Genomic DNA, 53,246 nt, shown 5'->3' on the forward strand with positions numbered 1-53,246 from the left:
ACGAAATCCGGCGCGCATACCGCAAACTCGCCCGCAAATATCATCCGGACGTCAGCAAGGAAAGCGACGCCGAGGTCCGCATGCGCGACGTCAACGAGGCCTATGACGTCTTGCGCGACAAAGAAAAGCGCCTGGCCTATGACAATCTTGCGGCTGGCGTGTCGCCCGATGGCGGCTTCCAACCGCCGCCAGGCTGGGACGAAGGCTTCGAATTCCACCGCGGCGCAGCGCCCGGCGACGAAGCGCAATTCAGCGAGTTCTTTTCGTCACTGTTTGGCGGACGCGGCCAGCGCGGCGGCGCGCGCCAGCAGGATTTTCGTGCGCGCGGAGACGACCATCACGCCGCCATCGAAGTCGACCTGGAAGACGCGCTCAAGGGCGCGACGCGCGACATCAGCCTACGGGCCATGGAGATGGACGACCAGGGCCGCCCCCACATGAAGACGCGCACGCTCAGCGTGCGCATTCCGGCGGGCGTGCGTGAAGGCCAGTACATCCGGCTGTCGGGGCAGGGCATGCCCGGTTACGGCGGCGGAGAAAATGGCGATCTGTACCTGGAAGTGCGCTTCAAGCCGCATCCGCAATATCGGGCGGAAGGGCGTGACCTTTACATGACGCTGCCGGTGGCGCCCTGGGAAGCCGCGCTGGGCGCGAAGGTGAACACGCCCACGCCGGGCGGCACCGTTGAAGTGTCGATTCCGGCTGGCTCGGGCAATGGGCGCAAGCTGCGTCTGCGCGGGCGCGGCATACCGGGTGATCCGCCGGGCGATTTGTACCTGGTGCTGGACCTGGTGTTGCCGCCTGCCGATAGCGAGGCGGCCAAGGCGGCCTACCGCAAGCTCCAGCAAGACGTGCCCTTCAACCCACGGCGCCACATGGGGGTTTGATCATGAAGAAAGTTGTCATCACCAGCGCCACCGTCGTGGGCAAATCACAGCCGCTCAGCGCGGACGACCTGGCGCGCGCATGCGGCGCGGAAGTGGAATGGGTCGCTCAGTTGGTAGAGGTCGGCATCGTCAACGCCAGCGGCCAGCAGGCGGAATGGTGCTTCTACAGCGTCGACTTGCAGCGCGCCCTGCACGCCCGCCGCCTTGAGCATGATTTCGGCGCCAGCCTGGACGCCGTGGCGCTGATCCTGGACCTGAGCCAGGAAGTGCGCCGCCTGAAGGCGCACCTGCGTGCGCTGGAGGGAACGGACCGCTGATTACGGCCGGGGCAGAGGGGCAGAGGGGATAAGGGGCCAGTAAACTACGCGCTTGCTTTGCCACAACAAACAAGCGAAACGCATCTTGGAGACGTCTTCCCCTTCCGCGCAGGCCCCAGCGGCCAGCGCGCGCCTGGATGGCCTGAAATCCTGCCTGCCCGTCATGATCGGCTACTTCCCGGTGGCCGTGACGTTCGGCATTGCGGGCATGGCGGCGGGGCTGACCCCGCTGCAAGTCATCCTGATTTCCGTATTTGTCTACGCCGGGGCCAGCCAATTCCTGCTGCTGGCCTCGATCAAGGCCGGCACGCCCTGGTTATGGGTGGTGGCGCTGTGTTCGCTGTTGAATGCGCGCCATCTGCTGTATGGCCCGCTGCTGTCGCGCTTTCTGCCGGCGGCGCTGCGCGACCGGTTGAAGGTCGCATTTCTGCTGACTGATGAGGTCTTCGCCACGGCCTTCAATCGCCTGCAAACCGTGCCGCCCGCGCGGCGCCAGGGCTGGATGATTGCGCTGGGGCTGGGCGCCTGGCTGACGTGGATCGCCGGCACGGCGGTGGGCGTCTACGCGGGCGACGGGCTGGAACGCCATTACCCGATGCTGTCGCAAGTGATGCGTTTCGCCTTGCCCGCGCTGTTCATGGCGCTGGTGTGCCAGAGCGCCAAGCGCGGCATGGGCTTGCCCGTCATCGCCGCGGTGGCGGGCGCGGCCGCCGTGGCCGCCATGGGGCATACGACGCTGGCGATTCTGGTCGGCGCCATCGTCGGCTGCGTGGCCTACCGTTTGAAGAGGTCAGCATGAACGCCGAAGGCTTGGGTTTTTGGGGCGCGGTGATTGCGATGGCCGTCATTACGTATCTGACGCGCGCGCTGCCTTTCATGTTGTCCGAACGCAGCCGCCTGTTGCGCCATTTGTCGCGCGAAGGCTCGGCGCTGGCCGCGCTGGGGCCCAGCCTGCTGGCGGGCATCGCGGCGGCGGTGATCGTGCCTGACTTGATGGATGCGGGGGCGGACGCCGCCCGCATCGCGCCTTATGTGGGCGGCTTGGTCGTCACGGGCGTGGCCGCGCGCCTTGTCGCCAATACTGGCGTCGCCGTGTTGTTGGGAATGGCGGGGTATGGCGTGTTGCTGGCGTTGGCTGGGTGAACGCGGCGGGGTGAATGCAGCGGGGGTGAATGCAGCGGGAGTGAGTGCAGCGGGGTGAATGCGGCGGGGCGAATGCAGCGGGGTGAATGCAGCGAGGTGATTGCGGCGTACTGAACCCAGCGGGCTTAACCCAGCGGGCTTAACGCCGCCTCCTTTTTTTTACGCCTTCTTGCCTTGCACGCGCGCCTGCAAATCCGCTTGCCACAGTTCCGGACGGCCCAGATACTTGGCCGGTTCCAGCAGCGTGTACACGCCGTCCTGCTCTAGCGCCATGGTGGGAAAGCCCGTGCCGCCCACCTGTGCAAGCAGCTTCCGGCTGGCCGCGATGTGGGCGGCGGTATCCGCGCCTTCGGCCGTTGCGTAGGCGGCATCGAACGCATCGCCGTCCAGGCCAATTTCGCGAGCCAGCAACTTCAGCACCACCGGGTCGGCAATGCGCTTGCCTTCTACGTAGTGCGCCACTTGCAAGCGCTTGAGCAAGTCCAGCCCGCGGCCCGCCAGCGTTTGCGCAGCCAGGATGGCGGTGGTGGGCGGTTCGGAGTCGAACACGGCGCCCGTGTCGAGCAGTAAACCGTCGAAGTAGTCCTTGCCGAAAGTCTGGCCTGTCAGGCCCGCGATGCGTTCATCGTGCGGCATGACGTAGCGTCGCAAGGCGTCAGAGACGGGTTGGCGGTTGCCGCCGGTCATCATGCCGCCGCCATGGGGCGTGACTTGCAGGCCGGCGACGCGGCGGGCGGCGTCCACGAGCGGCGCGGCGCCATAGCACCAGCCGCAAAGCGGATCAAAAATGTAATGCAGGGTGGGGGTCGAGGTAGCCATGGCGCCATGGTAGACGCGGGCTTTGCTGAAAAACAGCCCTGGCGCGGTTGCCAGAGTGTTGCATCGGCCGTGCGGATTGCCCGCACGGCCGTCTTGCCATTAGCCGGTCATTAGCCAGCCATTAGCCAGCCATTAGCCAGCCATTAGCGGGCCATCAGCCGGCCATTGGCCAACCACAGCCAGCCATTACCCCGCGATCTGCACGCCGATCCAGAACAGGCCGGCCGCCAGCGCCATCGACGCGGGCAGGGTCAGCACCCAGGCCAGCAGGATGTTGCGCACGGTGTTGCCTTGCAGGCCGGTCTTGTTGGCGATCATCGTGCCTGCCACGCCTGAGGACAGCACGTGGGTGGTGGACACGGGCAGGCTGAACACGTTGGCCAGACCGATGGCGGCCACCGCCGTCACCTGCGCCGACATGCCTTGCGCATACGTCATGCCTTGCTTGCCGATCTTCTCGCCCACGGTCAGCACCACGCGGCGCCAGCCCACCATGGTGCCCGCGCCCAGCGCCAGGGCCACCGCCACGATCACCCAGAAGGGCGCGTATTCGGTGGTGGCGGTCAGGTCGGCGCGCAGGCGTTGCAAGTCGGCGCGTTCACGGGCGGGCAGCCCTTCAATGCGCGACACCTTCTTGGCGGTATCGTCCAGGCACAGCAGATAGCGGCGGACGTCGATGCGCTTTTCTGCCGACAGGTCGGCGTAGTTGCTGACGCCCGCCAGGTCGGTTTGCAGGGCGGCAATCGTCGGCACGGTCAGTTCGGGGTCGCAGCGGAAATTGCGGGGCAGTTCGGTGGTGGAATCCGAACGCTTGAGCGCCAGGAAGTCGCCCAGCATCGCTTCGTTGCGCTGGTAGAACACGTTCAGATGGTTCGCCGCGTCGCGGGTGCGTTCGATCTGGTAGGTGGTGCTGGCCGTATCCAGCACGAAGTTGGCCGGCACGATGCCGATCAGCACCAGCATGATCAGGCCAATACCCTTTTGCCCGTCATTGGAACCGTGCACAAAGCTCACGCCCATGGCGGACAGCACCAGCACCAGGCGGTTCCAGAAGGGCGGGTGCTTCTTGTTGTCGATGGCGCGGCGCTGGTCAGGCGTTTTGTGCATCTTCGAGACCGGCAGCCACCGCTTGAGCAGCAGCAACAACCCGCCCGCCACCACAAAGCCGGCGATGGGCGAGGCTACCAGCGACAGGCCGATATCGACCGCCTTGCCCCAGTTGACGCCATCGGCCAGCGGCAGGTCGGTGATCAAGGCGTTGGCCAGGCCCACGCCCAGGATCGAACCGATCAGCGTGTGCGAGCTTGACGCCGGGATGCCGAAGTACCAGGTGCCCAGGTTCCAGGCGATGGCCGCGGCCAGCATGGCGAACACCATGGCCAGCCCGCGTCCCGTATCCACATTGATCAGCAGCTCCACCGGCAGCAGGTGCACGATGGCGTATGCCACCCCCACGCCGCCCAGCAGCACGCCCAGGAAGTTGAAAATGCCGGACAGCACTACCGCCAGATGCGGCGGCATGGCCTTGGTGTAAATGACCGTGGCCACGGCGTTTGCCGTGTCGTGAAAGCCATTGATGAATTCAAAGGCCAGGACGAATGTCAGGGCCAGCACAAGACTGAGGCCGACCCAGAGATCTAGGCCGTGGAAGAGGTCGAACATGGAGGCGGGGGGCGAGGTTCCGGCGAGAGGAGCCGATTATTGCAGATTTGTGACCTGACCCTGGTTGCGTTGGAAAACCAAAGCCTGGTCCGTCCCCGTCAGCCGCTTCAGAACTTGGAGTACTGGAACTCGATTTCCATCGGTTTGCCCAGGTTGGCGGCCGTGTCGGCCTGAATCAGCAGCACGGCCAGCACGCCCAGATACAACAGGCACAGCCAAAGGGTTCTTTTCATATCTGGGCGCCTGTCATGGCCGGAAGGTCTCGGCGATTTTCTGATTCACACGCAGCCAGCCCAGTTCGCCCAGGTGCTGCACGTCGCGCAGCATCCCGACTTCGAACGGCGCGCTGTACATGTCCATGCAGGTCATGGCGTAGCGCTGGCACAGCGAGGCCACTTCGCGTTGCACGGGTTCAAAGCGATTCAGATCCTTGAACACCATCGGGTGCAGCGGCTGCATCACAAACAGCGCGTTCACGTTGTGCTGGCGCAGCAGCGCCATCAGCGCGGTCAATTCGCGCAGCTCGTCGCGCCCGGTCAGGGGCTGCGGCTGGTAGGCGGTCTTGCCGCCTTCGGGGATCGTGCGCAGGTACTTGTTGAAGAAGTCATCGCGAACGGCATAGCGGTTGCCGGCCATCAGGCTCTGTTCCGCGCTTTGGGCCTCTTGGGCCAGCGCATCCCAGTCGACGACGCGCGCGGCGGCGGCCGGGCCTTCCGGTTCCTGCACGGGGGCGGATGCGGCGTACGCGGGCGCCCATAGATCCACCAGGCGCTGGCGCAACACGTAGGCCTGTTCGGCCATCATCGACCAGGCCACGCGGGCGTCGCCCTTGTCTTGCAGCCAGCGGGCGAGTTCCGCCCGGCCCTCGGGCTGCTTGAGCAGGCGCGGCAAGAGCGGGTTGGCGTGTTCGTTGAATTCGTCCGCGCTCAGTCCCCCGTCGCCATCGAACCAGCCGGGCGACAGCATGATCACCACCCGGGACGCGGGCGACAGGTCATTGGCCAGCGCGGCCAGCACAAACTGCATGCCCAGAGACTGGAAGCCCGAATGGCCATACGCCAGCACGGGCATCTGCAATTCGTCGGCCAGGTAGCGATACGGCACGAAACGCAGGTCGTTGCTGGTCAGCTCGGACGACCCCAGGATCACCAGCCGGTCGCCCGTGCGCAGCGCCTGGCTCAGCCGCGACAGGTTGCGCGTCTGCTCATTCAGGGTGTTGCCCAGGTTGGGGATGTAGATGCCGGGTGCGGCGGCGGGGACTGGCTCGGTCTTCAAGGCCAGCGGGTGCCAGGCGACCCAGCCGGCAACGACGGCGGCGGACAGGGCCAGCGCCGCGGCCAGCGCGTGCTGCCGAAGAGTGCGTTTGAACATGGGATGAGGCGGGCGCGCTGGAAATTCGAATTAGATTGTTAGCGGATGTTATCCAGCGCGTATGACCGGAACAAGCGCGGCAAACCCCAAGCGGCGGCGATTCGCATTTTTGCCACAAGGCGAGGGCGCTTGAGCCGGCCGGGGCAGCGCTTCCTCCTGGGAAAGAATGCGATAGCATCGACATCGCGGCGCGCTTTAAGGATTTCCAGGATTGACCGCGCCGCGCTGTCTTCCCAAATCTCCTTACCGATATCAGCCGCCCATGACCGCCATTCCCCGTATCGCCCGCCGCCATCCCGACGACCTGATCATCGGCCTGGTGTCCGTCTCTGACCGCGCCTCGTCCGGCACCTACCAGGATCAGGGGCTGCCCGCGCTGCGCGAATGGCTGGGCTCGGCGCTCGCGTCGCCGTGGCAGGCGGTGGACCGGCTGATTCCCGATGAACCGGCCCGCATTTCCGAAACGCTGATTGAACTGGTCGACATCTGCGGGTGCGACCTGGTGCTGACCACAGGCGGCACCGGGCCGGCTCGCCGCGACGTCACACCCGAGGCCACGCTGGCGGTCGGCACCAAGGAAATGCCGGGCTTTGGCGAACAGATGCGCCAGATCAGCCTGCGTTTTGTGCCCACGGCGATCTTGTCGCGCCAGGTCGCCGTCATCCGCGAAACGCCGTCGCATGCCGCGCTGATCGTGAACCTTCCTGGCCAGCCGAAGTCCATACGCGAGACCTTGGAAGGGCTGAAGGGCGACGACGGCGCCGTGCTCCTGCCTGGCATCTTCGCCGCCATTCCCTATTGCATCGACCTGATCGGCGGCCCCTACGCGGAAACGCATGCCCAGGTCATCGACGCCTTCCGCCCCAAATCGGCCCGCCGCGCGCCCAAGGCCTGATTGACCGCTGCGTTATAGTTTTGGCCGTTTTTGTCCACCCCGCTTCCGTCCACCATTTTCTGCTTGAGAGTCTGACCGTATGAAGGTTCGCATCGCCCTGTCCCTTACCGTCCTGGCTGCCTTGTCGGCCTGCGCCAATGTCAAAGACGTGCGCCAGCGCGACCCGGTCTTCTATGGCGCCACCCAGCGCACGGCCGAGGACTACACGACCTGCGTGGCCTCCGCCTGGAAGAATATGGGCGTCAATTTCAAGCAGAACGCCGTGCGCAACGGCTTTGAACTGGTCCAGGAAGACAGCCTGGGCGTCGAAGCCGTGCTGACGACGACCACCTGGAAGGGCAAGACCGAAACGCGCCTGTCGACCCGCATCGCGCGCCGCGATCAAAGCATCATCGAACCGGCGAACCTGTGCCTGTAAGCGCCCCGATGCCCGTAACCGTTGCATTCCAACGCCGCGACATCCTGCGCTTGGGTCTTGCCGCCGCCGCCCTCAGTCTGAGCCTGCCGGCTCGCGCTCAGGCGCAGCAGGGCTTCATCACCCGCAAACTCAATGCGCCCGTGCCGGGCGGCGTTGCCGTGTTGCCGCTGGGTGACGCCGAGCGCGCGCCCGAAGTCACGTTCCTGGACCGCCGCGTGCTGGTCGTGCGCGAAGAGGGCAAGCAGTGGATCGCCATCATCGGCATTCCGCTCAGCGTGAAGCCTGGCGAACAGCAGGCGGTGGTGACGGATGCGCGCGGCCCGCGCAAGCTGCCGTTCAAGGTGGGCGCCAAGGAATACGTGGCGCAGCACATCACGCTGAAGAATCCGCGTCAGGTGGACCCCAATCCCGACGACATGAAGCGCATCGAACGCGAAATGGCCGAGCAAAGCGCGGCCAATCGGACGTATCGCGCGGGCGTTATGCCCAGCAACCTGTTGCTGGACCGCCCGGTGAACGGCGGGCGCCTGTCCAGCCCCTTCGGCTTGCGGCGCTTTTTCAACGGTCAGGAACGCAACCCGCATTCCGGGCTGGACTTCGCCGTGCCGGCGGGTACGCCGATCAAGGCGCCTGCAGCGGGCATCGTGGTGCTGGTGGGGGATTATTTCTTCAACGGCAAGACGGTGTTCCTGGACCATGGCCAGGGCTTCGTCAGCATGTTCTGCCACATGTCGGCCATCGATGTGAAGGTGGGCGACGAGGTGCCGCGTGGCGGCGTGGTGGGCAAGGTGGGGGCGACGGGCCGGGCGACCGGGCCGCATCTGCACTGGAATGTCAGCCTGAACGATGCGCGGGTGGACCCCGCCATTTTCATCGGGGCGTTCAAGCCCTGATCGGGGGGGCTACGCTGGGCGGCGGCGGGGTCACTGCCGCCAAATCTGACCAAACTCGGCCCAACCTGGCCCAGCCCAGCCCAGCCCAGCCCAGCCCGGCCATGCGCGCGTCAGACCGTGGCGGTCTGTTGCGCTATCTTGTTCAGCACGAACTGGTGCATGCGCTCGGCATACTCCATCTGCTGGCGCACGTGGAGCTGCTCGGCTTCCTGGTCATCCAGGCAGTTGTCGTACTTGATCTTGGCTTCGGCGTAGGTCAGGCCGGTATTGCGCAGGCTGTTGATGAACGCCTCGCGCGACTGATTGAGCAGGCGCAGGCCTTCTTCCCCCTTCACGAACCTTCGTCGTGCCAGGGAAAGCTGGTCAGCAGCGGCTTGCAATTCTTGTTTGAGATCCATCTTGCTTCATGCGTATTCCGTCAGACATTGCGCCTGACTTGGGGGCCATTCTTTCACGAATGGACGTCCCACGCATTACGGCATGTCGCGGCTTGGGCTTAAGGCCAGTCTCGGCCCGAGGCCCGCGCGCAGCAGGGTCAGGGAGCCGGCCCAGGGCCGGCCCTGAGGCCCTGGCTTAACGGCGGTATTGCTGGGGACGATGCGGCGCGGGAGCGCGTTCGTCTTTGTGGCGGAAGTTGATGCGGCCCTTGGTCAGGTCATAAGGCGACATTTCCAGGGTGACGCGGTCGCCCGCCAGGATGCGGATGCGGTGCTTGCGGATACGGCCGGAGGCGTAGGCGCCGACTTCGATGCCGTTGTCCAGTTTGACGCGGTAGCGGCTATCGGGCAGCACTTCGTCAACAATGCCATCCAATTCGATGAGTTCTTCTTTAGCCATTCTCTACTCCTTGATCAATACGCGCAGCCAGGCCGGCGGCATGACGCGCCGCATGTAGCGGCAAGCGCGTTGGACACAGATAACCAGGTCCAGCGGTTTGAACGTAAAACGTTCGGGCAAGCGCGGGTAAGGGCCACGGCATCACAAGGGGATGTCTGATATGACGGATACTCGCGCAGCGTGGGCAATGTGCGCGCGGTGCGCGGCTTGGTCGCGGCACCGTGCAAGCGCACAGCGCCGGAAGAAGCGGGTTGGATCGTTTGCTGCAATGCCGGGCGGCGCGGGGGTCGTGCTGGGGTAACGCGGCGCAATTGGCAGAGGTGCGATTTGTTCCCAAATCCATTCCCAAACCGGGAACTGCCTGGGTATCTAGGGGATTGACCCGAAGGAGTACAGGTTGGGTACGCAGAGTGACCGAAGCCCGGTTTTTGCGGAAAAATCACGGACTGATGTTACAGCAAAGCGCAACGATTAGCCAGTTTTTATCTGTCGTTGCGCCGTGATAGTTGTTGCTGAACGACTCTACGCCCCCGGGATGCGCGCCTGGTAGTCGGCTTCCCAGCCGCGATGCGCCGACCAGAAGGGGCCGGGATCGCGCCCTGCCAAGCGGGCCGACAACACGCCCAGATGCGTGTGCCATCCGCCTGCCACGTCCACCATGTCGTTGCGCGAGTTCAGTTTGCGGTGCGTCAGCACCAGCAGCGTGCCTTCGCCTTGCGGCGTCAATTCAAACGTCACCTCGGACGGCACGCCCTGCGATCCACCCCATGTGAAGGCCAGCAGCCGGGGCGGCTCGCACCGGGTGATCACGCCATGGGTTGTGACGCCGTTCTCATACGGCGTGTAGGGCTCGGGCGTGGGTTCCTTTACCGATGACAGGTCCGCGTGCACGAAGCGCAAGGTCACGCCGCCGCCCTCGCGCAGCTCCATGTCGCCAGTGGCCAGCCAGCGGCCCCGCTTGTCGGATTCGGTCAGAAATGCCCAGACGGTTTCCACGCTGGCGGGAAGCGTGCGGGTAAAGCGCAGGGACGTGGGGTCCAGGACGACGCCGTGTTCACTCATGTTGCTCTCCATGGGAAGTGGACGGGGCCACGCCGGCGCTGGCGGCAATCGCCGATTCCAGCGCATCCAGCTTGCCCGCCCAGAACTGTTCATAGAAGCGCAGCCACTGCATGGCCTCGGCCATGGGTTCGGGATTCAGGCTGCACACGTGCGTGCGGCCATGGATGGTGCGCCGGATGAGACCGGCGCGTTCCAGGGCCTGCACATGTTTGGAGGCGCCAGCAAAACTCATGCGCAAGGGCGCGGCCAGCTCTCCGATGGTGTGATCCCCTTGCGCCAGGGTGCGCAGCATGTCGCGGCGCGTGGGGTCGGCCAGCGCGCGAAAGACGGCATCCAGAGCGGGGGAGGGAATAAGTTCAACCATGCGGTTGAATATAAATCGGCCGCCGCAGTTCTTCAACCATCAGGTTGAGAATTTATGTAACGGCTTGCGCGACGGGTTCGTGCGCGTCTTCGATGGCGCCCGGGTGTTGCGGAAGGTTGTCCGTGATGTCGAACCACGGCGCCTTGCTGCCTACATGACAGTGCGCGGCAGGTTTGATGCCGGGATCATCGTCCAGGGCGCCCAATGGCAAACCATAGGTATCCGGAGTCTGGTCGAAGCGGCTGAGCAACGGCGTGCCGCAGGCTTCGCAAAAACCGCGGTAATTGCCCGGCGACGAGGCATACCAGGTGACGTGGTTTTCGCCCTTGGTCCATTTGAAGTCGGTGACTTGAACCGACGCTCGGCTGCGAAAGGCGGCGCCATGCGACTTGCGGCACATCACGCAATGGCAATTCAGGGCGTTGGTGAGAGGGCCGTCGATTTCATATTCAACGCGGCCGCACAGGCAAGAACCTTTGATCATGATGACCGCCCGGCAAGTGGGGAAACAGTTCGAATATACCCGCGCCGTCAAACCGCTGCGACAGGCCGGTCGGCGCATTTATGACGCAGGTCTTTCAATCGATTGCTGACCCCGTATTTTCTGTCAACGGATTCAATCTCCGGGTCATCGCGCTGTCATGCGCCCAAAACAGAATGCCGCAATGACCACATACAAGGGGATCAAGCGATGACGTACGCCATCGAAGTACATGCCTTGAGCAAGACGTTCCATGCCGGCGCCAAAGCGCTGGACAACGTCAGCCTGCAAATCGCCGACGGCGAAATGGTGGCCTTACTGGGCGCATCGGGCTCGGGCAAATCCACCTTGCTGCGTCATCTGGCGGGCTTTGTCGCGGGTGATGCGGGCCAGGGCAGCGTGACGGTCAATGGCCAGCTCATTCAACAGAATGGCCGCCTGAGCCGCAACGTGCGCCGTGCGCGCGCCAGCATCGGTTTCGTGTTCCAGCAATTCAATCTGGTGGGCCGCCTGCCGGTCATCACCAATGTGCTGACGGGCTTGTTGCCGCGTGTGCCGCTGTGGCGCAGCCTGACCCGCTGGTTTCTGCGCGCTGAAGTGCGCCAGGGGCTGGATGCGCTTGCGCAGGTTGGTATAGACGACTACGCATTTCAGCGCGCCTCCACCTTGTCGGGCGGCCAGCAGCAGCGCGCCGCGATTGCGCGCACGCTGGTGCAAAACGCCCGCGTGATCCTGGCGGACGAACCCATCGCGTCGCTGGACCCGGAATCGTCGCGCCGCGTGATGGACACGCTGGCGCAGATCAACCGCAGCCGCAAGGTGGCCGTGGTGGTGTCGCTGCATCAGGTGGATGTGGCGCTGCGCTATTGCCCGCGCGTGGTCGCGCTGCGCCACGGCAAGGTCGTCTACGACGGCCGCGCCGCCGACCTGACGCCCGAGATGCTGCGCAACCTGTACGGATCGGAACTCAGCGAGCTGCTTCCCGAATACACGCAACAGGCGCCGGCCATGCCGGGCCTGGCGCCGTTGTCTCAGCTGGCGCAAGCCGCCTGACGTGCGGCCTGACATGCCGCCTGACATGCAGTCTCACATGCCGCCTGACATGCAGCCTGCCACGCGGCCTGTTCTGCCCCTCGGTCACCTCTACCCCAGTCACTTTCGCCCCAGTCACTTTTGGCCATTTCCCCCGGAGCCATCCATGCTACGCAGAACCTTCGTCACCCTGATCGCCGCCGCCGCGTTGTCCACGCAGGCTTACGCGCAAGACGCCAAGACGTTGAACTTCGGCATCATCTCGACCGAGTCGTCGACCAACCTGAAGTCCGTCTGGCAGCCCGTCATTGATGACCTGAGCCGCGCCATTGGCGTGCCGGTCAAACCGTTCTTCGCGTCGGACTACGCCGGCATCATCGAAGGCATGCGTTTCAACAAGGTGCAGATGGGCTGGTTCGGCAACAAGTCGGCCATCGAAGCCGTGGACCGCGCCAAGGGCGAAGTGTTCGCCTCGGTCATCGACAAGGACGGCAACCCGGGCTACTGGTCGCTGTTGATCGTCAACAAGGACAGCAACCTGAAAACGCTGGACGACGTATTGAAAAGCGGCGGCAAGCTGAGCTATGGCGCGGGCGATCCGAACTCCACGTCCGGCACCGCCGTGCCTGGCTACTACTTGTGGGCCGCCAACAAGATCGAACCCAAGACCTTCTTCAAGACGGTGCGCGCCAGCAACCACGAAGCCAACCTGCTGTCCGTCATCAACAAGCAGGTAGACGTGGCGGTGAATAACACCGAAGCGTTGGAGCGCTATCGCCTGAGCACCGGCAAAGACGCTAACGACAGCGTGCGCGTGCTGTGGAAGTCGCCGCTGATTCCGGCCGACCCCCTCGTCATGCGCAGCGACCTGCCGGCCGACCTGAAGGGCCGCATCCGTGACTTCTTCATCAACTACGGCAAGGGCAAGGACGCCGAGCGTGAAATGGCCAACCTGAAGGCGCTGACCTACCAGGGCTTCCGCGCGTCCGACAACCAGCAACTGGTGCCGATCCGCCAGATCGAACTGGCGCGTGAAAAGGCCAAGGTCGAAGCGGACAGCACGCTGGGCCAAGCCGACAAGCAAAAGCAATTGGCGGACATCGATAGCAAGCTGGCCAGCCTGGGCCAGCCCGCCGTCGCCAAGCAGTAAGCCAAGCAATTAGCCACGTAGTAAGCCAAGCAATTGGCCAAGCATTAAGACGGTCAGGCGGCGCGCCATCAGGTGCGCCGGCCTTGCCCTTGTTGAACGCCATCACGCGGACCGCCTGACGCCATGAACCTAGCCACTCACTCTTCCCGCCTGCCTGCCGCGCCGCGTTCGTCGCTGCCGGTCCTGCTTGTCTGGGCCGTCGTCCTCGCGCTGCTGGTCATGTCATGGCAGGGCGCGGACATGCGGCCGATGGACCTGTTGCGCGACTCGGGCAACATGGCCCAATTCGCCGCCGACTTCTTCCCGCCCAATTTCCGCGACTGGCGCATGTACCTGGACGAGATGATCGTGACGGTGCAGATCGCGGTGTGGGGCACATTCCTGGCCATCGTCGTGGCGGTGCCGCTGGGGCTGCTGTGCTCGTCGAACATGGTGCCCGCGTGGGTCTATCAGCCAATGCGCCGCCTGATGGACGCGTGCCGCGCCATCAACGAAATGGTGTTCGCGATGCTGTTCATCGTGGCCGTCGGCCTGGGGCCGTTCGCTGGCGTGCTGGCCTTGTGGGTACACACCACGGGCGTGCTGGCCAAGCTGTTTTCCGAAGCGGTCGAAGCCATCGACCCGCGTCCGGTCGAAGGCGTGCGCGCCACCGGCGCCAACGCACTGGAAGAAATCGTCTACGGCGTCATCCCGCAAGTGCTGCCGCTGTGGATCTCGTATTCGCTGTATCGCTTTGAATCCAACGTGCGGTCGGCGTCCGTCGTCGGCATCGTGGGCGCGGGCGGCATCGGCACCGTCCTGTGGGAAATCATCCGCAGCTTCCGCTACGCCGAAACCTGCGCAGTGATGATCATCATCGTCGCGTTCGTGATCGTGATCGACATGCTGTCGTCAAGGATTCGGCGGGCGTTGATTTAGCAATGCGGAGTGGGGGCCTGTTTGTGCAGGCGGCCCAACTGACTTACGCCTGCCGCAACGCCAGAAACGCCGGCAGCGCCAGCAGCGCCGCCAGTCTTGCGTTGTCAACATCAGCCTCGGACACTTGCGCGCGCGTCATCAGGAAGTTCACCGTGCCCAGGCAGGTGTCCCCGTAGACGACGGGCACGTTGATCACCGATTGCAAACCAAGCTCGCGGATGGCGTCGTGGTCGTTGAAGAATTCGCGGATGGCGTCGACGCCTTCGCCCACGAACACGCGTTGCTCCAGCAACACATGGCGGCCCCAGGGGGTGCCGTTTTTGTCTTTGCTGCCGCCGGGCGGGTAAGCCTTGGGGTTGGAGCTGTACAGGCGCACGACGCGCATGGCGTCGGCGTCGTAGCGGTTGACGGTGCACAGCGTGTGTTCAAGCGAGGCGCGGGCGTAGGCGTCGATCGCCGCGAACGCCGCCGTGGCGTCGGCGGCGGCGTACGCCAGCGCGACCGCGTGCACGCCGGCCAAGGCTGGCGTGACGGAAGTCGGTTGCGATGTCATTCGGCGGTAATTCCCAATTCCTTGATCAGCTTGCCGTACTTGTCGGCGTCGCGCGTCAGGATCTGGCCGAATTGTTCCGGCGTGGTTTCCGTCAGCAGCACGCCCATGTCGCCCATTTTCTTGATGACGTCGGGACGCTTCAGAATCAGGTTGATTTCGCGGTTCAGGCGGGCGGTCAGTTCAGGCGGCATGCCGGCGGGGCCGAACGCGCCGTACCAAACCGACAGCTCGTAGCCCGGCAGCGTTTCGGCTACCGTCGGCACGTTGGGCATGAGTGGCGAGCGCTTTTCTTCGGTGACGGCCAGCAGCTTCAGCTTGCCCGTCTGCACGTGCGGCAGGGTTTGCGTGCCGGCGCTGAACAGCACTTGCGTGCGGCCCGCCACCGTGTCCAGCACCGCAGGCGCGCCGCCACGATACGGGATGTGCATCATCTTCACGCCAGCGGCTTTTTCGAACAGCGCGGCGCTCAGGTGGTTGGTCGAACCCTGGCCGGCGGACGCGTACGCCACGGTGTCCGGGTGCGCTTTCAGGTAGTCGACGAATTCCTTCACGTTGGTGGCCGGCACCGACGGATGCACCACCATCGTGTTGGTGACCAACGCCAGTTCGGCGATGGGCGTGAAGTCCTTCACGCCGTCAAACGGCATGTTGGAATACAGCGCCTGATTCATCGTGTGCGTGCTCATCGAGCCGACCAGCAGTGTGTAGCCATCGGGCTTGGCGCGCGCGACGAAGGCGGTGCCGATGTTGCCCGATGCGCCCGAACGGTTTTCCACGATGACGGGCTGGCCGAGCGATTGGGTCAGCCCTTCGGACAGCACGCGCGCCAGGATGTCGGTGGACCCGCCTGCCGCCCACGGCACGATCAGCGTGATGGGCTTTTCAGGCCAGGCGGCCTGCGATACCGCGGGCGCGGCCAGGGCCAGGCCCAGCGCGCACGCGCGCAGCAGTCGTTTGAATTGCACTTTCATGATGTTTACCCCTTGTGTCAGTGCCGGTCTGGACGCCGGCTGGAAAGAAAATAGATGCGTGTTCGTTGTGTGGCTACCGGCCAACGGCGTAACCCTGCATGCCGCGCGGGTTGGCGCCGGCGCGCAGCAGCAGGCCGCCGCCCGCCCCGGGTTCGCGTGTGCAGGCGCTGATGCGTCCTTCGGACCACGCGGGGCCGACCTTGACGTCGTGGCCGGCGGCGCGCAGCGCTTCAATGGTGGCCTCGGGCAATCGTGATTCCACCGTCAGACGGTTCAGCGTTTGCGTGCGCGGCCAGAACGAACCGGGGAAGTGGTCGATGTGCCAGGACGGCGCATCGATGGCCTCTTGCAGATTCATGCCCATGGCGTGGCGCAGGAAAAAGGCAACCGTCCATTGATCCTGCTGATCGCCGCCCGGCGTGCCAAACGCCATATAAGGCTGGCCGTCGCGCAGCACCAGGCCCGGCGACAACGTCGTGCACGGGCGCTTGCCCGGTTGCAGTTGGCCGGCGACGCCGTCGTCTAGCCACGTCATTTGCAAACGGGTCGTCAGCGGAAAGCCCAGCCCCGGCACGACCGGGCTGGACGACAGCCAGCCGCCCGACGGCGTGGCCGCCACCATGTTGCCGTCGCGGTCGATGACGTCGATCTGGCAGGTGTCGCCGACGAAGATTTCGCGTGCGGCCCATTCGGCCACGGGCGGCAAGGCGGCAAACGTCGGCTCGCCCACGCCAAAGCGCGTGTCGGAGGCGGCCAGTGTGCGGTCGGCAGCGGCCAGGTCGGGCAGGCGCGGCGCCACGCCTGCCGGGCTGCCCGGTTGCAAGGTGGCAGACGCGGTGCCAAGAATGCTGGCGGCGCGCGTCTTGGCGTAGGCATCGCTCAGCAAGGCAGCCAGCGGCACCTGCACAAAATCGGGGTCGCCATACCAGGCGGCGCGATCGGCGAACGCCAGCTTGGCGGCTTCGGCGATGCGGTGCACGAATTCAGGCGAGGTCGGGTCCAGGCCATCCACACCCAGATGCCGCAGCATGGCCAGCTGCTGCAAATGCACCGGCCCTTGCGACCACACGCCGCATTTGGCCACCGTGTAGCGGCCGTATTGCGTGGTGACGGGTTCGTCATACGTGGCGCGCCAATCGGCCATGTCCGACTTGCGCAGCAGGCCGCGATTGCGTTGCCCGGTGGTGTCGCGCACGGCTTCGTGGGTGTAGAAGGCGTCGATCTTGTCGGCGACAAAACCGCGATACCAGCACGCCAGCGCGGCGTCGATGCGGCCCACGCGGTCGCTGCTGGCCGCATGCGCTTCGTCCAGGATGCGGGCGTAGGTGGCGGCGATGGCGGGCGTGCGGAACAAGGCGTCGGGCGCGGGCACGCGGCCATCGGGCAGCCAGACATCGCGCGAGCTCGTCCATTCGTCGCGGAACAAGGCCTGCACGGCAAGAATGGCTTGCGACACGCGCGGCACCAGCGGAAAGCCGTTCTGCGCATAGTCGATGGCGGGCTGCAGCACATCGGCCAATTCCCAGGTGCCGTAGTCGCGCAGCAGGGTCAGCCACGCGCCGAACGCACCCGGCACGGTTGCGGGCAGCAGCCCGATGCCCGGCACCAGCTCCACGCCCAGCCCACGAAAGTAAGCGGGCGTGGCCAGCGCGGGCGCGGGGCCTTGGCCGCACAGCGCGCGCATGCGCTTTTCGTTTTCGCTCCAGAACAGAATGGGCACTTCGCCGCCCGGGCCGTTCAGGTGCGGCTCGACAATCTGCAAGGTGAAGCCGCCCGCCACGGCCGCGTCGTACGCATTGCCGCCGCGCTCCAGCACGCCCATCGCCACTTGCGAGGCGAGCCAGTGCGTGGACGAGACCACGCCGAAGGTGCCGCGGATTTCAGGGCGGGTGGTGAACGACGGAGATGCGGGTGAAGGTGCGGATGCGCTCATGGTCGACGGGGCCGGCAGCGGTTGGGAATGCCTGAAGTATAGGATCGTGAAATAACTGGATTCATCTTTATTGGCATAATTCGATAACCGTATAGTTATAGAGAAAACCGTGAGCTGGGATGCCGCCCGTTTGGCCAACCGCCTGAAGCACCGCCATCTGGCGCTGCTGATCAACATCGCCGCGCATGGCTCGTTGACCCGTGTGGCCGCCGCCACCGGCATCAGCCAGCCCGCCGTCACCAAGGCGCTGGCCGAGCTTGAAGACATCTTCGGCGGCCCGCTGTTCGTGCGCAGCGGCCGCGGCCTGCTGCCCACTCCGTTGGGCGATCTGGCGCTGGTGCGCGCGCGGCACATGCAAAGCGATCTGGACTTGTGGGCGCGCGAAGTTGAAGCGCTGCATGCGGGCCATTCCGCGCACCTGAACGTGGGCGTGGTGCCCTACGTGTCCAGCGCCTTGTTGACGGCGGCCATCAGCCGGCTGCATCAGCGCTATGGCGTCACGCTGACGCTGCACCGCGCCACCACCGATCATCTGGTGCCCATGCTGCGCCGGCACGAGCTGGATTGCGTGATCAGCCGCGCGACGTCCACGGTGATGCTGGACGACCTGATCCACCGCGTGCTGTACCGCCAGCGGCCGCGGCTGATTGCGCATAGCCGGCTGGCGCAGCGGCTTGCGCGCCGCAAGCCCGACTGGGCGGCGGTGGCGGCAATGAACTGGGTGTTGCCGGCGGCGAATACGCCTACGCGTCAATTGATCATCGAACACTTCATCCGCGCGGGGCTGCGTGCGCCGTCCCCCGTGCTTGAGGCCTATTCCACCGATGTGATCGAGGGCATGCTGACGATGAATGAATCGCTGATGTCGGTGGTGCCCGAAGACATCGCGCGCGAACTTTGCCAGCGCGGCAAGCTGGGCATGCTGCCCTGGGATTTCGGCTGGGAGCTGCCGCCGATCAATCTGATCCGCCGCAAGCGGGACCAGGTGCTGGCGGCGGAAGAACGCTTTTCCGAAATTCTTTCGGAATTGTGTGGCGATGGCGCGCTGCCGGAAGGGGCGGTGGCCAGTGCGGCGGGTAACGCGGTGTCGACCCCGCGCGGTTAGCAAGCCAGCCGTAGCAAGCCGGCCGTAGTCAGCCAGGCGTAGCAAGCCGGCCGTAGTCAGCCAGGCGTAGCAAGCCAGCCGTAGTCAGCCAGCCGTAGTCAGCCAGCCATAGTCAGCCAGCCATAGTCAGCCAAACTTAGCGCGCCAGCATGTCCCGCGCGATCCCCAGCAGCGTCGCGGCCGCCGCTTCCGGCTCGGCGTCATTGCTGACCCGCTTCAACGCGCAGCTCTGCGGCACCGCGAACGCCTGCGTCGCGCGCGACAAGCGTTGCACGATCTGCTCGGCGCTTTCCCGTCCGCGTCCCGCCAGCCGTTCGGCAAGCCTTGCGGGGTCCACCGTGATTTCCACCGCCGTCATCGCCGGGTAGCGCGCATGCGCCTGTTCCAGGTGTTCTCGTGACCCATTCACAATCACCGCCGCGCCATACGCCAGCCAGGTGTCAATCTCGATACCGATGCCGTAGTGCAAGCCGTGGCTCGCCCAGCGCAGGGCGAAGCATCCCAGCGCGGCGCGGCGCGCGAATTCTTCGGTGGACAGACGCAGCGCATCTTCGGTGCCGCCGCTGTCACGCGTGATGTAGCGGTGCGCCACCAGCACCGGCTCGTCATCCGTCAGATGCGCGCGCAACAGACGCAGCAAGGTGTCCTTGCCGCTGCCGGATGCGCCCATCAAGTAGATCAGCCGCGCGCCGCTGGCGGGCGGCGTGACGAATGTGGGCAAGGGGGCAGCAGATGGGGATGGAACCGGGGCAGCAGATGGGGCAGGAGATGCGGCAGGAAACGGGGCAGGAAACGGGTCAGGAAGTGTCATGGCGCCGCGGGCCCTTGCAGATAGTCCGCCCCGATCGCATCCGTATGCGCGCCATCGAAATGGTAGTGGCGCGCTGCGACGAAATCCGCGCCGGGCGCGGGCTGCACATACACGCTGACGCCCGGCACCGCCATGCGCTGGCCGAGCAAGGGGTCGGCAAAGGCCGCGACGCGGCGTTGCGCCTGTTCCAGCGCATCACCGCTGAGCTTTCCCGTCAGCGTGATGTGGAACGTGTAGGTGTCGAAGGCGTAGGGGTAGCCCCAGCGCGCCAGCATGGCCTGCTGTTCGGGCGATAGCCATTGCGGCTGGCGGCGTGCGGTTTCCTCAGGCGTGGGCGGGGCGCGCAAGTCATCGAGCTGCTGCACGGCCGCATTGGCCAGCGCCTGGATGTGGGCTTGCCCTTGGGCGTCGTCTTCGGCGATGCACCACGCGAGAAAACCGCGCAGCGTTTCGCATTCCAGCGCGACATCAAACGCTTGGTTGGATCGGGCGAGTTCGCGTGCGGCGGCGTCCACGGCTTGCGGCGTGGCGCCCGTGCGCAAGCGAAATGGCGCCTTCAAGGTGGCATGCAGGCCGTAGTGACGCGGCGCCTGCGTCCAGGCTGGCGGCGTGTCCAACTGGCCCGGCAACAATGGCAGGGCCAGGCCGGTGTCGGCGCAACGGCCGAGCCAGCGGCTGCCGAGTTCGCGCCACGGGCCGGTGGGCGCCAGGTACAGGGCGTAGCGATGGGCAAGCGGCATGGTCAGGCCGCCATGCGGTGGCTGTGATCGTCGCCGAATGCGCGCGTGGCGTAGCGCAATTCGCCGCCGACAATCGTGGCCACAACACGGGGCAGCCCGGCAATGTGATCGTCTACGACGATGGCGTCGGCAATCAGCCCCGGCGTCAGCGCGCCACGGTCTTTCAAGCCCGCGGCGCGTGCCGGGTTCATCGACACCAGATTCCACGCTTGCGCCAGCGGCAGCACGCCGTCCTGCACCAGCCGCATCACGGCAGCCAGCGGGGCAGGGTAGTAGTAGTCGGACGTGAGGATGTCGCACAAGCCGTCGCGCACCATCTCGGTGGCGCTGGGCGCGCCCGTGTGGCTGCCGCCGCGCACGACGTTGGGCGCACCGAACACCACGGAGTTGCCCAGGTCGCGCGCCACGCACGCGGCGTCGCGGGTCAGCGGAAACTCCGCCACGCCGCAGCCCAGCTGATGGTAGTAACGGCGCGTGGCGGCGTCGGGGTCGTCGTGCGAGGCCACCTTCAAACCGGCGGCTTGCGCACACAGGGTCAGCTCGCGCATGGCGTCGGCCACGGAATCCGCGGCAGACATCGCCGCGCGGATGCGCTCCTGGAAGGTGTCCAGATCGCATTCGGCGCGGTTGGCGTATTGCATCAGCTTGCGGTCGTCGCCCAGGCGGCGCGCCATGCTGGGCAGGTGGTCGTTCAAGGCCAGAAAGCGCACGCGGCCATCGCGTATCCATTGCTGGGCCAGGTCCACACCGCCCACGTGGTGCGTTTCAAAGCGCAGGTGCACGTAGTGGCGCGCGCCCATCATGAGCTTCATGCGGTCCAGCGCGTCGAACATGCGTTCGGCATAGGCTTCGCCGCGCAAGCCGCCTTCCCAAGACAGGGTGACGCCGTGGAATTCGGTGGTGATGCCGTTGGCGAGTAATTGGCGGTCGACGTCGAACAGCGCGCTGTCATACGGAAAGGTGACACTGGGACGCGGCATGATGGCGCGTTCGAAGGCGTCGCCATGCAGGTCAACAATGCCGGGCAAGACCAGCAGGTTGCCCGCGTCGAACCAGGGCGCGCCCCGGGCGGGCGCGGGCCCGCCGTCGGCGATCAGCCCGCCTTGAAAGCGCAGGCTGGCTTGTTCGACGCCGCGCGGCGTCAGGATGCGTTGGCCTGTGACACCGGCCAGGGGCGAGGGGGCGTGTGAGTTCATAGCGTGACGTTATCGACGTTGCATGACAACCAGATGTCTAGATGAGTAGAGTTGCTTTCAATTTCAGTTTCAGCCGCCGCCGCCGTGACGCCACGGGCGGCGGCGGCCGTGCCTTCTAGCTGTCGTCCGCCACCATCAACTGCACCAGATCGCCCACGAAGCGGGTGATGCTGTATTGCAGCGGTGCGCCGTCCTGGTCCACGTTCAGCGCTTCCACCTGAAGAATCGGGCGCGTCTTGGGCTGGCCCAGCAGACGCGCGATTTCAGGCGAGGGCAGGGTGGCGGTAATGCGCGACCACTTGCGCGTGTAGTCGCCAATGCCGTAGTGCGCGTACACCTTCGACACCGAACGCAACGCGGTCAGGCGGTCGGCAAAATCCGGAAAGCGCTTTTCGTCAAAGAAATGTTCTGAAGCGCTGATCGGCCGGTTCTCGGCCTTGCCCACGATCTGCACGCGCAAGAGCGGCGCGGTGCGCGCCAGCCCCAGGTGCTTGGCGATGTCGGCGGCGCGCAAGGTCTGGCTGCCCATTGATTCCACATGGCCCAACACGCCCTGGCTGCGCAGGTTCTCGGAAAAGCGCGTGCGCTTGCCGATGGCGTAATCAATGGCATGTTCCTGCACGAAGGTGCCGCGGCCCTGTTCGATCCGGACCAGGCCGCTTTGCTCCAGCTCGCCCATGGCGCGCCGGATGGTGTGGCGGTTGACGGAAAACTTGGCGGCCAGCTCCGGCTCGGACGGCAGCTGTTCGCCCGCCATGTAGAGCTTGTTGCGGATGTCGTCCGCCAGGGACTCGCCAATTTGCCGCCAGACGGCGATGCCGGAACCTCGTTCAACCATAGGGGTGCGCTCGTGCTGTCACAACAGCTTCATGAAGAATGGCTGTGATTGTGCACCATGCGGCCCCCGCCGGATAGGCGGTGTACGGATGCCGCAACTGTCATCAAAAATTCACGCCAGCCTGTTGAACTTCGAATTGCCAGCGATCATACTTCATCCAGTCGTCTAGACGTGTAGAGGAAATAATGGATCACTCACAAGCAGGACAGGAAGCGGCCAACGCCCAGCGCGCCGCCTGGATGCGCGTGTTGTCGCTGGCCAGCCCGGCTGCGCTGGAAGGCGCATTCAGCGCCTTGGGGCAACTGCCTGGCCACCAGACGTTGCGGCCGGCGCAGACCGGCATGGCCATGGTGCGGGCGCGCAGCGGCGGCACGGGCGCGCGCTTCAACCTGGGCGAAATGACCGTGACACGTTGCGCCGTCACGCTGGATGGCGGCGTGGTGGGCGTGGCCTATGTGCAGGGGCGGTCGCTGCGTCACGCCGAGCAGGCGGCGGTGGCCGACGCGCTGCTGCAACTGCCTGACTGGCACGACACGGTGCAGACGCAACTGATACAGCCGCTGGCCCGCGAGCACGCGGACAAGGTCGAACGCCAGGCGCGCATTGCGGCGCAGACCAAGGTGGAATTCTTCACGATGGTGCGAGGCGAGGACTGACATGCAAGCACAAGCTTTCACTGCCCCGGCCGCCAGCCGTGGTCTGCTCCCCGGGTTCGCTGACCCCGTGCGCGATGCGCAAACCACCTTTCGCAGCGCCTTGCAAGCCTTGGCGCACCCCGGCCGTATCCAGGAAATTACCGCTGACAGCGGCGTGCCGGAAGGCTTGTCGCCCGCGATGACGGCGCTGCTGTTGACGCTGGTGGATGTGGACACGCCGCTGTGGCTGCCGCGCACCGTGCACGCCGATGTGCTGGCCTTTCTGCGCTTTCATTGCGCCTGCCCCATCGTGCCGTCGCCCGCGCTGGCGCGCTTTGCGGCGGTGCCGGCGGGCTGCGAAGCCCCGGCCCTGTCGGCGTGCCATCCCGGTGACCCGGCCTATCCCGACCTGTCCACGACCTTGCTGATCGACGTGGCCTCGCTGTCGGCGGGCGACGCGGTCAGCCTTACCGGCCCCGGCATCCAGACGCGGCAGACGCTATCGGTGGCGGGCCTGCCCGACGGCTTCTGGCGCGAATGGCGCTTGAATCATCAACGGTTTCCGCTGGGCGTGGACGTGTTCCTGACGCAAGACCGGCGGATGTGTGGATTGCCGCGCACCACGCGCGTGGAGAACTGACATGTATGTGGCCGTCAAAGGGGGCGAACGCGCCATCCTCAATTCCTACCGCATGCTGGACGACTACCGGCGCGGCGACCGCGAGGTGCCTGAGCTAAGCCTGGACCAGATTCGTGAACAGATGCCGCTGGCGGTATCGCGCGTGATGGCCGAGGGCTCGCTCTACGATCCGCAACTGGCGTCGCTGGCGTTGAAGCAGGCGGCGGGCGATGTGATCGAAGCGGTGTTTTTGCTGCGCGCCTATCGCACGACCTTGTCGCGCTACGGCTATACGCAGCCGATCGATACGGGCGCCATGCGTTTGCAGCGCCGCATCTCGTCCACGTTCAAGGACGTGCCGGGTGGCCAGATTCTGGGCCCCACCTATGACTACACCCAGCGCCTGCTGGACTTCACGCTGGAAGCGCAGCGCGAGGCCGATGCCTTGCCTGCGGGCGACGACGCGCTGGACAGCAGCATGCCGCGCGTGACCGACCTGCTGGCGCACGATGAGCTGATCGACGCCGAGCCCGTGCCGGAAGGCGACCCCGAACCCTTCGACCTGACCCGTCAGCCGCTGGACTTTCCGGCAAGCCGCGCCGCCCGCTTGCAGAATCTGGCGCGCGCCGATGAAGGCTTCTTGTTGTCGATGGGGTATTCCACGCAGCGCGGCTACGGCAACACGCACCCGTTCGCGGCCGAAATCCGCTACGGCGCGCTGGAAGTCGAGATGCATATCGAAGAGCTTGGCTTCACCGTCACCGTGGGCGAAATCGACATCACCGAATGCCAGATGGTCAGCCAGTTTGCCGGCAACGCCGCCGAAGGCCCGAAGTTCACACGCGGCTACGGCCTGACGTTTGGCTACGGCGAACGCAAGGCCATGTCGATGGCGCTGGTAGACCGCGCACTGAAAGCCAAAGACCTGGGCGAACGCGCCGACTCGCCCGCCAACGACCACGAGTTCGTGCTGTATCACAGCGACAACGTCGAGGCCTCGGGCTTTGTGCAGCACTTGAAGCTGCCGCATTACGTGGACTTCCAGGCCAATCTGGAACTGCTGCGCCGCCTGCGCGCCGACCGCCGCGCGCCGCAGGACGCAATTAACGATCTGATGGACGAGGCGGTTTCCTCATGAACGCACCCCACGCAACGGTCGAACGCGACGACCACTACAACTTCGCGTATCTGGATGAATCCACCAAGCGCATGCTGCGCCGCGCGCTGCTGAAGGCGGTGGCAATCCCCGGCTATCAAGTGCCATTCGGCAGCCGCGAAATGCCGCTGCCCTATGGCTGGGGCACGGGCGGCATTCAGGTCACCGCGGCCATCATCGGGCAGGACGATGTGTTGAAGGTGATAGACCAAGGGTCTGACGACACCACCAACGCCATCAACATCCGCCGCTTCTTTGGCCGCGTGACGGGCGTGGCCACGACGGAATCCACGCCGGCTGCCACCATCGTGCAAACGCGCCATCGCATTCCTGAAACGCCGTTGCGCGAAGGGCAGGTGATGGTGTTCCAGGTGCCGATCCCTGAGCCGCTGCGCTGGCTGGAGCCCAGCGAAACCGAAACCCGCACGATGCACGCGCTGGCCGAGTATGGCGGCATGCATGTGAAGCTGTACGAAGACATTGCGCAGCACGGCCACATCGCCACGACGTATGACTACCCCGTCATCGTGAATGATCGCTACATGATGCGGCCGTCGCCGATTCCGAAGTTCGACAACCCCAAGCTGGACGGCAGCCCCGCGCTGATGCTGTTTGGCGCGGGCCGCGAAAAGCGCGTGTATGCGGTGCCACCGTATACGCGCGTGAAAAGCCTGGATTTCGAAGACCACCCCTTCACGGTCGAAACGTGGTCCGAGTGCTGCGACCTGTGCGGGTCACGTGACAGCTATCTGGACGAAATCATTCTGGACGACGCCGGCACGCGCCGCTTTGTGTGCTCGGACACGGAGTACTGCAACGATCGCCAGGCCGATCAAGCGAATCAAGCCAAACCCGCCAATCCAGCCAAACCCGCCAAATCCTCCAATCCCGCCCACCCCGCAGGGCAACTCCACGATGAGGCCGCCGCATGACATCCCACCCTTTGCTATCCGTGCGCAACATGACGCGCACGTGGGACGGCGTGCATGGTTGCCGCGACGTCAGCTTCGATCTTTACCCCGGTGAAGTGCTGTGCGTGGTGGGGGAGTCCGGCTCGGGCAAGAGCACCTTGCTGTCGGCCGTGTCGTACCAAACCCAGCCGGACGCGGGCAGCGTCTGGTACGACACCCGCGACCAGGGCTTCATCGACCTGGCCGCGCTGCAAGGCGCCCGGCTGCGGCTGCTGGCGCGCACCGATTGGGGCTTTGTGCGCCAGAACGCACGGGATGGGTTGCGCATGCAGGTCAGCGCGGGCGCGAACGTCGCAGAACGCCTGATGGCCGTGGGCGAACGCCACTACGGCGAGCTGCGCGACGTGGCCGGCAACTGGCTGCAAAAGATGGAGATCGACGTGAGCCGGCTGGACGATACGCCGGTCTCGTTTTCCGGCGGCATGCAGCAGCGCTTGCAGATCGCCCGCAACCTTGTCACGCATCCGCGTCTGGTGTTCATGGACGAGCCCACGGCGTCGCTCGACGTATCGGTGCAGGCGCGTCTGCTGGACCTGTTGCGCCAACTGGTGACGGACCTGGGCCTGGCTGCGATTGTCGTCACGCATGATCTGGCAGTGGCGCGTCTGCTGGCGCATCGCACCTTGGTGATGCGTGGCGGCGTCGTGGTGGAAAGCGGCCTGACCGACCAGATTCTTGACGACCCTCAACACCCCTACACCCAGTTGCTGGTGTCTTCCATTTTGCAGAGCTGACCATGCACGCAAGCACTCCCATGATCGAGGTGCGAGGCCTCGGAAAAATGTTCACGCTGCATAACCAGGGCGGCATCCGCCTGCCCGTGCTGGACGCGGTGGACTTCGACGCGGCGGCGGGCGACTGCCTGGTGCTGTCCGGGCCGTCTGGCACCGGCAAGAGCACCTTGCTGCGCTGCCTGTATGGCAACTATCTGGCCACCGAGGGCAGCATCCGCGTGCGTGCCCACGGCGATTGGGTCGAGCTGGTGGGGGCGCCCGAGCAGCGCATCCTGGCGCTGCGCCGCGACGTGATCGGTTATGTCAGCCAGTTCCTGCGGGTCATTCCGCGCGTGTCGGCGCTGGACGTGGTGGCCGAACCGCTGCGCATGGCGGGGGTGGACGCGGAAGATGCGCGCAGCCAGGCGGGCGCGTTGTTGCAGCGGCTGAATGTGCCGTCGCGGCTGTGGGGGCTGGCGCCCGCTACGTTTTCGGGCGGCGAACAGCAGCGCGTGAATATCGCGCGCGGCTTCATCGCCCGCCACCCCATTCTGTTGCTGGACGAACCCACCGCGTCGCTGGACGCCGATAACCGGCGCGTGGTGATCGCGCTGATACACGAAGCGCTGGCCGCAGGCCGCTGCCTGCTGGGCATCTTCCACGATGCAGAAGTGCGCGACGCCGTCGCGACCCAAACCCTGGCGCTGCGCCCTCCGCAGCCCGCGACGGCCGACCTGGAGTGACCATGCAAAGCACTTATCTGACGAACGCCCGCGTGTTGATGCCTGACCGCGTCCTGGAAAACAGCGCGGTGCTGATCGACGACGGTTGCATCGTGGCCATCGACCCCGACGGCGCGCAGGCGGACCGCGTGATCGACCTGCAAGGCCAGACCCTGATGCCCGGCCTGATCGACCTGCATTGCGACGCCATCGAAAAAGAAGCGGAGCCGCGTTCGCGCGTGCTGTTTCCGCTGGACTTTGCGGTCGCCCAGGTGGACCGCCGCAACGCCGCCGCGGGCATCACCACGCCCTATCACGCGCTGTCGTTTGCGAACAATGAATGGGGCGTGCGCAACAACAAGACGGCGGCCGAAGTGGTGCGCACGTTGCGCGCGTTTCGTCAGCACAGCCTGGTGGACAACCGCGTGCATTGCCGCTACGAAGTCACCGACGAGACCTCGGTGGAGGTGCTTTGCGCCTTGATGGACGAGGACGCGGTGGACCTGTTGTCGGTCATGGACCATTCGCCGGGGCAGGGGCAGTTCAAAACGCTGGAATCCTATCTGCAATACATGATGGGAAACCACGCGATGAGCCGCGAGCAGGCGGAAGAAGCCGCCAATGCCAAGACGCGTGCGAAAGACGGCGCGGTGACGCGGGTGGAGACCTTGCTGTCGCACGCGCAATCGCGCGGCATTCCCACGGCCAGCCACGATGACGACTCCATCCACCGCATCGCCACCATGCGCAATCTGGGCGTGGCGATGAGCGAATTCCCGATCACGCTGGATACCGCGCGCGCTGCGGTCTCTTGCGGGCTGCCGACGATTCTGGGCGCGCCCAATGTGTTGCGCGGGCAAAGCCAGAGCGGGTCGATGCGGGCCATTGACGCCATCCGCGCGGGCGTGGCCAGCTGCCTGTGTTCCGACTACCAGCCGTCCACGCTGATTGCCGCAGCGTTCGCGGTGGCGGCGCAGACGGACCTGACGTGGCCGCAGGCGATTGCGCTTGTCACGGCAAACCCGGCCGACGCTTGCGGGTTGACGGATCGGGGCCGCATTGCGGTCGGCCAGCGGGCGGATCTGGTGGCGGTGGCGCAAGTGGGCTGCCTGCCGTTGGTCAGTCACACGTGGTCGGCGGGCCGGCTGGTATTCTCCACGCACTATCTGCCGGCGCGCACGCCGGCGGTAGCGATACGCGAGCCGCAGCGCGTGGCGGCCTGAATGCGCTTTTGCGCACGTCTCGTCCTTCCTGGAGAACCGCGATGCATCCGATCGTGACCGCCGTGGCGCTAAGCGCCACGCACACGTTCAGCAAGCCGATTGTGCCGATGATCATGTTGATTGAAGGCTTGGGTGTGGAGGGGGATGCCCATCTGGGCGTGACCGTCAAACACCGGTCCCGCGTGCGGGCCGACCCGACGCAGCCCAACCTGCGTCAAGTGCATCTGATTCAGGCAGAGTTGCATGACGAGTTGCAACTGGCCGGATTCAACGTGGCCGAGGGCACGATGGGCGAAAACATCACCACGCGGGGTATTGATTTACTGGCCCTGCCGCGTGGGGCGCGGCTGCGCATCGGCGCCGATGCCGTGATCGAGATCACCGGCCTGCGCAACCCCTGCGTGCAACTGGACCATTATCAGAAAGGTCTGACGGCCGCGGTGCTGGGCCGCAACCCCGACGGCAGCCTGCAACGCCGGGCGGGCGTGATGGGAATCGTGATTGAAGGCGGGGCGGTGAGCCCGGGCGACACCATCCGCACCGATCTGCCCGCACTGCCGCATTGGCCGCTGGAACGCGTATAGGGGCAAAAACATCGCCAGCAGTCACAGACGGGCCGCCGCGCATCTGGTTAAATGGCGAAATGGCGTAACGGCCTAAGGCGCAGCCGACTCTTTCACGGCTCGCTATCCCATCTTCCGGAGCGCGCGATGGCACGATTCAATTTCACCCAAGACCCCGAAGAACCCGATCTGTGGGCGGCCGAAAACGTGCCTGCCGGCGATGGGCGTCCTCCCATTCACGTCATGATCCAGACGGATGGCGAAGAGCCCGATAGCGGCGCATCCAAGGTGGTCAAGGGCATCATCGACAATCTGGACGATCACATCCTGGCAGCGGCCGAGTTCCTGCTGGATAACTATTCGTACGAGCACTGCAAGAAGCTGGGCATCGAAGACGATCAACTGCTGCAGGAAGAAACGGCGGAAGCCATGGCGGAAAAAGCCGTGCTGCGCGCGTTGTGGCTGTTCGACGAAGACGGCGACGGCTACGAACTGTGGTTCACGTTGCCCTGGGACCCGGTCCACACCTACGACGTCGAATTCGAAGACGGCGCACCGGTGTCCTGCTCGGTCAACGACTAAGCAAATCTGCCGCCACGCGGCATCGAGCTGGTCTTAACGGACCAGCTCGAATTTCGTCGCCAGGCTTTGCCCCAGCGACTCATCGTAGCGATAACGCAGCGTGATCGGGCGGCCCTTGCGGATCTGGCCGGGCGGCGTGTTGTCCAGCGACACATCAATCTCGCGGTCCACAAATTCGGTGCAATCGGTATCGGCGCGCGCGCCGTCCGGAATGTCGGCCGACTTGACCTTCAACTTGAACGTGGTTTGAGACAGCTCCGTGCCATCGGTGCGGTATTGACGCATCTGGACGGCAGGCGTGGAAGCCGTGCCGCTCAAGTCGCAGGAGATGCGCGTCCAGGCGTGGGCGGCAGGTGCGGCGGCCATCACGGCGATGGCCGCGAGAATGCCGCGCAGGGGGTGGGGTGTCATGGCATGCGGGTAGCACGTGGCGCTGGGGCGCGACGCGCCGGCGGGTGGCAACAGGGATTCCTATGTTGCTCCCGCCGCTGCGCGCCGGTCAAGCGTTGTCGCGGGCCTCGGCCACGTTCATTTGAGCGGCCGGGCTGGCCACTGCGGCCTGCTCATCCTGATTATTCTGGTCACCCTGGTCACCTTCCAGTTTGGCGATGACGGCGGTGGCCAGGCTGTTGCCCACCACGTTGGTGGCCGTGCGGCCCATGTCGAAGAACTGGTCGATGCCCATGATCAGCAGCAGGCCGGCTTCGGGCAGGTGGAACATCGGCAGGGTGGCGGCCACCACCACGAGCGAGGCGCGCGCCACACCGGCCATGCCCTTGCTGGTCACCATCAGCACCAGCAGCAGCGTGAGCTGCTGCGAGAAGCTCATCTCGATGTTGTAAGCCTGCGCGATGAACAGCACCGCGAACGACTGATACATCATCGAGCCGTCCAGGTTGAACGAGTAACCCAGCGGCAGCACAAAACCCGAGATGCGCTTGGACACGCCAAAGCGTTCCAGCGCTTCGATGGTCTTGGGGTATGCGGATTCGCTGCTGGCGGTAGAGAAGGCGAGCAGGGTGGGTTCCTTGATCAGCCCGCCCAAGCGGCGCGTGGACTTGCCCAGGAACAGGTAGCCGACGCCAAACAGAATGGCCCACAGCAGCGCCAGGCCCAGATAGAACTCCCCGATCAGCTTGCCGTAGCTGACCAGCACGCCCAGGCCTTCGGTAGTGATGGCGGCGGCCATGGCGGCGAACACGCCCAGCGGCGCAAAGCGCATCACGTAGTCGGTCACGCGGAACATGATCTTGGCCAGCTCGTCGATCATGTTGTAGATCGTGTTGTGGCCCTTGCTGCGAATGAACGACAGCGCCGCGCCGAAGAACAGCGAGAACACCAGAATCTGCAGGATCTCGTTGTTGGCCATCGCTTCGGCGATGCTCTTGGGGAACACGTGCGCAATGAAGGCCTTGAGCGTGAAGTCGCCCGTCTTCAGACCCGATGTGATGCCCGCGTCCGGAATCGCCAGGTTCATGTGCGCGCCGGGCTGGAAGATATTGACCAGCATCAGCCCAAGCAGCAGCGAGATTGCCGACGCAGAGATGAACCAGACCATGGCGCGCAGGCCGATGCGGCCCACAGCATTGGCGTCGCTCATGCTGGCCAGACCGGATACCAGCGTCGCGAACACCAGCGGGGCGATGATCATCTTGATCATGCGCAGGAAGATGTCTGTGATCAGGCTGAAGTACGACGCAATGTCTGCGGCATGTTTCGCGTCTTGCGCCGTCTTATTGCAGAGGTAGCCCACCAGGACGCCCAACACCATGGCGATGCCGATGTAACGCGTCAGCTTCTTTGTATTCATGATCAAAACGGAAACGAGGGACCTGTCGCTCGGCCCGCATTCGGGGCGCGGCCCGCCGGCATGGGGCGAGGCAGGACGGGGTCCGGTGAGACGGATATGCCAGGGGCCCCGAGAGCGCGGGTTTTCCCTTGGGGCGCGATGTTAACGCCGCAAACCTGACAGTTAGTTGTCAGCTTGGGGACGCATCGAGTGTTGATTCCCAGGGGGCCAGGGCGATGGGTTGGATACGTTTCGTATCAATATTCCGAGCTCCCCGAACCCTCGCCGCCCATGCCAGAATGGGCCCGCTCCGGCGCCTTCTGACGGCCAGGGGCGCACCGATAAGAACCGGCCCCGACCGGGGCGATAAATAGGAGACAAGGCAATGCCGAAACGTGAATTGTCCGTGCTGGCGTCCGGGTACACGTACCTGGAAGGGCTGCGGTGGCACGAAGACCGCCTGTGGGCGTCGGATTTCTATACCGAGCAGGTGATCGCCGTGGATCTGGCCGGCAAGGTCGAACAGATCTGCCGAGTGCCGCAGCAGCCTTCGGGCCTGGGCTGGCTGCCCGATGGCCGCTTGCTGATCTCATCCATGAAAGACCGCAAGGTGCTGCGCCGCGAGAAGGATGGCACGCTCGCCGTGCATGCCGACTTGTCAGCGCTGACGGGCGGCCCTATCAATGACATGGTGGTGGATGCCGAAGGCCGGGCCTATGTGGGCAATTTCGGTTTTGACCTGATGGCGGGCGAGCCGGTCGCGACGACGACGCTGGTGAAGGTGGACACGGACGGCGTGGCGCAAGTGGTGGCCGACGGGCTGTGCTTTCCCAACGGCTCGTTCATTACCCCCGACGGCAAGACGATGATCGTCAACGAAACCTTCGGCAACCGCATTTCCGAGTTCGACATCCTGGCCAACGGTGCGCTGGGCCCCCGGCGCGACTGGGCGAACTTCGGCGCCTTGCCCGACAGCGACGACTTGTCAGTGCTGATCGCGGCGTCGGCCATCGGCCCCGACGGCGGCGCGCTGGACGCGGAAGGCGCGGTGTGGGTGGCGGACGCCATCGGCAAACGAATCGTGCGGGTGGCGCGCGGCGGCCAGATTCTTGAGCAGATCGACACCGGCGAATTCGGCATCTTCGCCGCAGCGCTGGGCGGGCCGGACGGCTGCACATTGTTCATGGCCGCAGCACCGGACTTCATCGAAGCCAACCGCCGCGCCAAACCCGAAGGGCGCATTCTGATGACTCGGGTAGACGTGCCGCACGCCGGCCGGCCTTGATCGCGGGCGAGGGTCCAAACGGGGCCGTCGCCCCTTTGTCCATCCCTCGTCCGGGGGATGCGACCTAGCCGCCGAGCAGCGCGCCATCCTCTGAATGGACCGGATACGGCCGGTTGCAAGACCTTTCAGCGATTCCCCCGTAAAATCACCCCATTCAGCAGGACTTCAACCATCTTTCCATAGACAGTACTTAGGAGGACCACTCATGGCCCTAGTCTCCATGCGCCAGTTGCTCGACCACGCCGCCGAGAACGGCTACGGCATTCCGGCTTTCAACGTCAACAACCTGGAACAAGTCCAGGCCATCATGGAAGCCGCTGCGGAGACCGACAGCCCGGTGATCATGCAGGCGTCGGCCGGCGCGCGTAAGTACGCGGGCGAAGGCTTCCTGAAGCACCTGATCCAGGCCGCAGTGGAATCCTACCCGCACATCCCCGTCGTGATGCACCAGGATCACGGCCAGTCGCCCAAGGTCTGCCAAGGCGCCATCGACCTGGGATTCTCCAGCGTGATGATGGACGGTTCGCTGAAAGAAGACGGCAAGACCATCGCCGACTACGACTACAACGTCGAAGTCACCAAGAAAGTCGTGGACATCGCCCACAAGCTGGGCGTGACGGTTGAAGGCGAACTCGGCTGCCTGGGTTCCCTGGAAACCATGGAAGGCGACAAGGAAGACGGCCACGGCGCCGACGGCAAGCTGACGATGGACCAGCTGCTGACCGACCCGGAACAAGCCGCCGACTTCGTGCGCCGCACGCAGCTGGACGCCCTGGCGATCGCCATCGGCACCAGCCACGGCGCCTACAAGTTCACGCGCAAGCCCACGGGCGACATCCTGTCGATCTCCCGCATCAAGGAAATCCACGCCCGCCTGCCGAACACCCACCTGGTGATGCACGGCAGCTCCAGCGTGCCGCAGGAACTGCTGGCCGAGATCCGTGAATTCGGCGGCAACATGAAGGAAACCTACGGCGTGCCGGTCGAGGAAATCCAGGAAGCCATCAAGTACGGCGTGCGCAAGATCAATATCGACACCGATATCCGTCTGGCCATGACCGGCGCGATCCGCCGCTTCTTTGCCGAGAACCCGGAAAAGTTCGACCCGCGTGAATACCTGAAGCCCGCCCGCGCCGCCGCCCGCGCGATCTGTGTGGCTCGCTACACGGAATTCGGCACCGCCGGCAACGCCAGCAAGATCAAGGCGCTGCCGCTGACCGACATCGCCGCGCAATACGCGTCGGGCAAGCTGTCGCAAGTGGTGCAATAAGCTCTGCCGTGCGCCGTCCTCGGGCGGCGCACACAAGCAAAAGGGGCGGCCTCGCATGGGGCCGCCCCTTTTTTTATGCGGGTGCGATGCAGTCTGAATAGGACTATGCAGTGCAGTCTGAATAGCGCTATCCCGCCGGCGAGTTCTTGGGAAAGTGCGGCACGTTGCGGTCCACGTGGTGCCAGGACGGCGCCGAGCTCGTCCACAGGCTGGCCTTGGCGTGGAAGGCTTCCGGGTCGTCCAGCGACCCCGCGCGCACCACTTCGTACCCCATGCCTTCCGAGCCGCCGAACAGCGGCGTGCCACAGGCGGCGCAGAAGCTGCGCATGACGGTGTGGCCGGAATCGCCCTTGTAGCGGTGCTCCTTGGCCTGGCCGCGCAGCATCGTGACCGAGCCGGCGGGGAAGATCAACGCATGGGACGGGGCGCCGCCGCTGGAATACTGGCAGTCCCGGCAATGACAGGTGGCCGCGGTGATGGGCTCATCCGTGACGGCGTAACGGACGGCGCCGCACTGGCATCCCCCCGTCAGATGAACCTGCGCGTCGGCGTGGGACGGGCGTTTTTGGGATGCATCCTGCATACGACGTTGTCTCCTCCAGGGGTATTGGGGGGCGCCGTAACGCGGGTCGCGGTCGGCGCGCATGTTGGAACGCAGCCAGACTAACCTGCTGCCCGCCGCCCGGCAAGACGGGCTTATTTGCAGTAATCTATGCGCTTTGCACGACCCGCTTTCCAGCGCCCGGTCGGCTCTGAAGTTTCCAATTTCGTTCTACTTCCCGCCCTGGCGCTGCCCGAGGCGGGAATCTTCATTTTTGCCATAGGCCATTCCCGTGACTTCTGCTTTGCATCAATCCAGCATCAAGTCCTTGCCGCTGCTGGGCCGCGGTAAGGTGCGCGATATGTACGCGGTGGGCGACGACAAGTTGCTGATCGTCGCGTCGGATCGTATCTCCGCCTTCGACGTGATTCTTGACGATCCCATTCCCGGCAAGGGACAGGTGCTGACCGAGCTGACCGAATTCTGGTTGCAGAAGCTGGCCCACATCCTGCCGAACCACTCCACGGGCGTGAAGCCCGAAGACGTGGTGGCCCCGGACGAAGTTGACCAGGTGCGCGGCCGCGCCGTCGTCGTCAAGCGCCTGAAGCCGATCCTGGTGGAAGCGGTTGCCCGCGGCTACCTGATCGGTTCCGGCTGGAAAGACTACCAATCCACCGGCGCCATCTGCGGCATCAAGCTGCCCGCCGGCCTGCAACAGGCCAGCCAGTTGCCCGAACCCATCTTCACGCCCGCCGCCAAGGCCGAATTCGGCATGCACGACGAGAACGTGGATTTCGCGCACGTGGTCAAGGAAGTCGGCCAGGAAATGGCCGAGCGCATCCGCGACGTGACGCTCAAGCTGTATGCCGAAGCCGCCAAGTTCGCCGCCACCAAGGGCATCATCATTGCCGACACCAAGTTCGAATTCGGCCTGGACGACAACGGCACGCTGCACTTGATGGACGAAGTGCTGACGCCCGATTCCTCGCGCTTCTGGCCGGCTGACGGCTACCGCGTGGGCATCAGCCCCCCGTCGTTCGACAAGCAGTTCGTGCGCGACTGGCTCGAAACCCAAACCTGGGACAAGACGCCGCCCGCACCGCGCCTGCCGCAGGACGTGCTGGAAAAGACCGCCGCCAAGTACCGCGAAGCGCTGGACCGCCTGGTCGCCTGACCCGGCAAGCTCTGCGCTGTCAAAAACCCGCTCCTGTGTTGAGCGGGTTTTTTTCGCCGGTTGCCGGCGGTTCTTGCAGCCCGATCGGCCCCGGCAATAGGGGGTTTTCGATAGGAAATATGTCGGATTGTTACGCTATACTCGTCGGTTGCCTTCGCAGAACGTCCGACGACAGGAGCCTTCCGCATGATCATGATGTTGCCTTTTCTGACCGGATTGGTCGCGGTGTGGTTTGGCGTGGCGGGTAAACGCCGCCCGTGCGTGACCTTCTGGGTGCTGACGTTGGTGATCTTCGCCGCTTGGTGCCAGCACCACATGACCAGCCCGCTGGCGCTGTCGCTGTAAGGGCCAAGCCATGATCTTCTCCCGCAATCCAGCGCGCGGCTCGCGCGTCTTGAACGGCCTGGCGCTGCTGGGTGTGACCGGCATTCTTGGCATGGCGTTTGCCTGGCAGATCGTCTATGACGAGCTGCCTTGCCCGCTTTGCCTGCTGCAACGCGTCGCGCTTATCCTGGCCGGCGTCGGCTTCCTCTTGAACATGCGCCTGGGGCCATCGCCCATGCACTACGCGATGAGCATCGCCGCATCGCTGGGCGGCATGGTCGCCTCTGGCCGGCAAGTCCTGCTGCACATGGCGCCCGGCGACCCGGGCTATGGCTCGCCCTTTCTGGGCATGCACTTCTATACCTGGGCGTTCATCGCATTCGCCGCCATCATCGTTTTCAGCATCCTGATGCAGACCGCCGACCGCAAATGGGGCGACAGCATGCTGAAAAAGCCGGTGCCCATGCTGGGCGTGGTGGTCATGGCCCTGTTTTTCATCATGACCCTGGCCAACGTTGGCAGCACCACGCTAGAGTGCGGTTTCGGGCCTTGCCCGGACGATCCCACCACCTATCTGTGGCTGCCGTCTTCGGCCACGCCGTAGCCTGTCGCGCGCGCCGGGTAAAATACCGGGTTTCGCGGATACGTTCCGCGGTCCTTTGACATTCCGCGGGCGGGTTTCCGCGGTCTTACCTCTTTGACACCGGTTATGACAGCCAAGACTTCCGCAGCGGCAGAGGCCACCCCCGTGGTGGGCGTGATTATGGGATCTTCCAGCGATTGGGAGGTCATGAAGCACGCGGTCACCATGCTTGAGGACTTCGGCGTGGCCTACGAGGCGCGCGTGATTTCCGCGCACCGCATGCCGCAGGACATGGCCGAGTACGGCGCTGCGGCGTACGACCGCGGCCTGCGCGGCATCATCGCCGGCGCCGGGGGCGCGGCCCACTTGCCGGGCATGATGGCGGCGCTGACCGAAGTGCCGGTGTTTGGCGTGCCGGTGCCTTCCAAATACCTGCGTGGCGAAGACTCGCTCTTGTCCATCGTGCAGATGCCCAAGGGCGTGCCGGTGGCCACCTTCGCCATCGGCGAAGCGGGCGCGGCCAACGCAGCGCTGCACCTGATCGCCACGCTGGCGGGCACCGATGCCGGTTTGCACAAGAAGCTGGTGGCCTTCCGCGCGCGCCAGACGCAAGCCGCGCGCGACATGAAGGTTCCGCCCGAGGCCTGATCCGTATGACTCAATCGACTTCTTTCATGATTGCTCCCGGCGGCTGGCTGGGTTTGCTGGGCGGCGGCCAACTGGGCCGCATGTTCTGCCACGCGGCGCAAAGCCTGGGCTACAAGGTTGCGGTGCTGGACCCGGCCGACGAATGCCCCGCCGGCATGGTGGCCGACCTGCACATTCAGGCCGCCTACGATGACGAAGCCGGCCTGGCCCGGCTGGCGCAGACCTGTCAAGCCGTCACCACCGAATTCGAGAACGTGCCTGCCGACAGCCTGCGCACGCTGGCCACGCGCTGCCGCGTGAGCCCGGCCGCTGACGCCGTGGCCATCGTGCAGGATCGCATCGCCGAAAAAACCTTCATCGCTTCGCAAGGCATTCCCGTTGCGCCGCACGCCGCCATCCGCAGCGAAGCCGATGTGCGCGCCGCGTCCGACGCGCTGTTTCCCGGCATTCTGAAAGTGGCCCGTCTGGGTTACGACGGCAAGGGCCAGGCCCGCATCAACACGCGTGACGAAGCGCTGGCGGCGTTTGCCGAGTTCGGCGGCGTGGCGTGCGTGCTGGAAGCGCTGATGCCGCTGGATTATGAAATCTCGGTCGTGATTGCACGCGGTTTCGATGGCGCCACCGTCGTGTTCCCCGTTGCGCGCAACGTGCACCGCGATGGCATCCTGGCGGTGTCCACCGCAGCGCCCGTGGAATCGGACGCGGCCCATGCAGAACGGCAGGCCCGCGCCACCGATGCGGCAAAAGCCATCGCGCAAGGCCTGGGTTACCACGGCGTGATGTGCGTGGAATTCTTCGTGCTGCAAGACGGCAGCCTGATCGTCAACGAGATCGCGCCGCGTCCGCACAACAGCGGCCACTACACGATGAACGCCTGCGTCACCAGCCAGTTCGAGCAACAGGCGCGCGCCATGGCCGGCTTGCCGCTGGGCAGCGCCGCGTTGATGGCGCCGGCCGTCATGCTGAACATCCTGGGCGACATCTGGTATGCGTCCGAGTCCGCCACCACGCAGCGCGAACCCGATTGGGCCGCCGCGCTGGCGGTGCCCACGGCCAAGCTGCATCTGTACGGCAAGCGCGAGGCGCGCCGTGGCCGCAAGATGGGCCACATCACCATCGTGGCGCCCACGCTGGAACAAGCCCGTAGCGATGCCGCCCGCGTGGCGGCCGCGCTGGGCATGCAAGCCCCCGAGTAACCCGCGACGATCCTGATGTCTTCCTTGCCCCCGCCCGAGTCCGCCAACGCCGCGGAGATTGCCCGCGCCGCCCAACGCTTGCTGGACGGCGAGCTGGCCGCCTTTCCCACCGAGACCGTCTACGGTCTGGGTGCGGATGCGGAAAGCCCGCAGGCGGTGGCGAAGATCTACGCGGCCAAGGGCCGCCCGTCGAACCATCCCGTCATCGTGCACATCGCGCCTGATGGCGATGTGTCGTATTGGGCGTCGCAGGTGCCGCCCGAGGCGCGTCTGCTGATCGACGCGTTCTGGCCCGGTCCGTTGACGCTGATTCTGAAGCGCGCGCCGCATATCGTTGACACGGTAAGCGGCGGGCAGGACAGCATCGGCATCCGCTGCCCATCGCATCCGGTGGCGCAGGCGCTGCTGGCGGCGTTTGCTGCCGGCAAGCCGAACGGGCAGGGCGGTGTAGCCGCGCCATCCGCCAACAAGTTCGGCCAGGTGTCACCCACGCGGGCCGAGCACGTGAAGAGCGAATTCCCCGACGAAGTGGCTGCCGGCATGCCCGTGCTGGAAGGCGGCGCATCGGAAGTGGGTATCGAATCCACCATTCTGGATCTGTCGCGCCTGGATCGCGGCGCCGGCCCCGTGCTGCTGCGCCCGGGTCACATCAGCGCGGCGCAAATCGAAGCGGTGTTGGGCGTGCAGGTGTTTGCCCCGGACGCCGCCGCACCGCGCGCATCCGGCACGCTGAAAGCGCACTACGCGCCACGCACGCCGCTGGAGCTGGCCTCCGACGCGCGCCTGCAAGACGTGGCCCAGGGCCGCAACCTGCCGGCAGGCAAGGTGGTGGTGGTGGCGTATGGGGACAAGCCCGCCTCGTTGGACCCGCGCTTGCAATGGCATGCCGTGCTTGCGGACCCGGCGCGTTATGCGCAAGCCTTGTACGGCCTGCTGCGCGATCTGGACAAACAGGGTTATGCGCGCATCATCGTGCAAGCGCCGCCGGCAACAGACGAATGGCACGCGGTCAACGACCGCATCGGCCGCGCGGCCGCTGCGTTTACGTTGGACACGACGGATTTGTGATTGCAGGCTGGATGTCGCGCGGACCTGTCGTCGCGCGGCCCTATCGTCGCGTGGCCCTGTCGTTACGCACGGGAAGCCCTGCATCGCGCGTCATCCGCTGCATTCACGCCACCAAGAACTCTCCGATTCTCTCCACCGCTTGCCGCAACGGCGGCAGGAATTCATCCGTCAATCTCGTCAACGGCACCCTGGCCGCTTTGACGCTGACGTTCACCGCGCCGCAGGCTTTGCCGCTGGCTGAGCGCACGGGCACCGAAATCGCCCGCACATTCAATTCCAATTCCTGGTCGACGACCGCGTAGTCCTGCTCGCGGATACGTTCCAGTTCCACGCGCAGTTTCGCTTCGGTGATCAGCGTGAATTCCGTATAGGGCTGCAAATCGGTCGCGGCGAAGTAGCGCGCCAGCGCCGGCTCGGGCAATTGCGCCAGCAGCACACGGCCGATCGACGTGCAGTATGCGGGCAGGCGGCTGCCCAGTCCCATCGATGTGGCCAGCAGGCGGTTCACTTCGGAACGCGCCAGGTACAGCATTTCATTGCCTTCCATGATGGCCAGCGCGCAGGTCTCGTTGACGGTGGCGCTTAACTCTTCCAGCACGGGCTGGGCCAGCGACACGAACGGCGTGGATGAGAAGTACGCGTACCCCAAACCCAAAATGCGTGGCGTCAGCACGAACAGCCGGCCGTGTTGCTCGGCAATGCCCAACAGCACCAGCGTATGCAGGCAGCGCTGCACCACCGCACGCGGCAGCCCGGCGCGCCGGCTCAGTTCGGCGGCGGTTTGCGGATGGCGGCGCGTGCCGAACGCGCGGATCACGTGCAGGCCGCGCGCCAAGGTCAGCATGTAATCAGGATCGCCACGGAACTGATCAGGATGATCCTCCGCGGCCAGCGGCGCGGCGTAGCCGGGCGGAGGCAGGTTGGGCAGCATCAGCGTGCGTGCAGCGGTGCGCCCGTGCGCGATTGCAGTTCGGATAGCGTCATGCCGTCGATCATATCCCGAACCACCAGGCCTTCTGGCGTGACGTCGATGACGGCAAGGTCCGTGTAGATGCGGTCCACCACGCCCGCGCCGGTCAGCGGATAGGTGCAGCGTTCAACGATCTTCGGATCGCCGTTCTTGCTGTTGTGCTCCATCATGATGAACACGCTGCGCGCGCCCACCGCCAGGTCCATCGCGCCGCCCACGGCCGGGGCTTCGCCGGGTTTGGCCAGCGACCAGTTGGCCAAATCGCCATTGGCCGCGACCTGCATGCCGCCCATCACGCAGATGTCCAGATGGCCGCCGCGCATCATCGCGAACGAATCCGCGTGGTGAAAGTACGAGCCGCCGGTCAGCAAGGTCACGGGCTGCTTGCCGGCGTTGATGAGATCCAGATTGATGGCGTCGTCAGCAGGCGGCGGGCCCATGCCCAGGATGCCGTTTTCGCTGTGCAGCACGATCTCGCGGTCATCGGGCAGATGGGCCGCCACCAGCACCGGCATGCCGATGCCCAGGTTGACGTAGCTGCCATCGGGAATGTCCAGGGCCAGGCGGCGCGCCATGGCCTCGCGGGTCAGGGGTTGATACGCCCGAGGGCTGGAAGTCTGCGGGCGGGACGTCGGGGAAAGAGTCATGCGGATTCCTTCAGCTGGAGAAGGCGGCGTGGGCCACCTCGGTGATGCGCTTGACGAAAATGCCCGGCGTGACGATGGCTTCGGGCGGCAGCTCGCCCAGCTCGGCTTTGGCGCGCACCTGCACGATGGCGGTCTTGGCCGCCATGCACATGATGGGGCCGAAGTTGCGCGCGCTCTTGTGATAAGTCAGGTTGCCCCAGCGGTCGCCCTGGTCGGCTTTGACCAGCGCAAAATCACCATGCAGCGGCGTTTCAAACACGTGGCCGCGGCCGTTGATGATGCGGGTTTCTTTGCCTTGCGCCAGCTCGGTGCCGTAGGCGGTGGGCGTGAAGAAACCGCCCAGCCCGGCGCCCGCCGCGCGCAGCCGTTCGGCAATGGTGCCTTGCGGCACGCATTCCAGTTCGATGCCGCCGCGGCGGTACAGGTCGTCGAACACCCAGGAGTGCGACGCCTTGGGAAACGAGCAGATCACCTTGCGCACGCGTCCGGCCTTGATCAGCGCGGCCAGCCCCGTTTCGTGATTGCCGGCGTTGTTGCTCACTACCGTGAGTTCGCGCGCGCCCTGGTCGATCAAGGCGTGGATGAGTTCGGTGGGCATGCCCGCGCCGCCAAAGCCGCTGATCAGCACCGTGGCGCCGTCGTGGATATCTGCGACCGCGTCGTCGGGCGTGTCGATGAATTTATTGATCATGATGACTCCGAGGCGGCGCGACGCTGCTGCGGCATTCCGGCCGCACCAGCGCCCGCCGCGCGTTCAATTCACGGTAATGCCCGCCTGCTTGATGATCTCGGCGTAGCGTGCCGAGTCGGTCTTCATCAGTTCTGCGAATTGCGCCGTCGTGCCGCCGACAGGCAGGAAGCCGGCATCCACGAACTTCTGCTTCACGTCGGGTTCCTTCACGATTTCACTGATCTCGCGCGCCATGCGTTCGATGATCGGCTTGGGCGTGCCGGCCGGCGCCATCAGACCGGCCCACGAGCCCGTCACGAAGCCGGGCATGCCGGCTTCTTCCATGGTGGGAATGCCGGGTTCGGTCGGCCAGCGTTCCTTGCCAGTGAACGCCAGCGCCTTCAACCGGTTCTGCTTCACGTATTGCATCGGCACCAGGATCGGGTCGAACACCATGGAGACGCGTCCGCCCAGCAGGTCTGTCAGGATCGGCGCGCTGCCCTTGTAGGCCACGTGCGTCATCGTGAGCTTGTTCTGCAAGGCGAAGTCGGCGCCGGTCAGGTGCGCGCTGGAGCCATTGCCGCTGGAGGCGTAGGTCAGTTTGTCGGGGTGCTTGCGGCCATAGGCCACCAGATCGGCCACCGTTTTCACGGGCAGGTCTTCGGACACGAACAGGAACAGCGGCAGGTCGGCCATCTGCACCACCGGCGTCAGGTCGGCGGGCGCATAGTTGAGCTTGTACAGGTGGAAGTTGATGATGTAGGCCGGCAGGATGGACAGGAAGGTGTAGCCATCGGGGTCCGACTTGGCGGCCATTGCCGACCCCACGCTGCTGTTCGCGCCGGGCTTGTTTTCAACGATGATCGTCTGCTTTAAGCGCGGCCCCAGCTTTTCCATCACGATGCGGGTCACGATGTCGGTAGACCCGCCCGGGGTATACGGCACGATGATCTTGATGGGTTTGGACGGCCAGTCATCGGCCGCATTAGCGGGGCCGGTGGGGCCGGCAACCAGGCCGACGGCCGCCAGCGCGGACCACAACAAGGTTTTCAGGGCCAGACGGCGCGGGGCGGCGGCGTGGCGGCGAGGCTGCGGCGTGACTACACGTGCCATGGATTTGTCTCCTCCATGAATCGACCGAATATCGATGCGCGCCCGGGTTTTTTTTTGTGGCGCGCTCGGCGTTTTTTAAGATGTTGCGGCGGTGCCGCGCGGGGATGACGCCCATGCCGTATATCGGACATCGGCGCGAAAAAAGTATGGCATGCAAGGCGGTGCACCAAGAGGTGAATCAGTCTGATTAAGTTCGATCACCGGACAAATGCCGTGGGCGTGCCAACTTGTCACGCCTCGGGTTTTCACTAGGCCGCATCGCGTTGTTCACGCCGTGGACATCGCTTAATCTGGCGAGCGGCCCAGCAAAACAGGGCCCCGGTTTTCAGCCGGCGCCGGCTTACAAGCCGCCCGGCCATCCCTTTCAGGAGAAGCAGCGATGAAGCGGTCTATCTTGTTTGCAGCCGGCGCCTTGGCCCTGGCTTGCGCGTCCCAGGCCGCCGTGGCCGGCCCCACGCTGGATGCGGTGAAGAAAAAAGGGTTCGTGCAGTGCGGCCTGACCGACGGCGTCTCCGGTTTCTCGGCCACCAACAGCAAGGGCGAATGGGAAGGCATGGACGTGGACATCTGCCGCGCCGTGGCCGCCGCCGTCTTCGGTGACGCAAGCAAATTCAAAGGCACCGCGCTGTCGACTCAGCAACGCTTCACCGCGCTGCAATCGGGCGAAGTGGACGTGCTGCTGCGCACCGTGACGCTGACGCAGACGCGCGATACCTCGTTGGGCCTGTCCGCCGTGGCGGCCAGCTTTTATGACGGCCAGGGCATTCTGGTGAACAAGAAGCTGGGCGTCAAAAGCGCCAAGGAACTGAACGGCGCCACGGTTTGCGTGCAGCCGGGCACCACCACCGAACTGAATCTGGCCGACTGGTTCCGTTCCAACAACATCGAATTCAAACCCGTCGTGATCGACAAGGTGACTGAAGTGGTCCGCGCCTTTGAGTCGGGCCGCTGCGACGCCTTCACTGACGACGCTTCGCAACTGGCCGCCGTGCGCGCGACGCAAGTCGCTAACCCGAACGACTTCGAAATTCTGCCCGAACGCTTCTCGAAGGAACCGCTGGGCCCCATGGTGCGCCAGGGCGACGAGAACTGGCTGGGCATCGTGCGCTGGACGCTGTTTGCGCTGCTGGAAGCCGAGGAATACGGCATCACGCAAAAGAACGTGGATGAGATGCTCAAGAGCAATAACCCCAACGTCTTGCGCATCCTGGGCGTGACGCCGGGCGCGGGCAAGAACATGGGCCTGGATGAAAAGTGGGCCTACAACGCCATCAAGGCGGTCGGCAACTACAGCGAAGTGTTCGAACGCAACGTCGGCAAGGACAGCAAGCTGGGCCTGCAACGCGGCACGAACGCGCTGTGGAATCAGGGCGGCGCGATGTATCCGTGGCCCATCCGCTGACCGGGCTGCCTTGACCGCCACCACGGCCCGCCCCACGCGGGCCGTTTTTATTGCATGATTCCGGCAGACGGAACACAGGCGGAATGGTTCCATGTCCGCAAGCTGAAATGGCTCTATCGCGATGCGGATACGCTACCTATCATGCATATCAGGCGGGCGCGCATGCGCCCGCATCGCCATTGAAAACGACTAGGGAAAATCATGAACGGCGCTGACAGTCTTTGCGATACCTTGCTGGCCAACGATGTGGACGTGTGCTTTGCCAACCCCGGCACGTCTGAAATGCACTTTGTCGCGGCCTTGGATCGCAAGCCCAAGATGCGTTGCGTGCTGGGTCTGTTCGAAGGTGTGGTGACGGGCGCGGCCGACGGTTACGCGCGCATGGCCGACAAGCCGGCCGCGACCTTGCTGCATCTGGGCCCCGGCCTGGGCAATGGCCTGGCCAATCTGCACAACGCCAAGCGCGCCCGCACGCCCATGGTCAACATTGTGGGCGACCACGCGACGTACCACGTGCAATACGACGCCCCGCTGACGAGCGACGTCGAAGGCGTGGCGCGCCCGATGTCGCACTGGGTCAAGCGCACGATGACGGCCGCCGCCGTTTCCGCCGATGCCGCCGAAGCCATCGGGGTCGCGCGCCAGTCGCCCGGCAACATCGCCACGCTGATCCTGCCTGCCGATACCGCCTGGACCGATCTGCCTGACACTGCCCCCGCGCCCGTGCAGGTGAAAGACGCGCCGCTGGCGCAGACCTCTGCCGAGGCCGTGCGCGCGGCCGCCGCCGCCATCCGCTCGGGTGAAGTCACCGTGCTGATGCTGGGCGGCGCGGCGCTGCGCGAGCGCGCACTGAACGCCGCGGGCCGCATCGCGCGCGCCACCGGCGTGCGCCTGATGTCGGAAACGTCCAACCGCCGCATCGAACGCGGCGGCGCGCGCACGCCGGTTGACCGCCTGCCGTACCCCATCGACATGGCCGTGGCCAAGCTGAAAGACGTCAAGCACCTGGTGCTGGCAGGCGCGAAGGCGCCGGTCGGCTTCTTCGCGTACCCCGGCAAGCCCAGCCTGCTGGCCCCGCCGGACAGCAACCAGGTGGTGCTGGCCTCTGCTGAACAGGACTTGGCCCACGCGCTGGAATGGCTGGCGGATGAGCTTGGCATCGCCGCCGACGCGCCGCGCCTGGCCACGCCGGCCGCGGCCTATGAAGTGCCGTCGTCCGGCAAGCTGACGGGTGCCGCCGTGAACATTCTGGTCGCACACACCTTGCCCGAACAGGCCATCGTGTGCGATGAGTCCATCACGCAAGGCCGTGAATTCCCGATCTACAGCGCCAGCAGCGCCCCGCACGATTGGCTGATGCTGACGGGCGGCGCCATCGGTATTGGCCTGCCCATGGCCACCGGCGCCGCTGTGGCGTGCCCCGACCGCAAGGTCATCACGTTGCAGGCGGACGGCAGCGGCATGTACACGCTGCAAGCCTTGTGGACGCAGGCGCGTGAAAACCTGAATTGCCTGACGGTGATTCTGGCCAACCGTTCCTACGCCACGCTGCACGGCGAAATGAAAAACGTGGGCGTGAAGGAACCGGGCCGCAACGCGCGCCGCATGCTCGACCTGGAAGAACCGTATCTGGACTGGACGCATCTGGCGCGCGGCATGGGCGTGGAAGCGGTCAGCGTGGATACGGTTGAAGGCTTTGCACGCGCACTGGCCGACGGCCTGAAGCGCCGTGGCCCGTTCCTGATCGAAGCGGTGATCTAAGGCGGGCGTGTTTCCCTACACGCCCAGATAGCGCGTCAGCTGTTCGGGTTGCCGGGCCAGCGACGCGCTGTCGCCATCTTGCACGATCACGCCTTTTTCCATTACCAGGCAGCGGTCGGTGTGTTCCAGCACCGCGCGGTAATTGCGGTCCACGATCAGCGTGGACATGCCCGTGGTGCGAATCTGCCGAATGATCTTCCAGATCTCGGCCACGATCAGCGGGGCCAGACCTTCGGTGGCTTCGTCAAGAATCAGCAGGTCGGGGTTGGTCATCAGCGCGCGGCCGATGGCCAGCATCTGTTGCTCGCCGCCCGACAACTGTTGCCCGCCATGCCCCAGCCGTTCACGCAGGCGCGGAAACGTGTCCAGCACGCGCGCGTATGTCCAGTCCTGCCCGCCGCGCACGCCGGGGCGCGCGGCCACTTGCAGGTTTTCGCGCACATTCAGGTTGGGAAAAATGCCGCGCCCCTCTGGCACGTAGGCCAAGCCCATGCGCGCTATCGTGTGCGGCTGCGCGCGCGTGCAATCGCGGCCGCTGACCCGCACCTGCCCCTGCGCGCTTTTCACTTGCCCCATCAGGCTGCGGATCAACGTCGTCTTGCCCATGCCATTGCGTCCGACGAGACCCACCGATTCACCCGGCGCGATGTGCATGTCCACGCCACGCAGCACATGGCTGGCGCCGTAGTACACATGCAGTCCGCCTGCTTCGATCAGTGCGTGCATGCTGCGGCTCCTTCGTGGGACGCGCCGGTGTCTTCGCCCAGGTAGGCGGTGCGCACGTCGGCATTGGCGCGGATGTCGGCGGGCGTGCCGCTGGCGATGGCGGTGCCGTTGACCATCACGGTGATGGTTTCGGCGATGCGAAAGACCGCATCCATATCGTGTTCCACCAACAGGATTGCGTGGCCCGCTTTCAAGGTTTGCAGCAGGTCCAGAATGCGGTCGGTTTCTTCGGGGCCCATGCCGGCCAAGGGTTCGTCCAGCAGCAGCACCTGCGGTTCGCCCGCCAGGCACATGGCGATTTCCAATTGGCGCTTGCGGCCATGCGGCAGCAGCCCGGCCAGCCGCGTGGCGTCGTCGGCCAGCCCCGTGCGTTCCAACGCATGGTGCGCCAATTCCGCGCTGCGCCGGCAATCGGATGCCGCGCGCCACCAATGCCAGAAGCGCTGCCGTCCAGCTTGTGCGGCCAGCCGGCAGTTTTCGAACACAGAAAGTTCGGGAAAGAGGGTAGAGCGCTGATAGCTGCGGCCCAGCCCCGCACGCGCGCGTTCGGGCTGGCGCCAGGCGGTGATGTCGCGCCCGCCCAGCATCACGTGCCCGCTGCTGGGCGCCAGTTCACCCGACAGGATGTTGATCAGCGTGGATTTTCCCGCACCGTTGGTGCCGATCACGGCATGCACCTGGCCGCGCGCCAAGCCCAGCGATACGCCGTTGACGGCGGTCAGGCCGCCGAAGCGCCGCGTGACATCGGCGGCGGCAAGCAAGACGTCAGACATGGGGCTCTCCTTGAATGGGCAGGCGGGCGGCGGCGGGGGGAGCGGGCAGGGGGGCGGCTGCCGCTGGCGTCGCGCGCGCGCCGGGGCTTTGCAACGGCCGACGCTGATGCCGCTGGCGCCATTGCGCCGGCAGGCCCGCAATGCCGTTGGGCAACAACGCCACCAGCGCAATGATGGCCAGCCCCAAGGGCAGATGCCAATGCCGCGCATAGTCTCCAAACAGCGCCTGCGACTGGAACAACTCCTGCATCAGCACCAGCGTCACCGTACCGATCACCGCGCCGCCCAGGCTGGCCATGCCGCCCAGAATCACCATCAGCAACACCAGGCCCGATTGCTCCCAAGCCAATAATTCCGGCGTGACAAAGCCGTCTTTCAGCGCGAACAGAAAGCCCGCCAAGCTGGCCAGCGTGGCGCCCACCACGTAGGCCGTCAGCTTGTAGGGATACGTCGAATACCCCGCTGCCCGCATGCGCTGTTCGTTGATGCGAATGCCCGCCAGCGCCGCGCCAAAGGGCGAACGCCGCAGCAGCGCCAGAAAGCCCCAGGTCAGCGTCAGGCAAGCCAGCACAAAGAAATAGAACGTGGTGGCGTTGCTTAAGTCGAAGGGCATCCAGCCGCCCAAGGCGAGCTCGGGCCGGAAGTACAGATAGATGCCGTCGCTGCCGCCGCCGACTTTGGTGTCGTGGAAGACGTAGTACGCCATTTGCGCAAAGGCCAGCGTGACCATGATGAAGTACACGCCGCGCGTGCGCAGCGCCAGCGCGCCCGTCACCACGGCATAGGCGGCCGCCGCCAGCAGCGCCGCGGGCAGCAGCCACCACAGGCTGGCCGCCTCGGATTCGGGCGACAACAACGCCGCCACATACGCCCCAATGCCGAAGAAGGCGGCGTGCCCCAGGCTGACGAGCCCCGCGCCGCCCACCAGCAATTGCAGGCTGAGCGCGAAGATGGCGTAGATCATGACCTTGATCGCCAGCCCGGTGTAGTAATCGCTGCCGCTCCAGGCAAACGCGGCCAGCGCCAGCAGCGTTACGACGGGTAGAAGTTTCTGCATGGCTAGCCCTGTTTGAACAGCCCTTCGGGCTTGCAAAGAAGAATGAAGGCCATCAGCAGGTACACCAGCACGCCTGCCGCGGACGGGAACAGCACCTGTCCGAAGGTTTCTACAAAGCCCACGAGCATCGCGGCCAGGAACGCGCCGCGAATCGAGCCGATGCCGCCTATCACCACCACCACGAAACAGATGATCAGCACGCCGTTGCCCATGCCCGGGTAAACGGACGACACGGGTGCGGCGATGGTGCCCGCCAGCGCGGCCAGCGCCACGCCGGCCGCGAACACCAGCCGGTACAGCTTGTTGACGTCGATACCGAGCGACCCGGTCATCTCGCGATTGCTGGCGCCCGCGCGCAGCATCATGCCCAGCCGCGTGCGCGTGATGACCCAATACAGCAGCAAGGCCACCGCGATGCCCACGGCCGAGATGAACAATCGATACACCGGATACGTCATCACCCCGCCCAGCGAAATGCTGCCTTGCAGCCACGCCGGCAGCGGCACGCCGTGCACGTCGTTGCCGACGAGGATGCTGCGCAGCTCTTCAAACACCAGGATCAGCCCGTACGTCATCAGCACTTGCTGCAAGTGGTTGCGGTGATACAGATAGCTGAAGAAGGCGGCTTCAAGAAAGTAGCCCAGCACCGCCGCCAGCGCGACGCACACGGCCAGCGTGGCGATGAAGCCGCCGCCCAGCCAGCGGTCAACTACCGGCCCCAGCGCAAACGCCATGTAGGCGCCGATCATGTAGAAGCTGCCATGGGCCAGGTTGATGATGCCCATGATGCCGAAGATCAGCGTAAGGCCGCTGGCCACCAGGAACAGCAGCAAGCCGTACTGGAATGCGTTCAGGCTTTGAATAAGCAGGATGCTGATGTCCATGGGGCCTCCCGTGGCGGACGTCGTGTCAGAGCTTGCAGCCGCGGGCCGGATCGGCCAGCTTCTTCACGGCAACTTCCACCACCTTGTTTTCCAGGCCGTCGACGCGGCGCAGGTAAATGTCCTGCACCGGGTTGCCCGCCGCCGACAACGTGAAGGGGCCGCGCGGGCTGTCTACCGTGGCGCCGCGCATGGCGCTGCGGAAGTCGGCCTTCTTGGCGAAGTCGCCCTTCACGGCGGTCAGGCCAGACTGCATCAGTTGGGCCGCGTCATAGCCTTGCACGGCGTACACGTCAGGCTGCACGTTGTAGTTCTTGGTGTAGTCGGCGCGGAAGGCGTTGTCGCGCGGGGTGTTCAGGCCGTCGGCGTAATGCAGCGTGGTCAACAAGCCCTGCGCGGACGCGCCCTGGGCCTGCAAGGTGCCGTCGGTCAGGAAGCCCGAACCGTACAGCGGAATGGTCTTGTCCAGGCCCGCCGCGTGATAGTCCTGCACGAACTTCACTGCGCCGCCGCCGGCAAAGAAGGTGAACACCATGTCGGGTTTGGTGGCGGCGATCTCGGTCAGCAGCGACTGGAATTCCACGTTCGGAAACGGCAGGCTCAGTTCCTTCACGACTTTGCCGCCTGCCTTTTCGAAGCCTTCCTTGAAGCCGCCAATGGCCTCGTCGCCCGCCGCGTATTTCCAGGTGATGGTGACGGCGGTCTTGTGGCCCTTGGCGTAGGCAACGGGGCCCATGGCGTACGCGGGCTGCCAGTTGGTGAACGACGTGCGGAAGATGCCGGGGCCGCACAACGGGCCGGTGATGGCGTTGGCGCCCGCGTTGGTGACGATGAGCGTGGTGTCGCTGTCTTTCGCGGCCTTGGCCAGCGCCATCGCCACGCCCGAATGCACCGTGCCGATCAGCACGTCGACCTGATCGCGCTTGATCAGGCGGTTGGCGTTTTCGGCGGCCTTGGCGGGGTTGGATTCGTCATCCACCTTGAAGTATTCGATTTCGCGCCCGCCCAGCTTGCCGCCTTGTTCGGCCACGTACAGCTTGAAGCCGTTTTCAATGGCGGTGCCAAGCGCGGCGAAGGTGCCGCTATAGGGCAGCATGAAGCCGACTTTGATTTTGTCTGCGGCCTGCGCGCCGCTGGCGGCGAGCGTCAGGGCTGCGGCAATCGCAGCCCGGGTCAGGGCGTGGTTCATGGTTTGTCTCCGTGCTTGTTATGGGCTGGTCTGGGCGGATAGGCCCTGGCTCAGCCGGGTTTGTCCAACGCGCCGATGAAATCGGCAACGGCCTGGATAACAATGGCGGGCTGGTCCCGGTGCGGCGAATGGCGGCAGCCGGGAATTTCCAGCAGTGCGGTTTGCGGCGCATGGCGGTGTATGCCGCGTATCTGCGCAAGCGTTCCGTACTCGTCGTCCACGCCCTGAATCGCCAGCACGGGGCAGACGATGCGGGGCAGATAATCTTCGATGTTCCAGTGGCGGAAGTCAGGGTTCAGCCAGATGTCGTTCCAGCCCCAGAAGGCGGAATCCACGTCGGCGTGATAGCGGGCCAGGCGGCTGCGCAGGTCAGTGTTCAGATAGGCCTGCCGCGCAAGCTCGATGTTCGCTACCGTCTGCGCTTCAACAAAGATGTGCGGGGCCGCCACGACGATGCCGGCCACGGCATCCGGGTGCATGGCCGCGTACAGCAGCGCAATCGATCCGCCGTCGCTATGGCCGAACAGCACGGGCTTGTCTTGCCGCGCGTCGATGCCCAGTGCGGTGAACAGCGCGGGCAGCCCGTCGCGCGCGTCGCCGTGCATGAAGTCCACCGTCCATTTTTCCTGCGGCGGGCGCGGTGTGGATTGCCCGTAGCCATAGCGCGACACGACGAGCCCCCGGCAGCCGGCGGCCTCGCACACGTGCGCCGGAAAGTCCTTCCACATGGCTACCGAGCCCAGCCCTTCGTGCAGGAAGACCAGCAACGGCGCCTGCCCGCGATCGGGCGCAATCCACAGGCATTCCAGGCGGCGCGTCTGGCCGCCGATGACGACATCGGCCATGTCGGTGCGCGTCATCACATCGGCCATGTCGGTGCGCGTCATCACGTCGGACGTGTCTGCCGCGGAATTCATAGCGTCGACTCTTCCAGTTGACGCAGGCGGAAGCGTTGGATCTTGCCGGTGGCGGTCTTGGGCAGTTCTTCGGTGAAGTTGATCTGGCGCGGATACTTGAACGGCGCCAGATGCTGCTTCACATAGCTTTGCAGCGCCGCGCCGGTATTCGCATCGGGCTCGAAGCCCGGGCGCAGCACGACGTAGGCCTTCGTCTTCACCAGGCCGTCGTGGTCCGGCACGCCGATCACGGCGGCTTCCAGTACGGCTTCGTGCTGCACCAGAATGTTCTCAACTTCCACTGGCGACACGTACTGCCCGCTGACTTTGATCATGTCGTCGCTGCGGCCCGCATAGGTGTAGTAGCCGTCGGCGTCACAGGTGTATTTGTCGCCGCTCTTTAACCAGTCGCCCAGAAAACACTGGCGGGTTTTGTCGCGGTTGTTCCAGTACATGAGCGCGGCGCTGGGGCCTTTGATGTAGAGGTCGCCGATGGCGCCCGCCGCGACGGGTGCGCCGTTGTCATCGCGCAGCTGCACTTCGTAGCCGGGCACGGGCTTGCCGGTGGTGCCGTAGCGCAACTGGCCGGTCTGGTTCGAGATAAAGATGTGCAGCATCTCGGTGGAACCGATACCGTCCAGGATTTCACAGCCGAAATGCCGCGTGAAGCGTTCGCCGATATCGCGCGGCAACGCTTCGCCCGCTGAGGTACACACGCGCATCGCCACTTGATCGCGTGGCGGCAGATCTGGCGAGGCCAGCATGCTGGCGTACAGCGTGGGCACGCCATAGAACACAGTGGGGCGGTGCCGGGTCAGACGCTGGAACACGGCCTGCGGCGTGGGCCGTTCGCCCATCAGGATGACGGTGGCGCCCGCCGACAGCGGAAAGGTCAGCCCATTGCCCAGGCCGTAGGCGAAGAACAGCTTTGCGGCGGAGAACACCACGTCGTCTTCGCGGATGCCCAGCACGGGCTTGGCGTAGAGTTCGGCCGTGTGCCACAGGTTGCCGTGCGTGTGGACGACGCCCTTGGGCTTGCCGGTGGAGCCCGATGAATACAGCCAAAACGCAATTTCATCGGCCAGCGTGCGCACGGCAGGGGCAAGGGGGGCGGCGGCCAGCAGGGCATCGAATTCGTGGGTGCGGACGGGCAGGGCGGAGGAGGATTGTGAAGTGACGGGCTGAGAAGCAACGGCCTGAGAAGCGAGGGGCTGAGCCACCACCACGTGCTCGACATCGCCGGGCGCTTGCGCCAGCGCGGTCTGCAAGACGGGCAGCAACGCACCCGAGACGAACGCGGCGCGTACGCGGCTGTGCGACACGATGTAGGCGTAGTCGTCGGCCGTCAGCAAGGTGTTCACGGCGACCGGCACCACGCCCGCATGCAACGCACCCAGAAACACGATGGGCCAATCCACCGTGTCTTGCATCAGCAGCAGGATGCGTTCTTCGCGCCGCAGCCCCAATTGGCGCAGCGCGCCCGCCATGCGGGCCACCCGCTCGGCCAGTTCGCCATAGCTCAGCTGACGCGTGTCGTCGATATAGGCCGGCTTGGCGGCGCGCGGCGCGTTCAGCGCGGCCAGATAACTGGCGAAGTTCAGTTCGGCGGGGCAGGTGTTCACGGTTGTCTCCTGATGTCCTGGTGGGGGCGGGCCATGGCTGTGTTTTTTTGTCGCCTGGCCGTAAGGCGCGGGGCTAGCTGC

General features: G+C 65.2%; 61 protein-coding genes (2 of these 61 running past the window's edge). 30 read left to right on the forward strand and 31 right to left on the reverse strand.

Translation table 11 applies throughout. The annotated features are described in order from the left end of the window. The 4 genes from HV765_RS25710 to HV765_RS25725 form a co-directional block, all read left to right on the forward strand. Positions 1 to 887, forward strand: the 3' portion of a protein-coding gene (locus HV765_RS25710; protein WP_054422536.1) for a DnaJ C-terminal domain-containing protein. Its footprint begins 55 nt before the window's first position; 887 of the gene's 942 nt are visible here — the last part of the coding sequence; its start codon lies beyond the left edge, outside the window; the stop codon is at positions 885 to 887. Between the two features lie 2 nt (positions 888 to 889). Continuing rightward, positions 890 to 1,204, forward strand: coding sequence for a chaperone modulator CbpM (locus tag HV765_RS25715; RefSeq protein ID WP_054422535.1), 315 nt, complete (start codon positions 890 to 892; stop codon positions 1,202 to 1,204). A 163-nt stretch (positions 1,205 to 1,367) separates the two neighbouring features. Continuing rightward, on the forward strand, positions 1,368 to 2,003 hold the full coding sequence (locus HV765_RS25720) for an AzlC family ABC transporter permease (RefSeq protein ID WP_254600734.1): 636 nt from the start codon (positions 1,368 to 1,370) through the stop codon (positions 2,001 to 2,003). Continuing rightward, the gene (locus HV765_RS25725) at positions 2,000 to 2,347 is read left to right on the forward strand and encodes an AzlD domain-containing protein (protein ID WP_175171422.1); all 348 of its coding nucleotides are present in this window, start codon (positions 2,000 to 2,002) and stop codon (positions 2,345 to 2,347) included. The genes HV765_RS25720 and HV765_RS25725 overlap by 4 nt, the downstream gene beginning before the upstream one ends. Positions 2,348 to 2,506: 159 nt before the next feature. Here the strand turns inward: HV765_RS25725 and HV765_RS25730 are convergent, their stop codons facing one another. The 4 genes from HV765_RS25730 to HV765_RS25740 all read right to left on the reverse strand — a co-directional run bounded on the left by HV765_RS25730 (position 2,507) and on the right by HV765_RS25740 (position 6,199). Beyond that, entirely contained in the window at positions 2,507 to 3,166 is a 660-nt protein-coding gene (locus tag HV765_RS25730; RefSeq protein ID WP_175171423.1) for a DsbA family protein, read from the reverse strand. A 186-nt stretch (positions 3,167 to 3,352) separates the two neighbouring features. Further along, positions 3,353 to 4,828 (reverse strand): inorganic phosphate transporter, encoded by a 1,476-nt coding sequence (locus HV765_RS25735; RefSeq protein ID WP_175171424.1) that lies wholly within the window; start codon positions 4,826 to 4,828, stop codon positions 3,353 to 3,355. A gap of 107 nt (positions 4,829 to 4,935) precedes the next feature. Then, entirely contained in the window at positions 4,936 to 5,061 is a 126-nt protein-coding gene (locus HV765_RS32075) for a hypothetical protein (protein ID WP_255696068.1), read from the reverse strand. A 13-nt stretch (positions 5,062 to 5,074) separates the two neighbouring features. Further along, positions 5,075 to 6,199, reverse strand: coding sequence for a D-alanyl-lipoteichoic acid biosynthesis protein DltD (locus HV765_RS25740; protein WP_054422531.1), 1,125 nt, complete (start codon positions 6,197 to 6,199; stop codon positions 5,075 to 5,077). 262 nt (positions 6,200 to 6,461) lie between these two features. On the opposite strand from HV765_RS25740, the gene mog reads away from it, so the two are divergent. The 3 genes from mog to HV765_RS25755 all read left to right on the forward strand — a co-directional run bounded on the left by mog (position 6,462) and on the right by HV765_RS25755 (position 8,405). Continuing rightward, positions 6,462 to 7,094: a molybdopterin adenylyltransferase gene (gene mog / locus HV765_RS25745; RefSeq protein WP_175171425.1), complete on the forward strand. Its 633-nt coding sequence runs from the start codon at positions 6,462 to 6,464 to the stop codon at positions 7,092 to 7,094. A 79-nt stretch (positions 7,095 to 7,173) separates the two neighbouring features. Further along, complete coding sequence (locus HV765_RS25750; protein WP_054422529.1) at positions 7,174 to 7,512, forward strand: hypothetical protein; 339 nt, start codon at positions 7,174 to 7,176, stop codon at positions 7,510 to 7,512. 8 nt (positions 7,513 to 7,520) lie between these two features. Next, entirely contained in the window at positions 7,521 to 8,405 is an 885-nt protein-coding gene (locus HV765_RS25755) for a peptidoglycan DD-metalloendopeptidase family protein (RefSeq protein WP_254600730.1), read from the forward strand. Positions 8,406 to 8,515: 110 nt separating this feature from the next. On the opposite strand, the gene HV765_RS25760 is transcribed toward HV765_RS25755, so the two are convergent. From HV765_RS25760 to HV765_RS25780, 5 genes are all read right to left on the reverse strand, one after another. Then, positions 8,516 to 8,803, reverse strand: coding sequence for a hypothetical protein (locus HV765_RS25760; RefSeq protein WP_175171426.1), 288 nt, complete (start codon positions 8,801 to 8,803; stop codon positions 8,516 to 8,518). A 175-nt stretch (positions 8,804 to 8,978) separates the two neighbouring features. After that, a complete protein-coding gene (gene infA, locus HV765_RS25765) occupies positions 8,979 to 9,242 on the reverse strand; it encodes a translation initiation factor IF-1 (RefSeq protein WP_006221179.1) in 264 nt (87 codons plus the stop codon). Positions 9,243 to 9,764: 522 nt separating this feature from the next. After that, on the reverse strand, positions 9,765 to 10,304 hold the full coding sequence (locus HV765_RS25770; protein WP_175171427.1) for an SRPBCC family protein: 540 nt from the start codon (positions 10,302 to 10,304) through the stop codon (positions 9,765 to 9,767). After that, entirely contained in the window at positions 10,297 to 10,668 is a 372-nt protein-coding gene (locus tag HV765_RS25775; protein WP_175171428.1) for an ArsR/SmtB family transcription factor, read from the reverse strand. The genes HV765_RS25770 and HV765_RS25775 overlap by 8 nt, the downstream gene beginning before the upstream one ends. Positions 10,669 to 10,720: 52 nt before the next feature. Beyond that, complete coding sequence (locus HV765_RS25780; RefSeq protein WP_175171429.1) at positions 10,721 to 11,152, reverse strand: GFA family protein; 432 nt, start codon at positions 11,150 to 11,152, stop codon at positions 10,721 to 10,723. A 207-nt stretch (positions 11,153 to 11,359) separates the two neighbouring features. On the opposite strand from HV765_RS25780, the gene phnC reads away from it, so the two are divergent. From phnC to phnE, 3 genes are all read left to right on the forward strand, one after another. Continuing rightward, entirely contained in the window at positions 11,360 to 12,202 is an 843-nt protein-coding gene (phnC, locus tag HV765_RS25785; RefSeq protein ID WP_175171430.1) for a phosphonate ABC transporter ATP-binding protein, read from the forward strand. Positions 12,203 to 12,347: 145 nt separating this feature from the next. Next, a complete protein-coding gene (phnD, locus tag HV765_RS25790; protein WP_054422523.1) occupies positions 12,348 to 13,331 on the forward strand; it encodes a phosphonate ABC transporter substrate-binding protein in 984 nt (327 codons plus the stop codon). 123 nt (positions 13,332 to 13,454) lie between these two features. Further along, on the forward strand, positions 13,455 to 14,249 hold the full coding sequence (gene phnE / locus HV765_RS25795) for a phosphonate ABC transporter, permease protein PhnE (protein ID WP_054422522.1): 795 nt from the start codon (positions 13,455 to 13,457) through the stop codon (positions 14,247 to 14,249). A 43-nt stretch (positions 14,250 to 14,292) separates the two neighbouring features. Here phnE and HV765_RS25800 read toward each other — a convergent pair whose 3' ends face one another. The 3 genes from HV765_RS25800 to HV765_RS25810 form a co-directional block, all read right to left on the reverse strand. Further along, complete coding sequence (locus HV765_RS25800) at positions 14,293 to 14,802, reverse strand: GAF domain-containing protein (protein ID WP_175171431.1); 510 nt, start codon at positions 14,800 to 14,802, stop codon at positions 14,293 to 14,295. Then, on the reverse strand, positions 14,799 to 15,773 hold the full coding sequence (locus HV765_RS25805) for a Bug family tripartite tricarboxylate transporter substrate binding protein (RefSeq protein WP_175171432.1): 975 nt from the start codon (positions 15,771 to 15,773) through the stop codon (positions 14,799 to 14,801). Before HV765_RS25805 ends, HV765_RS25800 begins: the two co-directional genes overlap by 4 nt. A gap of 73 nt (positions 15,774 to 15,846) precedes the next feature. Beyond that, positions 15,847 to 17,706, reverse strand: coding sequence for a gamma-glutamyltransferase family protein (locus tag HV765_RS25810; RefSeq protein WP_175171433.1), 1,860 nt, complete (start codon positions 17,704 to 17,706; stop codon positions 15,847 to 15,849). Positions 17,707 to 17,815: 109 nt separating this feature from the next. Between HV765_RS25810 and HV765_RS25815 the strand changes: the two genes are divergently transcribed. Further along, positions 17,816 to 18,811 carry a LysR family transcriptional regulator gene (locus HV765_RS25815; RefSeq protein WP_054422518.1) on the forward strand — a complete coding sequence of 332 codons (996 nt, stop codon included), beginning with the start codon at positions 17,816 to 17,818 and terminating at the stop codon, positions 18,809 to 18,811. Between the two features lie 136 nt (positions 18,812 to 18,947). Here HV765_RS25815 and phnN read toward each other — a convergent pair whose 3' ends face one another. The 4 genes from phnN to phnF form a co-directional block, all read right to left on the reverse strand. After that, positions 18,948 to 19,532 (reverse strand): phosphonate metabolism protein/1,5-bisphosphokinase (PRPP-forming) PhnN, encoded by a 585-nt coding sequence (phnN, locus tag HV765_RS25820; RefSeq protein ID WP_276325535.1) that lies wholly within the window; start codon positions 19,530 to 19,532, stop codon positions 18,948 to 18,950. A gap of 86 nt (positions 19,533 to 19,618) precedes the next feature. After that, positions 19,619 to 20,362, reverse strand: a complete 744-nt coding sequence (locus tag HV765_RS25825) for a DUF1045 domain-containing protein (RefSeq protein WP_175171435.1) — start codon at positions 20,360 to 20,362, stop codon at positions 19,619 to 19,621. A gap of 2 nt (positions 20,363 to 20,364) precedes the next feature. Beyond that, positions 20,365 to 21,558 carry an alpha-D-ribose 1-methylphosphonate 5-triphosphate diphosphatase gene (locus tag HV765_RS25830; protein WP_054422517.1) on the reverse strand — a complete coding sequence of 398 codons (1,194 nt, stop codon included), beginning with the start codon at positions 21,556 to 21,558 and terminating at the stop codon, positions 20,365 to 20,367. Positions 21,559 to 21,673: 115 nt separating this feature from the next. Further along, positions 21,674 to 22,396 carry a phosphonate metabolism transcriptional regulator PhnF gene (gene phnF, locus HV765_RS25835; RefSeq protein WP_054422516.1) on the reverse strand — a complete coding sequence of 241 codons (723 nt, stop codon included), beginning with the start codon at positions 22,394 to 22,396 and terminating at the stop codon, positions 21,674 to 21,676. A 185-nt stretch (positions 22,397 to 22,581) separates the two neighbouring features. Here phnF and phnG point away from each other — a divergent pair, with 185 nt between their 5' ends. From phnG to HV765_RS25880, 9 genes are all read left to right on the forward strand, one after another. Continuing rightward, positions 22,582 to 23,052: a phosphonate C-P lyase system protein PhnG gene (phnG, locus tag HV765_RS25840; RefSeq protein WP_175171436.1), complete on the forward strand. Its 471-nt coding sequence runs from the start codon at positions 22,582 to 22,584 to the stop codon at positions 23,050 to 23,052. 1 nt (position 23,053) lies between these two features. Then, positions 23,054 to 23,671 (forward strand): phosphonate C-P lyase system protein PhnH, encoded by a 618-nt coding sequence (gene phnH / locus HV765_RS25845; protein WP_175171437.1) that lies wholly within the window; start codon positions 23,054 to 23,056, stop codon positions 23,669 to 23,671. A gap of 1 nt (position 23,672) precedes the next feature. Continuing rightward, complete coding sequence (locus HV765_RS25850; RefSeq protein WP_054422513.1) at positions 23,673 to 24,788, forward strand: carbon-phosphorus lyase complex subunit; 1,116 nt, start codon at positions 23,673 to 23,675, stop codon at positions 24,786 to 24,788. Continuing rightward, positions 24,785 to 25,738: an alpha-D-ribose 1-methylphosphonate 5-phosphate C-P-lyase PhnJ gene (locus tag HV765_RS25855; RefSeq protein WP_175171438.1), complete on the forward strand. Its 954-nt coding sequence runs from the start codon at positions 24,785 to 24,787 to the stop codon at positions 25,736 to 25,738. Before HV765_RS25850 ends, HV765_RS25855 begins: the two co-directional genes overlap by 4 nt. Further along, the gene (gene phnK / locus HV765_RS25860) at positions 25,735 to 26,511 is read left to right on the forward strand and encodes a phosphonate C-P lyase system protein PhnK (RefSeq protein WP_175171439.1); all 777 of its coding nucleotides are present in this window, start codon (positions 25,735 to 25,737) and stop codon (positions 26,509 to 26,511) included. The genes HV765_RS25855 and phnK overlap by 4 nt, the downstream gene beginning before the upstream one ends. A 2-nt stretch (positions 26,512 to 26,513) precedes the next feature. After that, on the forward strand, positions 26,514 to 27,233 hold the full coding sequence (phnL, locus tag HV765_RS25865) for a phosphonate C-P lyase system protein PhnL (protein WP_175171440.1): 720 nt from the start codon (positions 26,514 to 26,516) through the stop codon (positions 27,231 to 27,233). A gap of 2 nt (positions 27,234 to 27,235) precedes the next feature. Further along, positions 27,236 to 28,435, forward strand: coding sequence for an alpha-D-ribose 1-methylphosphonate 5-triphosphate diphosphatase (locus HV765_RS25870; protein ID WP_175171441.1), 1,200 nt, complete (start codon positions 27,236 to 27,238; stop codon positions 28,433 to 28,435). A gap of 41 nt (positions 28,436 to 28,476) precedes the next feature. Further along, positions 28,477 to 29,019 carry an MOSC domain-containing protein gene (locus tag HV765_RS25875; RefSeq protein WP_054422508.1) on the forward strand — a complete coding sequence of 181 codons (543 nt, stop codon included), beginning with the start codon at positions 28,477 to 28,479 and terminating at the stop codon, positions 29,017 to 29,019. A gap of 126 nt (positions 29,020 to 29,145) precedes the next feature. Further along, positions 29,146 to 29,580 (forward strand): hypothetical protein, encoded by a 435-nt coding sequence (locus HV765_RS25880; protein ID WP_054422507.1) that lies wholly within the window; start codon positions 29,146 to 29,148, stop codon positions 29,578 to 29,580. 33 nt (positions 29,581 to 29,613) lie between these two features. Here HV765_RS25880 and HV765_RS25885 read toward each other — a convergent pair whose 3' ends face one another. Next, positions 29,614 to 29,991: a hypothetical protein gene (locus HV765_RS25885; RefSeq protein ID WP_175171442.1), complete on the reverse strand. Its 378-nt coding sequence runs from the start codon at positions 29,989 to 29,991 to the stop codon at positions 29,614 to 29,616. Between the two features lie 88 nt (positions 29,992 to 30,079). Further along, the gene (locus tag HV765_RS25890; RefSeq protein WP_175171443.1) at positions 30,080 to 31,390 is read right to left on the reverse strand and encodes a dicarboxylate/amino acid:cation symporter; all 1,311 of its coding nucleotides are present in this window, start codon (positions 31,388 to 31,390) and stop codon (positions 30,080 to 30,082) included. A gap of 364 nt (positions 31,391 to 31,754) precedes the next feature. On the opposite strand from HV765_RS25890, the gene HV765_RS25895 reads away from it, so the two are divergent. Beyond that, a complete protein-coding gene (locus HV765_RS25895) occupies positions 31,755 to 32,654 on the forward strand; it encodes an SMP-30/gluconolactonase/LRE family protein (protein WP_054422506.1) in 900 nt (299 codons plus the stop codon). Positions 32,655 to 32,859: 205 nt separating this feature from the next. Further along, positions 32,860 to 33,924, forward strand: coding sequence for a class II fructose-bisphosphate aldolase (fba, locus tag HV765_RS25900; protein WP_054422505.1), 1,065 nt, complete (start codon positions 32,860 to 32,862; stop codon positions 33,922 to 33,924). Between the two features lie 127 nt (positions 33,925 to 34,051). Here the strand turns inward: fba and HV765_RS25905 are convergent, their stop codons facing one another. After that, positions 34,052 to 34,507, reverse strand: coding sequence for a GFA family protein (locus HV765_RS25905; protein WP_175171444.1), 456 nt, complete (start codon positions 34,505 to 34,507; stop codon positions 34,052 to 34,054). Positions 34,508 to 34,757: 250 nt separating this feature from the next. On the opposite strand from HV765_RS25905, the gene HV765_RS25910 reads away from it, so the two are divergent. From HV765_RS25910 to HV765_RS25935, 6 genes are all read left to right on the forward strand, one after another. Next, entirely contained in the window at positions 34,758 to 35,639 is an 882-nt protein-coding gene (locus HV765_RS25910) for a phosphoribosylaminoimidazolesuccinocarboxamide synthase (RefSeq protein ID WP_054422503.1), read from the forward strand. Between the two features lie 186 nt (positions 35,640 to 35,825). Next, positions 35,826 to 35,984 (forward strand): DUF5993 family protein, encoded by a 159-nt coding sequence (locus HV765_RS25915; protein WP_175171445.1) that lies wholly within the window; start codon positions 35,826 to 35,828, stop codon positions 35,982 to 35,984. 10 nt (positions 35,985 to 35,994) lie between these two features. Then, entirely contained in the window at positions 35,995 to 36,567 is a 573-nt protein-coding gene (locus HV765_RS25920; protein WP_054422502.1) for a disulfide bond formation protein B, read from the forward strand. A gap of 105 nt (positions 36,568 to 36,672) precedes the next feature. Further along, the gene (gene purE, locus HV765_RS25925) at positions 36,673 to 37,194 is read left to right on the forward strand and encodes a 5-(carboxyamino)imidazole ribonucleotide mutase (protein ID WP_054422501.1); all 522 of its coding nucleotides are present in this window, start codon (positions 36,673 to 36,675) and stop codon (positions 37,192 to 37,194) included. Between the two features lie 5 nt (positions 37,195 to 37,199). Further along, positions 37,200 to 38,390 (forward strand): 5-(carboxyamino)imidazole ribonucleotide synthase, encoded by a 1,191-nt coding sequence (locus tag HV765_RS25930; RefSeq protein WP_175171446.1) that lies wholly within the window; start codon positions 37,200 to 37,202, stop codon positions 38,388 to 38,390. Between the two features lie 15 nt (positions 38,391 to 38,405). Next, positions 38,406 to 39,458 (forward strand): L-threonylcarbamoyladenylate synthase, encoded by a 1,053-nt coding sequence (locus tag HV765_RS25935; protein ID WP_054422499.1) that lies wholly within the window; start codon positions 38,406 to 38,408, stop codon positions 39,456 to 39,458. Positions 39,459 to 39,561: 103 nt separating this feature from the next. Here HV765_RS25935 and HV765_RS25940 read toward each other — a convergent pair whose 3' ends face one another. The 4 genes from HV765_RS25940 to HV765_RS25955 all read right to left on the reverse strand — a co-directional run bounded on the left by HV765_RS25940 (position 39,562) and on the right by HV765_RS25955 (position 42,858). Beyond that, positions 39,562 to 40,389, reverse strand: coding sequence for an IclR family transcriptional regulator domain-containing protein (locus tag HV765_RS25940; RefSeq protein WP_054422498.1), 828 nt, complete (start codon positions 40,387 to 40,389; stop codon positions 39,562 to 39,564). Then, a complete protein-coding gene (locus HV765_RS25945; protein WP_054422497.1) occupies positions 40,389 to 41,075 on the reverse strand; it encodes a 3-oxoacid CoA-transferase subunit B in 687 nt (228 codons plus the stop codon). The genes HV765_RS25940 and HV765_RS25945 overlap by 1 nt, the downstream gene beginning before the upstream one ends. A 10-nt stretch (positions 41,076 to 41,085) precedes the next feature. Then, a complete protein-coding gene (locus tag HV765_RS25950) occupies positions 41,086 to 41,766 on the reverse strand; it encodes a 3-oxoacid CoA-transferase subunit A (protein WP_054422496.1) in 681 nt (226 codons plus the stop codon). A 63-nt stretch (positions 41,767 to 41,829) separates the two neighbouring features. Then, a complete protein-coding gene (locus HV765_RS25955; RefSeq protein ID WP_175171447.1) occupies positions 41,830 to 42,858 on the reverse strand; it encodes a Bug family tripartite tricarboxylate transporter substrate binding protein in 1,029 nt (342 codons plus the stop codon). Between the two features lie 379 nt (positions 42,859 to 43,237). On the opposite strand from HV765_RS25955, the gene HV765_RS25960 reads away from it, so the two are divergent. Further along, positions 43,238 to 44,260: an amino acid ABC transporter substrate-binding protein gene (locus HV765_RS25960; protein ID WP_175171448.1), complete on the forward strand. Its 1,023-nt coding sequence runs from the start codon at positions 43,238 to 43,240 to the stop codon at positions 44,258 to 44,260. A gap of 201 nt (positions 44,261 to 44,461) precedes the next feature. Continuing rightward, positions 44,462 to 46,021, forward strand: coding sequence for an acetolactate synthase large subunit (locus tag HV765_RS25965; protein WP_054422493.1), 1,560 nt, complete (start codon positions 44,462 to 44,464; stop codon positions 46,019 to 46,021). Between the two features lie 15 nt (positions 46,022 to 46,036). Here the strand turns inward: HV765_RS25965 and HV765_RS25970 are convergent, their stop codons facing one another. From HV765_RS25970 to HV765_RS26005, 8 genes are all read right to left on the reverse strand, one after another. Next, positions 46,037 to 46,747, reverse strand: a complete 711-nt coding sequence (locus tag HV765_RS25970; protein ID WP_054422492.1) for an ABC transporter ATP-binding protein — start codon at positions 46,745 to 46,747, stop codon at positions 46,037 to 46,039. Continuing rightward, positions 46,735 to 47,520, reverse strand: coding sequence for an ABC transporter ATP-binding protein (locus HV765_RS25975; RefSeq protein ID WP_175171449.1), 786 nt, complete (start codon positions 47,518 to 47,520; stop codon positions 46,735 to 46,737). Before HV765_RS25975 ends, HV765_RS25970 begins: the two co-directional genes overlap by 13 nt. After that, positions 47,513 to 48,577 carry a branched-chain amino acid ABC transporter permease gene (locus HV765_RS25980; RefSeq protein ID WP_175171450.1) on the reverse strand — a complete coding sequence of 355 codons (1,065 nt, stop codon included), beginning with the start codon at positions 48,575 to 48,577 and terminating at the stop codon, positions 47,513 to 47,515. The genes HV765_RS25975 and HV765_RS25980 overlap by 8 nt, the downstream gene beginning before the upstream one ends. Positions 48,578 to 48,579: 2 nt before the next feature. Beyond that, entirely contained in the window at positions 48,580 to 49,461 is an 882-nt protein-coding gene (locus tag HV765_RS25985) for a branched-chain amino acid ABC transporter permease (RefSeq protein ID WP_054422489.1), read from the reverse strand. A gap of 25 nt (positions 49,462 to 49,486) precedes the next feature. Then, the gene (locus tag HV765_RS25990) at positions 49,487 to 50,647 is read right to left on the reverse strand and encodes an ABC transporter substrate-binding protein (RefSeq protein WP_175171451.1); all 1,161 of its coding nucleotides are present in this window, start codon (positions 50,645 to 50,647) and stop codon (positions 49,487 to 49,489) included. 50 nt (positions 50,648 to 50,697) lie between these two features. Next, positions 50,698 to 51,534: an alpha/beta fold hydrolase gene (locus HV765_RS25995; protein WP_175171516.1), complete on the reverse strand. Its 837-nt coding sequence runs from the start codon at positions 51,532 to 51,534 to the stop codon at positions 50,698 to 50,700. A gap of 26 nt (positions 51,535 to 51,560) precedes the next feature. Then, positions 51,561 to 53,165, reverse strand: a complete 1,605-nt coding sequence (locus HV765_RS26000) for a benzoate-CoA ligase family protein (protein ID WP_175171452.1) — start codon at positions 53,163 to 53,165, stop codon at positions 51,561 to 51,563. 73 nt (positions 53,166 to 53,238) lie between these two features. After that, positions 53,239 to 53,246 carry the 3' end of a DUF4863 family protein gene (locus tag HV765_RS26005; protein ID WP_054422486.1) on the reverse strand. Its footprint extends 469 nt past the window's final position, so only the last 8 of its 477 coding nucleotides appear in the window; its start codon lies beyond the right edge, outside the window; the stop codon is at positions 53,239 to 53,241.

The organism is Achromobacter kerstersii (assembly GCF_902859595.1).
In the GTDB taxonomy this organism is placed as follows: Bacteria; Pseudomonadota; Gammaproteobacteria; order Burkholderiales; family Burkholderiaceae_B; genus Achromobacter; species Achromobacter kerstersii.

What these genes read in the sequence shown, in the direction of transcription:
- HV765_RS25715 (WP_054422535.1), top strand. Translation starts at nt 890, where the DNA reads ATGAAGAAAGTTGTCATCACCAGCGCCACCGTCGTGGGCAAATCACAG.
- HV765_RS25720 (WP_254600734.1), top strand. Translation starts at nt 1,368, where the DNA reads ATGATCGGCTACTTCCCGGTGGCCGTGACGTTCGGCATTGCGGGCATG.
- HV765_RS25725 (WP_175171422.1), top strand. Translation starts at nt 2,000, where the DNA reads ATGAACGCCGAAGGCTTGGGTTTTTGGGGCGCGGTGATTGCGATGGCC.
- HV765_RS25730 (WP_175171423.1), bottom strand. Translation starts at nt 3,166, where the DNA reads ATGGCTACCTCGACCCCCACCCTGCATTACATTTTTGATCCGCTTTGC.
- HV765_RS25735 (WP_175171424.1), bottom strand. Translation starts at nt 4,828, where the DNA reads ATGTTCGACCTCTTCCACGGCCTAGATCTCTGGGTCGGCCTCAGTCTT.
- HV765_RS32075 (WP_255696068.1), bottom strand. Translation starts at nt 5,061, where the DNA reads ATGAAAAGAACCCTTTGGCTGTGCCTGTTGTATCTGGGCGTGCTGGCC.
- HV765_RS25740 (WP_054422531.1), bottom strand. Translation starts at nt 6,199, where the DNA reads ATGTTCAAACGCACTCTTCGGCAGCACGCGCTGGCCGCGGCGCTGGCC.
- mog (WP_175171425.1), top strand. Translation starts at nt 6,462, where the DNA reads ATGACCGCCATTCCCCGTATCGCCCGCCGCCATCCCGACGACCTGATC.
- HV765_RS25750 (WP_054422529.1), top strand. Translation starts at nt 7,174, where the DNA reads ATGAAGGTTCGCATCGCCCTGTCCCTTACCGTCCTGGCTGCCTTGTCG.
- HV765_RS25755 (WP_254600730.1), top strand. Translation starts at nt 7,521, where the DNA reads ATGCCCGTAACCGTTGCATTCCAACGCCGCGACATCCTGCGCTTGGGT.
- HV765_RS25760 (WP_175171426.1), bottom strand. Translation starts at nt 8,803, where the DNA reads ATGGATCTCAAACAAGAATTGCAAGCCGCTGCTGACCAGCTTTCCCTG.
- infA (WP_006221179.1), bottom strand. Translation starts at nt 9,242, where the DNA reads ATGGCTAAAGAAGAACTCATCGAATTGGATGGCATTGTTGACGAAGTG.
- HV765_RS25770 (WP_175171427.1), bottom strand. Translation starts at nt 10,304, where the DNA reads ATGAGTGAACACGGCGTCGTCCTGGACCCCACGTCCCTGCGCTTTACC.
- HV765_RS25775 (WP_175171428.1), bottom strand. Translation starts at nt 10,668, where the DNA reads ATGGTTGAACTTATTCCCTCCCCCGCTCTGGATGCCGTCTTTCGCGCG.
- HV765_RS25780 (WP_175171429.1), bottom strand. Translation starts at nt 11,152, where the DNA reads ATGATCAAAGGTTCTTGCCTGTGCGGCCGCGTTGAATATGAAATCGAC.
- phnC (WP_175171430.1), top strand. Translation starts at nt 11,360, where the DNA reads ATGACGTACGCCATCGAAGTACATGCCTTGAGCAAGACGTTCCATGCC.
- phnD (WP_054422523.1), top strand. Translation starts at nt 12,348, where the DNA reads ATGCTACGCAGAACCTTCGTCACCCTGATCGCCGCCGCCGCGTTGTCC.
- phnE (WP_054422522.1), top strand. Translation starts at nt 13,455, where the DNA reads ATGAACCTAGCCACTCACTCTTCCCGCCTGCCTGCCGCGCCGCGTTCG.
- HV765_RS25800 (WP_175171431.1), bottom strand. Translation starts at nt 14,802, where the DNA reads ATGACATCGCAACCGACTTCCGTCACGCCAGCCTTGGCCGGCGTGCAC.
- HV765_RS25805 (WP_175171432.1), bottom strand. Translation starts at nt 15,773, where the DNA reads ATGAAAGTGCAATTCAAACGACTGCTGCGCGCGTGCGCGCTGGGCCTG.
- HV765_RS25810 (WP_175171433.1), bottom strand. Translation starts at nt 17,706, where the DNA reads ATGAGCGCATCCGCACCTTCACCCGCATCTCCGTCGTTCACCACCCGC.
- HV765_RS25825 (WP_175171435.1), bottom strand. Translation starts at nt 20,362, where the DNA reads ATGCCGCTTGCCCATCGCTACGCCCTGTACCTGGCGCCCACCGGCCCG.
- HV765_RS25830 (WP_054422517.1), bottom strand. Translation starts at nt 21,558, where the DNA reads ATGAACTCACACGCCCCCTCGCCCCTGGCCGGTGTCACAGGCCAACGC.
- phnF (WP_054422516.1), bottom strand. Translation starts at nt 22,396, where the DNA reads ATGGTTGAACGAGGTTCCGGCATCGCCGTCTGGCGGCAAATTGGCGAG.
- phnG (WP_175171436.1), top strand. Translation starts at nt 22,582, where the DNA reads ATGGATCACTCACAAGCAGGACAGGAAGCGGCCAACGCCCAGCGCGCC.
- phnH (WP_175171437.1), top strand. Translation starts at nt 23,054, where the DNA reads ATGCAAGCACAAGCTTTCACTGCCCCGGCCGCCAGCCGTGGTCTGCTC.
- HV765_RS25850 (WP_054422513.1), top strand. Translation starts at nt 23,673, where the DNA reads ATGTATGTGGCCGTCAAAGGGGGCGAACGCGCCATCCTCAATTCCTAC.
- HV765_RS25855 (WP_175171438.1), top strand. Translation starts at nt 24,785, where the DNA reads ATGAACGCACCCCACGCAACGGTCGAACGCGACGACCACTACAACTTC.
- phnK (WP_175171439.1), top strand. Translation starts at nt 25,735, where the DNA reads ATGACATCCCACCCTTTGCTATCCGTGCGCAACATGACGCGCACGTGG.
- phnL (WP_175171440.1), top strand. Translation starts at nt 26,514, where the DNA reads ATGCACGCAAGCACTCCCATGATCGAGGTGCGAGGCCTCGGAAAAATG.
- HV765_RS25870 (WP_175171441.1), top strand. Translation starts at nt 27,236, where the DNA reads ATGCAAAGCACTTATCTGACGAACGCCCGCGTGTTGATGCCTGACCGC.
- HV765_RS25875 (WP_054422508.1), top strand. Translation starts at nt 28,477, where the DNA reads ATGCATCCGATCGTGACCGCCGTGGCGCTAAGCGCCACGCACACGTTC.
- HV765_RS25880 (WP_054422507.1), top strand. Translation starts at nt 29,146, where the DNA reads ATGGCACGATTCAATTTCACCCAAGACCCCGAAGAACCCGATCTGTGG.
- HV765_RS25885 (WP_175171442.1), bottom strand. Translation starts at nt 29,991, where the DNA reads ATGACACCCCACCCCCTGCGCGGCATTCTCGCGGCCATCGCCGTGATG.
- HV765_RS25890 (WP_175171443.1), bottom strand. Translation starts at nt 31,390, where the DNA reads ATGAATACAAAGAAGCTGACGCGTTACATCGGCATCGCCATGGTGTTG.
- HV765_RS25895 (WP_054422506.1), top strand. Translation starts at nt 31,755, where the DNA reads ATGCCGAAACGTGAATTGTCCGTGCTGGCGTCCGGGTACACGTACCTG.
- fba (WP_054422505.1), top strand. Translation starts at nt 32,860, where the DNA reads ATGGCCCTAGTCTCCATGCGCCAGTTGCTCGACCACGCCGCCGAGAAC.
- HV765_RS25905 (WP_175171444.1), bottom strand. Translation starts at nt 34,507, where the DNA reads ATGCAGGATGCATCCCAAAAACGCCCGTCCCACGCCGACGCGCAGGTT.
- HV765_RS25915 (WP_175171445.1), top strand. Translation starts at nt 35,826, where the DNA reads ATGATCATGATGTTGCCTTTTCTGACCGGATTGGTCGCGGTGTGGTTT.
- HV765_RS25920 (WP_054422502.1), top strand. Translation starts at nt 35,995, where the DNA reads ATGATCTTCTCCCGCAATCCAGCGCGCGGCTCGCGCGTCTTGAACGGC.
- purE (WP_054422501.1), top strand. Translation starts at nt 36,673, where the DNA reads ATGACAGCCAAGACTTCCGCAGCGGCAGAGGCCACCCCCGTGGTGGGC.
- HV765_RS25930 (WP_175171446.1), top strand. Translation starts at nt 37,200, where the DNA reads ATGACTCAATCGACTTCTTTCATGATTGCTCCCGGCGGCTGGCTGGGT.
- HV765_RS25935 (WP_054422499.1), top strand. Translation starts at nt 38,406, where the DNA reads ATGTCTTCCTTGCCCCCGCCCGAGTCCGCCAACGCCGCGGAGATTGCC.
- HV765_RS25940 (WP_054422498.1), bottom strand. Translation starts at nt 40,389, where the DNA reads ATGCTGCCCAACCTGCCTCCGCCCGGCTACGCCGCGCCGCTGGCCGCG.
- HV765_RS25945 (WP_054422497.1), bottom strand. Translation starts at nt 41,075, where the DNA reads ATGACTCTTTCCCCGACGTCCCGCCCGCAGACTTCCAGCCCTCGGGCG.
- HV765_RS25950 (WP_054422496.1), bottom strand. Translation starts at nt 41,766, where the DNA reads ATGATCAATAAATTCATCGACACGCCCGACGACGCGGTCGCAGATATC.
- HV765_RS25955 (WP_175171447.1), bottom strand. Translation starts at nt 42,858, where the DNA reads ATGGCACGTGTAGTCACGCCGCAGCCTCGCCGCCACGCCGCCGCCCCG.
- HV765_RS25960 (WP_175171448.1), top strand. Translation starts at nt 43,238, where the DNA reads ATGAAGCGGTCTATCTTGTTTGCAGCCGGCGCCTTGGCCCTGGCTTGC.
- HV765_RS25965 (WP_054422493.1), top strand. Translation starts at nt 44,462, where the DNA reads ATGAACGGCGCTGACAGTCTTTGCGATACCTTGCTGGCCAACGATGTG.
- HV765_RS25970 (WP_054422492.1), bottom strand. Translation starts at nt 46,747, where the DNA reads ATGCACGCACTGATCGAAGCAGGCGGACTGCATGTGTACTACGGCGCC.
- HV765_RS25975 (WP_175171449.1), bottom strand. Translation starts at nt 47,520, where the DNA reads ATGTCTGACGTCTTGCTTGCCGCCGCCGATGTCACGCGGCGCTTCGGC.
- HV765_RS25980 (WP_175171450.1), bottom strand. Translation starts at nt 48,577, where the DNA reads ATGCAGAAACTTCTACCCGTCGTAACGCTGCTGGCGCTGGCCGCGTTT.
- HV765_RS25985 (WP_054422489.1), bottom strand. Translation starts at nt 49,461, where the DNA reads ATGGACATCAGCATCCTGCTTATTCAAAGCCTGAACGCATTCCAGTAC.
- HV765_RS25990 (WP_175171451.1), bottom strand. Translation starts at nt 50,647, where the DNA reads ATGAACCACGCCCTGACCCGGGCTGCGATTGCCGCAGCCCTGACGCTC.
- HV765_RS25995 (WP_175171516.1), bottom strand. Translation starts at nt 51,534, where the DNA reads ATGACGCGCACCGACATGGCCGATGTGATGACGCGCACCGACATGGCC.